Origin of the sequence: Flavobacterium sp. (assembly GCF_027484945.1) — a bacterium.
Taxonomy (GTDB): Bacteria; Bacteroidota; Bacteroidia; order Flavobacteriales; family Flavobacteriaceae; genus Flavobacterium.
Genome location: NZ_JAIXRZ010000003.1, coordinates 1 through 57,671 on the forward strand (window position 1 = coordinate 1; position 57,671 = coordinate 57,671).

The 57,671-nt window shown below is 38.4% G+C and carries 60 protein-coding genes and 1 tRNA gene (1 of these 61 running past the window's edge); 23 read left to right on the forward strand and 38 right to left on the reverse strand.

The genetic code is table 11. The features are described 5' to 3' along the window. Positions 1 to 60 precede the first annotated feature (60 nt). The 10 genes from rplV to rpsL all read right to left on the reverse strand — a co-directional run bounded on the left by rplV (position 61) and on the right by rpsL (position 6,885). The gene (gene rplV / locus Q0039_RS00095) at positions 61 to 471 is read right to left on the reverse strand and encodes a 50S ribosomal protein L22 (RefSeq protein ID WP_073361313.1); all 411 of its coding nucleotides are present in this window, start codon (positions 469 to 471) and stop codon (positions 61 to 63) included. A 6-nt stretch (positions 472 to 477) separates the two neighbouring features. Further along, positions 478 to 756: a 30S ribosomal protein S19 gene (gene rpsS / locus Q0039_RS00100; protein WP_073361315.1), complete on the reverse strand. Its 279-nt coding sequence runs from the start codon at positions 754 to 756 to the stop codon at positions 478 to 480. A 10-nt stretch (positions 757 to 766) separates the two neighbouring features. Beyond that, the gene (rplB, locus tag Q0039_RS00105; RefSeq protein ID WP_297507167.1) at positions 767 to 1,591 is read right to left on the reverse strand and encodes a 50S ribosomal protein L2; all 825 of its coding nucleotides are present in this window, start codon (positions 1,589 to 1,591) and stop codon (positions 767 to 769) included. A gap of 7 nt (positions 1,592 to 1,598) precedes the next feature. Continuing rightward, a complete protein-coding gene (gene rplW, locus Q0039_RS00110) occupies positions 1,599 to 1,889 on the reverse strand; it encodes a 50S ribosomal protein L23 (protein ID WP_297507170.1) in 291 nt (96 codons plus the stop codon). A 7-nt stretch (positions 1,890 to 1,896) separates the two neighbouring features. After that, positions 1,897 to 2,526, reverse strand: a complete 630-nt coding sequence (rplD, locus tag Q0039_RS00115) for a 50S ribosomal protein L4 (RefSeq protein ID WP_297507173.1) — start codon at positions 2,524 to 2,526, stop codon at positions 1,897 to 1,899. Further along, positions 2,526 to 3,143, reverse strand: coding sequence for a 50S ribosomal protein L3 (gene rplC / locus Q0039_RS00120; protein WP_297507176.1), 618 nt, complete (start codon positions 3,141 to 3,143; stop codon positions 2,526 to 2,528). Before rplC ends, rplD begins: the two co-directional genes overlap by 1 nt. Before the next feature lie 389 nt (positions 3,144 to 3,532). Beyond that, the gene (gene rpsJ / locus Q0039_RS00125; protein ID WP_023579610.1) at positions 3,533 to 3,838 is read right to left on the reverse strand and encodes a 30S ribosomal protein S10; all 306 of its coding nucleotides are present in this window, start codon (positions 3,836 to 3,838) and stop codon (positions 3,533 to 3,535) included. Between the two features lie 11 nt (positions 3,839 to 3,849). Further along, positions 3,850 to 5,994: an elongation factor G gene (fusA, locus tag Q0039_RS00130; protein WP_297507181.1), complete on the reverse strand. Its 2,145-nt coding sequence runs from the start codon at positions 5,992 to 5,994 to the stop codon at positions 3,850 to 3,852. A gap of 10 nt (positions 5,995 to 6,004) precedes the next feature. After that, positions 6,005 to 6,481 carry a 30S ribosomal protein S7 gene (gene rpsG / locus Q0039_RS00135; protein ID WP_297507184.1) on the reverse strand — a complete coding sequence of 159 codons (477 nt, stop codon included), beginning with the start codon at positions 6,479 to 6,481 and terminating at the stop codon, positions 6,005 to 6,007. A 23-nt stretch (positions 6,482 to 6,504) separates the two neighbouring features. Next, positions 6,505 to 6,885, reverse strand: coding sequence for a 30S ribosomal protein S12 (gene rpsL / locus Q0039_RS00140; protein WP_072781281.1), 381 nt, complete (start codon positions 6,883 to 6,885; stop codon positions 6,505 to 6,507). 230 nt (positions 6,886 to 7,115) lie between these two features. On the opposite strand from rpsL, the gene Q0039_RS00145 reads away from it, so the two are divergent. Both Q0039_RS00145 and rlmB read left to right on the forward strand, forming a co-directional pair. Next, the gene (locus tag Q0039_RS00145; protein ID WP_297507190.1) at positions 7,116 to 8,780 is read left to right on the forward strand and encodes a BamA/TamA family outer membrane protein; all 1,665 of its coding nucleotides are present in this window, start codon (positions 7,116 to 7,118) and stop codon (positions 8,778 to 8,780) included. 47 nt (positions 8,781 to 8,827) lie between these two features. Further along, positions 8,828 to 9,562, forward strand: a complete 735-nt coding sequence (gene rlmB / locus Q0039_RS00150; protein ID WP_297507193.1) for a 23S rRNA (guanosine(2251)-2'-O)-methyltransferase RlmB — start codon at positions 8,828 to 8,830, stop codon at positions 9,560 to 9,562. A gap of 36 nt (positions 9,563 to 9,598) precedes the next feature. On the opposite strand, the gene Q0039_RS00155 is transcribed toward rlmB, so the two are convergent. Next, complete coding sequence (locus Q0039_RS00155; protein WP_297507196.1) at positions 9,599 to 10,366, reverse strand: rhomboid family intramembrane serine protease; 768 nt, start codon at positions 10,364 to 10,366, stop codon at positions 9,599 to 9,601. 195 nt (positions 10,367 to 10,561) lie between these two features. Here Q0039_RS00155 and Q0039_RS00160 point away from each other — a divergent pair, with 195 nt between their 5' ends. Further along, positions 10,562 to 11,839, forward strand: coding sequence for a replication-associated recombination protein A (locus tag Q0039_RS00160; protein WP_297507199.1), 1,278 nt, complete (start codon positions 10,562 to 10,564; stop codon positions 11,837 to 11,839). On the opposite strand, the gene Q0039_RS00165 is transcribed toward Q0039_RS00160, so the two are convergent. The 11 genes from Q0039_RS00165 to hpt all read right to left on the reverse strand — a co-directional run bounded on the left by Q0039_RS00165 (position 11,840) and on the right by hpt (position 23,498). Further along, entirely contained in the window at positions 11,840 to 12,589 is a 750-nt protein-coding gene (locus Q0039_RS00165) for a hypothetical protein (protein WP_297507202.1), read from the reverse strand. A gap of 1 nt (position 12,590) precedes the next feature. Continuing rightward, positions 12,591 to 13,280, reverse strand: coding sequence for a YjjG family noncanonical pyrimidine nucleotidase (locus Q0039_RS00170; protein ID WP_297507205.1), 690 nt, complete (start codon positions 13,278 to 13,280; stop codon positions 12,591 to 12,593). After that, on the reverse strand, positions 13,277 to 13,960 hold the full coding sequence (radC, locus tag Q0039_RS00175; RefSeq protein WP_297507208.1) for a DNA repair protein RadC: 684 nt from the start codon (positions 13,958 to 13,960) through the stop codon (positions 13,277 to 13,279). The genes Q0039_RS00170 and radC overlap by 4 nt, the downstream gene beginning before the upstream one ends. Before the next feature lie 57 nt (positions 13,961 to 14,017). Then, a complete protein-coding gene (locus Q0039_RS00180; RefSeq protein ID WP_297507211.1) occupies positions 14,018 to 15,379 on the reverse strand; it encodes a Mur ligase family protein in 1,362 nt (453 codons plus the stop codon). A 2-nt stretch (positions 15,380 to 15,381) separates the two neighbouring features. Next, positions 15,382 to 16,077, reverse strand: a complete 696-nt coding sequence (locus Q0039_RS00185; RefSeq protein WP_297507216.1) for a tetratricopeptide repeat protein — start codon at positions 16,075 to 16,077, stop codon at positions 15,382 to 15,384. 74 nt (positions 16,078 to 16,151) lie between these two features. Further along, positions 16,152 to 18,302 (reverse strand): S46 family peptidase, encoded by a 2,151-nt coding sequence (locus Q0039_RS00190; protein ID WP_297507219.1) that lies wholly within the window; start codon positions 18,300 to 18,302, stop codon positions 16,152 to 16,154. An 83-nt stretch (positions 18,303 to 18,385) separates the two neighbouring features. After that, positions 18,386 to 19,672: a zinc-dependent metalloprotease gene (locus tag Q0039_RS00195; protein WP_297507223.1), complete on the reverse strand. Its 1,287-nt coding sequence runs from the start codon at positions 19,670 to 19,672 to the stop codon at positions 18,386 to 18,388. A 100-nt stretch (positions 19,673 to 19,772) separates the two neighbouring features. Beyond that, positions 19,773 to 20,774, reverse strand: coding sequence for a GTPase ObgE (obgE, locus tag Q0039_RS00200; protein ID WP_297507231.1), 1,002 nt, complete (start codon positions 20,772 to 20,774; stop codon positions 19,773 to 19,775). A 91-nt stretch (positions 20,775 to 20,865) separates the two neighbouring features. Continuing rightward, positions 20,866 to 22,146 (reverse strand): hemolysin family protein, encoded by a 1,281-nt coding sequence (locus Q0039_RS00205; protein WP_297507234.1) that lies wholly within the window; start codon positions 22,144 to 22,146, stop codon positions 20,866 to 20,868. Between the two features lie 116 nt (positions 22,147 to 22,262). Beyond that, positions 22,263 to 22,835 carry an adenylate kinase gene (locus Q0039_RS00210; protein WP_297507237.1) on the reverse strand — a complete coding sequence of 191 codons (573 nt, stop codon included), beginning with the start codon at positions 22,833 to 22,835 and terminating at the stop codon, positions 22,263 to 22,265. A gap of 126 nt (positions 22,836 to 22,961) precedes the next feature. After that, complete coding sequence (hpt, locus tag Q0039_RS00215; protein WP_297507239.1) at positions 22,962 to 23,498, reverse strand: hypoxanthine phosphoribosyltransferase; 537 nt, start codon at positions 23,496 to 23,498, stop codon at positions 22,962 to 22,964. A gap of 98 nt (positions 23,499 to 23,596) precedes the next feature. Here hpt and Q0039_RS00220 point away from each other — a divergent pair, with 98 nt between their 5' ends. From Q0039_RS00220 to Q0039_RS00240, 5 genes are all read left to right on the forward strand, one after another. Further along, positions 23,597 to 24,142 carry a hypothetical protein gene (locus tag Q0039_RS00220; RefSeq protein ID WP_297507242.1) on the forward strand — a complete coding sequence of 182 codons (546 nt, stop codon included), beginning with the start codon at positions 23,597 to 23,599 and terminating at the stop codon, positions 24,140 to 24,142. A 187-nt stretch (positions 24,143 to 24,329) separates the two neighbouring features. After that, positions 24,330 to 25,487 (forward strand): 5-(carboxyamino)imidazole ribonucleotide synthase, encoded by a 1,158-nt coding sequence (locus tag Q0039_RS00225; RefSeq protein WP_297507245.1) that lies wholly within the window; start codon positions 24,330 to 24,332, stop codon positions 25,485 to 25,487. A 114-nt stretch (positions 25,488 to 25,601) separates the two neighbouring features. Beyond that, on the forward strand, positions 25,602 to 26,378 hold the full coding sequence (locus Q0039_RS00230) for a redoxin domain-containing protein (RefSeq protein ID WP_297507248.1): 777 nt from the start codon (positions 25,602 to 25,604) through the stop codon (positions 26,376 to 26,378). A gap of 85 nt (positions 26,379 to 26,463) precedes the next feature. Further along, positions 26,464 to 26,946 carry a 5-(carboxyamino)imidazole ribonucleotide mutase gene (gene purE / locus Q0039_RS00235; RefSeq protein ID WP_297507251.1) on the forward strand — a complete coding sequence of 161 codons (483 nt, stop codon included), beginning with the start codon at positions 26,464 to 26,466 and terminating at the stop codon, positions 26,944 to 26,946. Positions 26,947 to 27,061: 115 nt separating this feature from the next. Further along, entirely contained in the window at positions 27,062 to 29,080 is a 2,019-nt protein-coding gene (locus Q0039_RS00240; protein ID WP_297507254.1) for a M3 family metallopeptidase, read from the forward strand. Between the two features lie 22 nt (positions 29,081 to 29,102). On the opposite strand, the gene Q0039_RS00245 is transcribed toward Q0039_RS00240, so the two are convergent. Then, positions 29,103 to 29,912 (reverse strand): hypothetical protein, encoded by an 810-nt coding sequence (locus Q0039_RS00245; protein ID WP_297507257.1) that lies wholly within the window; start codon positions 29,910 to 29,912, stop codon positions 29,103 to 29,105. A gap of 174 nt (positions 29,913 to 30,086) precedes the next feature. Here Q0039_RS00245 and gcvP point away from each other — a divergent pair, with 174 nt between their 5' ends. After that, a complete protein-coding gene (gene gcvP / locus Q0039_RS00250; RefSeq protein ID WP_297507259.1) occupies positions 30,087 to 32,930 on the forward strand; it encodes an aminomethyl-transferring glycine dehydrogenase in 2,844 nt (947 codons plus the stop codon). Positions 32,931 to 33,060: 130 nt separating this feature from the next. Here the strand turns inward: gcvP and Q0039_RS00255 are convergent, their stop codons facing one another. Both Q0039_RS00255 and Q0039_RS00260 read right to left on the reverse strand, forming a co-directional pair. After that, positions 33,061 to 33,450 carry a hypothetical protein gene (locus tag Q0039_RS00255; protein ID WP_297507262.1) on the reverse strand — a complete coding sequence of 130 codons (390 nt, stop codon included), beginning with the start codon at positions 33,448 to 33,450 and terminating at the stop codon, positions 33,061 to 33,063. 33 nt (positions 33,451 to 33,483) lie between these two features. Further along, positions 33,484 to 33,879, reverse strand: a complete 396-nt coding sequence (locus tag Q0039_RS00260; RefSeq protein WP_297507265.1) for a DUF1801 domain-containing protein — start codon at positions 33,877 to 33,879, stop codon at positions 33,484 to 33,486. An 82-nt stretch (positions 33,880 to 33,961) separates the two neighbouring features. On the opposite strand from Q0039_RS00260, the gene Q0039_RS00265 reads away from it, so the two are divergent. The 9 genes from Q0039_RS00265 to Q0039_RS00305 all read left to right on the forward strand — a co-directional run bounded on the left by Q0039_RS00265 (position 33,962) and on the right by Q0039_RS00305 (position 40,768). Further along, a complete protein-coding gene (locus Q0039_RS00265) occupies positions 33,962 to 34,291 on the forward strand; it encodes a metalloregulator ArsR/SmtB family transcription factor (RefSeq protein ID WP_297507269.1) in 330 nt (109 codons plus the stop codon). Between the two features lie 10 nt (positions 34,292 to 34,301). After that, a complete protein-coding gene (locus Q0039_RS00270) occupies positions 34,302 to 34,925 on the forward strand; it encodes a protein-tyrosine-phosphatase (RefSeq protein WP_297507272.1) in 624 nt (207 codons plus the stop codon). Positions 34,926 to 34,927: 2 nt separating this feature from the next. Further along, positions 34,928 to 35,998, forward strand: a complete 1,071-nt coding sequence (arsB, locus tag Q0039_RS00275) for an ACR3 family arsenite efflux transporter (RefSeq protein WP_297507277.1) — start codon at positions 34,928 to 34,930, stop codon at positions 35,996 to 35,998. Between the two features lie 35 nt (positions 35,999 to 36,033). Next, positions 36,034 to 36,417 (forward strand): group III truncated hemoglobin, encoded by a 384-nt coding sequence (locus Q0039_RS00280; RefSeq protein WP_297507279.1) that lies wholly within the window; start codon positions 36,034 to 36,036, stop codon positions 36,415 to 36,417. 126 nt (positions 36,418 to 36,543) lie between these two features. Next, positions 36,544 to 37,602 carry a ketoacyl-ACP synthase III gene (locus Q0039_RS00285; RefSeq protein ID WP_297507282.1) on the forward strand — a complete coding sequence of 353 codons (1,059 nt, stop codon included), beginning with the start codon at positions 36,544 to 36,546 and terminating at the stop codon, positions 37,600 to 37,602. 191 nt (positions 37,603 to 37,793) lie between these two features. Then, positions 37,794 to 38,318 carry a methyltransferase gene (locus tag Q0039_RS00290; protein WP_297507285.1) on the forward strand — a complete coding sequence of 175 codons (525 nt, stop codon included), beginning with the start codon at positions 37,794 to 37,796 and terminating at the stop codon, positions 38,316 to 38,318. 15 nt (positions 38,319 to 38,333) lie between these two features. Further along, a complete protein-coding gene (locus Q0039_RS00295) occupies positions 38,334 to 39,191 on the forward strand; it encodes a glycosyltransferase family A protein (RefSeq protein WP_297507288.1) in 858 nt (285 codons plus the stop codon). A gap of 75 nt (positions 39,192 to 39,266) precedes the next feature. Continuing rightward, positions 39,267 to 40,013 (forward strand): ABC transporter permease, encoded by a 747-nt coding sequence (locus Q0039_RS00300; protein ID WP_297507291.1) that lies wholly within the window; start codon positions 39,267 to 39,269, stop codon positions 40,011 to 40,013. Continuing rightward, the gene (locus Q0039_RS00305; protein ID WP_297507294.1) at positions 40,010 to 40,768 is read left to right on the forward strand and encodes an ATP-binding cassette domain-containing protein; all 759 of its coding nucleotides are present in this window, start codon (positions 40,010 to 40,012) and stop codon (positions 40,766 to 40,768) included. Before Q0039_RS00300 ends, Q0039_RS00305 begins: the two co-directional genes overlap by 4 nt. 6 nt (positions 40,769 to 40,774) lie before the next feature. Here Q0039_RS00305 and Q0039_RS00310 read toward each other — a convergent pair whose 3' ends face one another. The 10 genes from Q0039_RS00310 to Q0039_RS00355 form a co-directional block, all read right to left on the reverse strand. Continuing rightward, entirely contained in the window at positions 40,775 to 41,836 is a 1,062-nt protein-coding gene (locus Q0039_RS00310) for a mannose-1-phosphate guanylyltransferase (RefSeq protein WP_297507297.1), read from the reverse strand. Positions 41,837 to 41,938: 102 nt separating this feature from the next. Beyond that, positions 41,939 to 42,541 (reverse strand): SprT-like domain-containing protein, encoded by a 603-nt coding sequence (locus tag Q0039_RS00315; RefSeq protein ID WP_297507300.1) that lies wholly within the window; start codon positions 42,539 to 42,541, stop codon positions 41,939 to 41,941. A gap of 27 nt (positions 42,542 to 42,568) precedes the next feature. Then, entirely contained in the window at positions 42,569 to 43,246 is a 678-nt protein-coding gene (locus Q0039_RS00320) for an SDR family oxidoreductase (protein WP_297507303.1), read from the reverse strand. Between the two features lie 25 nt (positions 43,247 to 43,271). Then, on the reverse strand, positions 43,272 to 44,306 hold the full coding sequence (locus Q0039_RS00325) for a D-alanine--D-alanine ligase (protein ID WP_297507306.1): 1,035 nt from the start codon (positions 44,304 to 44,306) through the stop codon (positions 43,272 to 43,274). Continuing rightward, positions 44,306 to 45,016: an NRDE family protein gene (locus Q0039_RS00330; protein WP_297507309.1), complete on the reverse strand. Its 711-nt coding sequence runs from the start codon at positions 45,014 to 45,016 to the stop codon at positions 44,306 to 44,308. The genes Q0039_RS00325 and Q0039_RS00330 overlap by 1 nt, the downstream gene beginning before the upstream one ends. Continuing rightward, the gene (locus Q0039_RS00335; protein WP_297507311.1) at positions 45,004 to 45,489 is read right to left on the reverse strand and encodes a DinB family protein; all 486 of its coding nucleotides are present in this window, start codon (positions 45,487 to 45,489) and stop codon (positions 45,004 to 45,006) included. Before Q0039_RS00335 ends, Q0039_RS00330 begins: the two co-directional genes overlap by 13 nt. A 14-nt stretch (positions 45,490 to 45,503) precedes the next feature. After that, positions 45,504 to 45,902 carry a DoxX family protein gene (locus Q0039_RS00340; RefSeq protein ID WP_297507314.1) on the reverse strand — a complete coding sequence of 133 codons (399 nt, stop codon included), beginning with the start codon at positions 45,900 to 45,902 and terminating at the stop codon, positions 45,504 to 45,506. A gap of 128 nt (positions 45,903 to 46,030) precedes the next feature. Next, positions 46,031 to 46,885, reverse strand: coding sequence for a GNAT family N-acetyltransferase (locus Q0039_RS00345; RefSeq protein ID WP_297507317.1), 855 nt, complete (start codon positions 46,883 to 46,885; stop codon positions 46,031 to 46,033). A gap of 14 nt (positions 46,886 to 46,899) precedes the next feature. Beyond that, positions 46,900 to 48,192, reverse strand: coding sequence for an amidohydrolase (locus Q0039_RS00350; protein ID WP_297507320.1), 1,293 nt, complete (start codon positions 48,190 to 48,192; stop codon positions 46,900 to 46,902). A gap of 5 nt (positions 48,193 to 48,197) precedes the next feature. Beyond that, positions 48,198 to 49,337, reverse strand: a complete 1,140-nt coding sequence (locus Q0039_RS00355; protein ID WP_297507323.1) for an acyl-CoA dehydrogenase family protein — start codon at positions 49,335 to 49,337, stop codon at positions 48,198 to 48,200. A gap of 94 nt (positions 49,338 to 49,431) precedes the next feature. Here Q0039_RS00355 and Q0039_RS00360 point away from each other — a divergent pair, with 94 nt between their 5' ends. Genes Q0039_RS00360 through Q0039_RS00375 form a run of 4 tightly spaced genes read left to right on the forward strand, consistent with a single transcriptional unit; the run spans position 49,432 to position 53,968 of the window. Further along, a complete protein-coding gene (locus Q0039_RS00360; protein WP_297507325.1) occupies positions 49,432 to 50,505 on the forward strand; it encodes an anhydro-N-acetylmuramic acid kinase in 1,074 nt (357 codons plus the stop codon). A 49-nt stretch (positions 50,506 to 50,554) separates the two neighbouring features. After that, entirely contained in the window at positions 50,555 to 51,781 is a 1,227-nt protein-coding gene (locus Q0039_RS00365; protein WP_297507328.1) for a Glu/Leu/Phe/Val dehydrogenase dimerization domain-containing protein, read from the forward strand. Further along, positions 51,782 to 52,939: a Na+/H+ antiporter NhaA gene (gene nhaA / locus Q0039_RS00370; RefSeq protein ID WP_297507331.1), complete on the forward strand. Its 1,158-nt coding sequence runs from the start codon at positions 51,782 to 51,784 to the stop codon at positions 52,937 to 52,939. 39 nt (positions 52,940 to 52,978) lie between these two features. Next, a complete protein-coding gene (locus Q0039_RS00375) occupies positions 52,979 to 53,968 on the forward strand; it encodes an energy transducer TonB (protein WP_297507334.1) in 990 nt (329 codons plus the stop codon). Between the two features lie 27 nt (positions 53,969 to 53,995). Here Q0039_RS00375 and Q0039_RS00380 read toward each other — a convergent pair whose 3' ends face one another. Further along, positions 53,996 to 55,219, reverse strand: a complete 1,224-nt coding sequence (locus Q0039_RS00380; RefSeq protein WP_297507337.1) for a glycosyltransferase family 4 protein — start codon at positions 55,217 to 55,219, stop codon at positions 53,996 to 53,998. A 47-nt stretch (positions 55,220 to 55,266) separates the two neighbouring features. On the opposite strand from Q0039_RS00380, the gene Q0039_RS00385 reads away from it, so the two are divergent. After that, positions 55,267 to 55,848, forward strand: a complete 582-nt coding sequence (locus Q0039_RS00385) for a tRNA-(ms[2]io[6]A)-hydroxylase (protein WP_297507340.1) — start codon at positions 55,267 to 55,269, stop codon at positions 55,846 to 55,848. Positions 55,849 to 55,943: 95 nt separating this feature from the next. On the opposite strand, the gene Q0039_RS00390 is transcribed toward Q0039_RS00385, so the two are convergent. Together Q0039_RS00390 and Q0039_RS00395 are read right to left on the reverse strand one after the other, a co-directional pair. Then, positions 55,944 to 56,017, reverse strand: a tRNA-Val gene (locus Q0039_RS00390). Between the two features lie 132 nt (positions 56,018 to 56,149). Next, positions 56,150 to 57,671: the 3' portion of a tetratricopeptide repeat protein gene (locus tag Q0039_RS00395; protein WP_297507343.1), read on the reverse strand. It continues 140 nt past the right edge of the window; 1,522 of the gene's 1,662 nt are visible here — the last part of the coding sequence; its start codon lies beyond the right edge, outside the window; it ends in the stop codon at positions 56,150 to 56,152.

A 57,671-nucleotide genomic window follows, 5' to 3' on the forward strand; every position in this document is an offset into this window, starting at 1 on the left:
ATCCTCTGATGATACCAAGGCGATTTCCAATTGGATTTGTCTTTTGTCCCATACTGTTTATTAATTACTTTGTGTGTTATCTACTTGTCCTAACACGATAGTTACGTGATTTGAACGTTTTCTGATTCTGTGTGCGCGACCTTGAGGAGCAGGACGTAATCTTTTTAACATTACACCCCCATCAACTTTGATCTCTTTTACAAATAAGCCTGCTTCAGCTACATTGCCTTCACTGTTTTTCTGCTCCCAATTGTTGATTGCAGACAATAACAATTTTTCCAATTTTCTTGAAGCTTCTTTTGAGCTAAATCTTAGGATACTAAGTGCTCTTTCCACTTTCTGACCTCTTACCAAGTCTGCTACTAAGCGCATTTTTCTAGGTGAAGTAGGGCAGTTATTTAACTTAGCAAAAGCTAAAGACTTATTCGCCTCTTTTCTTGCGTCTGCTGTATTTCTTTTACGAACTCCCATTTCTTCTTATTTTTTACCTTTATTTTTAGCTCCAGCATGACCTCTAAATGATCTTGTTGGTGAAAATTCTCCTAACTTATGACCCACCATGTTTTCCGTTACATAAACGGGTACAAACTGGCGACCATTGTGAACTGCGATTGTTTGTCCAACGAAGTCTGGGGTAATCATTGAGGCTCTAGACCAAGTCTTAACCACATTTTTATTCCCGTTCTCAGCGTTTTCTAAAACTTTTTTCTCTAATTTATAGTGAACGTAAGGTCCTTTCTTTAATGAACGTGCCATGTCTATCTAATTATTTCTTTCTGCGTTCAACAATATACTTATTACTTGGATTGGCCAAAGAACGTGTTCTGTATCCTTTAGCTGGTAGACCTTTTCTAGAACGAGGATGACCTCCTGAAGAACGTCCTTCACCACCTCCCATTGGGTGATCAACTGGGTTCATCGCTACTGGTCTTGTTCTCGGTCTTCTACCTAACCATCTGCTTCTACCTGCTTTACCAGATACGATCAATTGATGGTCTGAGTTTGAAACTGCACCGATCGTAGCCATACACGTCAACAAAATTAATCGTGTTTCACCTGATGGCATTTTGATAGTTGCATATTTACCGTCTCGCGCCATTAACTGAGCGAAAGTTCCTGCAGAACGTGCGATAATTGCACCTTGACCAGGACGTAATTCAATACAAGAAATTACAGTTCCTAGAGGAATTTTACTTAACGGTAATGTGTTTCCAATTTCAGGAGCAGCATTTTCTCCTGAAACAACTGCTTGACCTACTTGAAGACCATTTTGAGCAATGATGTAGGTTTTTTCTCCATCTGCATAAGCTAATAATGCGATAAAGGCTGTTCGGTTTGGATCATACTCAATCGACTTTACAGTAGCGGGTATACCAAACTTTGTTCTTTTGAAATCGATAATACGATATCTTTGCTTGTGACCACCGCCTGTATAACGCATGGTCATTTTTCCTTGACTATTTCTACCTCCTGAGCTTTTTTTCGGTGCGATCAATGAACGCTCCGGCTTATCAGTTGTGATGGCGTCAAAACCATTCACGACTCTAAAACGCTGGCCAGGGGTAATAGGTTTTAATTTTCTAACTGACATTGTTTAATTAGATATTAGAATAAAAATCAATTGTTTCACCTTCCTGTACTTGAACTATAGCTTTCTTGTAAGAAGCTGTCTTTCCTTGAATAAGTCCACTTTTCGTATACTTAGTAGAACGATCAGGACGCACATTCATCGTATTTATTTCAACAACGGTAACGCCATAAGCTGCCTCTACAGCCTTTTTAATTTCAACTTTGTTGGCTTTCTTATCGACAACGAAACCAAAACGATTAAAAAGTTCACCATCTTTGGTCACTTTTTCTGTAATAATAGGTTTAATTATGATACTCATGGCACTGTTATTTACTTAAATTTTCTACAATTCCCTCTACTGAACCTTCTGTCAAGACTAAATTATTAGCATTTAAAATACTGTAAGTACTTAATTCTGAAGATGTTACAACCTTAGAGGCTTTTAAATTGCGTGACGACAAATATACATTTTTATTTGAATCACCCAACACGAATAAGGATTTTTTACCTTCTATCCCTAAAGCACTCAATACACTAAGGAATTTTTTAGTACTAGGAGCATCAAAGTTAAAATCCTCTACAACGATCAAATTGGACTCTTTTGCTTTTAAAGATAAAGCCGATTTACGCGCTAATCTTTTTAACCCTTTATTCAATTTAAACGAATAACTTCTTGGTCTTGGTCCGAAGATAGTTCCTCCTCCTACAAAAACTGGAGATTTAGCACTACCTGCACGAGCCGTACCCGTTCCTTTTTGTTTTTTAATTTTGCGTGTACTTCCAGCAACCTCATTACGCTCTTTTGCTTTGTGAGTTCCCTGTCTTTGGTTAGCAAGGTATTGCTTAACATCAAGATATACCGCATGGTTGTTTGGCTCAACACCAAATACAGCATCAGAAAGTTGTACTTTTCTGCCTGTATCTTTTCCGTTAATATCTAAAACTTTTACTTCCATTACTTCTGAATGATTACATAAGAGTTTTTGTGTCCAGGAACCGCACCTTTAACCACCAATAGGTTTTTGTCAGCTACGACTTTCAAAACTCTAAGATTTTGTACTTTAACATTTTGACCACCCATTCTTCCAGCCATACGCATTCCTTTGAATACGCGTGATGGATAAGAAGATGCACCTACAGAACCTGGCGCTCTTAAACGGTTGTGTTGACCATGAGTAGATTGACCTACCCCACCAAATCCATGACGTTTAACAACCCCTTGGAATCCTTTTCCTTTTGATACTCCTTGTACATCAACAAACTCTCCTTCGCTGAACACATCTACAGTGATGTTATCCCCAAGTTTGTACTCTGATTCAAAACCTTGGAATTCAACGACTTTTTTCTTAGCAGAAGTACCCGCTTTTTTAAAGTGGCCTAATGCCGCTTTTGTTGCGTGTTTTTCTGTTTTGTCATCGAAACCAAGTTGCAACGCTTCATACCCGTCAACCTCTTTGGTTCTGACTTGGGTAACGACACATGGTCCAGCTTCAATAACGGTACAAGGAATGTTTTTCCCGTTCTCGTCGAAGATGCTAGTCATGCCGATTTTTCTTCCAATTAACCCAGACATAAAAATTATTAATTAATTAAACATTGTTTAGCAATGGCAAATAGCCATTTTTTTGAGCGTGCAAATATAGAGATTAGAATTCATCTATCAAAATAATCTAAGTAATTATTTTTCAAGAAGTAATCCACAATTTATAACCCCTACTATTATTTTGACACGCTATGACAAAAACCCAAGACCAAACCCTATTAAATCAGCACTTTACAAGAAAAGCAAACACGGAAAAAGACAATAAAACGCACTATTTGCAAGCAAAATAGTTATCAACAAAATACGAAACGGATTATATTTTTATTTTATAGTCGCTAAAAAATGTTGGCGAACCATTGATCTGACCAAAAAAAATGACCGACTAAAAAGTCGGTCATTCTATACGTAAGAAGTGATTATCACACTTTGATTTCTACTTCAACACCGCTAGGCAATTCTAACTTCATTAAAGCATCAATAGTCTTAGATGAAGAGCTATAAATGTCTAACAAACGTTTGTATGAACTAACCTCAAACTGTTCTCTCGACTTTTTATTAACGTGTGGAGAACGCAATACGGTGAAGATTTTCTTGTGTGTAGGAAGCGGAATTGGACCCGTAACTACAGCACCTGTGCTTTTCACTGTTTTTACAATCTTTTCAGCAGATTTGTCTACCAACATGTGATCGTAAGACTTCAATTTTATTCTGATTTTTTGACTCATTTTTTCTAAAATTAAGCGTTACCTTTTGCTTTTTTAATTACCTCTTCAGAGATGTTCGAAGGAGTTTGTTCGTAATGCGAAAACTCCATAGTCGAGGTTGCTCTACCCGAAGACAATGTTCTCAAAGTAGTTACGTAACCAAACATTTCTGATAGTGGCACGTGTGCTTTGATAACTTTAGATCCGGCACGGTCACCCATGTCGTTTACTTGACCTCTTCTACGGTTAAGATCCCCTACGATATCCCCCATATTTTCTTCTGGAGTAATCACCTCAATTTTCATGATCGGCTCAAGGATTACAGCACCGGCTGCTTTAGCAACTTCTTTGTAACCTAATTTTGCCGCCATTTCAAATGAAAGTGCATCCGAGTCTACTGGGTGATACGATCCATCCAACAACGTAACTTTCAAGCTATCTACAGTATAACCCGCTAAAGGACCTTGCTTCATAGCTTCTTTAAAACCTTTCTCTACTGCTGGAATATACTCTTTTGGTACGTTACCCCCTTTAACTTCATTAACAAATTGAAGGCCTACAAAACCATCCTCAGCTGGCTCCAAACGGAAAACGATATCCCCGAATTTACCACGACCTCCCGATTGTTTTTTGTACACTTCACGGTGTTGTGCCGTTTTAGTAAAGGCTTCTTTGTACTCTACTTGAGGCTCACCTTGGTTTACTTCTACCTTAAACTCACGTTTCATTCGGTCAACCAAGATATCCAAGTGCAACTCACCCATACCTGAGATAATTGTTTGCCCTGACGCTTCATCTGTACGCACTGTAAATGTAGGATCTTCTTCGGCCAATTTAGCTAAAGCCATACCCATTTTATCAACATCGGCCTTTGTTTTTGGCTCGATAGCAATACCAATTACAGGATCTGGGAATTTCATCGATTCAAGAATAATGGGGTGTTTTTCATCACACATCGTGTCCCCTGTTTTAATATCCTTGAAACCAACTGCTGCTCCAATATCTCCAGCCTCAATATATTCGATTGGATTTTGCTTATTTGCGTGCATTTGATAGATACGAGATATACGCTCTTTATTACCTGAACGCGTGTTCAAAATATATGAACCAGCATCCAAACGACCTGAATATGCTCTAAAGAAAGCCAAACGTCCTACATAAGGATCGGTTGCAATTTTAAAAGCCAAAGCCGCAAAAGGCTCAGTTACATCTGGACGACGTAAAATCTTCGTTTGCTCTTCTTCTGGAAGATCTGCATCATCAGGGTGAATCCCTTGAATACCGTCTTTATCAACAGGTGAAGGCAAATATTTACATACAGCATCCAACATGAATTGTACCCCTTTGTTTTTAAACGAAGAACCACACATCATAGGAATAATCGCCATATCAATTGTAGCCGCGCGTAATGCATTATTGATTTCATCTTCAGTGATCGAATTCTCGTCCTCCATGTATTTGTCAAGCAGATTTTCATCATACTCGGCAACCGCCTCGATTAAAGTTGAACGGTATTGACGAACTTCATCAACCATGTCGGCTGGAATATCAATAATATCAAATGTTGCTCCTTGTGATTCTTCATGCCAAACAATCGCTTGGTTTTTCACCAAGTCAACCACACCTCTGAAATCAGCCTCTTCACCAATAGGTAAAGTGATCGCAACTGCATTAGACTTCAACATATCGCGTACTTGTTGACAAACTGCCAAAAAGTTAGATCCTTGACGGTCCATTTTGTTTACAAATCCCATACGTGGAACTCGGTATTGATCGGCTAATCTCCAGTTGGTTTCCGACTGAGGTTCAACTCCGTCTACCGCTGAAAAAAGAAACACCAAACCATCCAATACACGTAAGGAACGGTTTACTTCTACCGTAAAGTCAACGTGTCCGGGAGTATCAATAATATTAAAGTGATATCCTTTCGTGTCAGCTAAACTCTTCCCTTGTTCCGTTGGAAAATTCCAAGTACAAGTAGTTGCAGCTGATGTAATAGTAATCCCTCGCTCTTGTTCTTGCGCCATCCAGTCCATAGTTGCTGCACCATCGTGTACCTCACCTATTTTGTGCGATTTTCCGGTGTAGAACAAAATACGTTCTGTTGTAGTGGTCTTTCCGGCATCAATATGCGCCGCGATTCCAATATTTCTGGTATATTTTAAATCTCTTGCCATTGCTTAAAAATTAAAATCTAAAGTGAGAGAATGCTTTATTTGCCTCTGCCATTTTGTGCGTATCCATTCTCTTTTTAACTGCAGCACCTTCTTCTTTAGCAGCAGCTAAAATTTCAGACGCTAGTTTACCCGCCATAGATTTCTCATTTCTTTTACGGGCATAAAGAATTAACCATTTCATCGCCATAGAAATTTTACGGTCTGGACGAATTTGCATCGGGATTTGGAAGGTAGCACCACCCACTCGACGTGAGCGAACTTCTACGTGAGGCATAACATTTGTTAATGCATCTTTCCAAATTTCTAAAGCAGATTTCTCTGCATCTTGTTTCTTAGTCTCTACGATGTCTAAAGCAGCGTAAAAAACGTTGAAAGCAATTGATTTTTTACCATCCCACATTAAGTTGTTCACAAAACGTGTTACCAATTGATCATTAAATTTTGGATCTGGTAAAAGAGGTCTTTTTTTGGCCTGTCTTTTTCTCATTTCTTCTGATTAAAAGTTCTTAATTACTTTTTGTCTTTTGGGCGTTTAGCTCCGTACTTAGATCTTCTTTGTAGACGACCGTTAACTCCAGCCGTGTCAAGTGCACCACGTACAATGTGGTATCTAACTCCCGGTAAATCTTTAACCCTTCCACCTCTCACTAATACTATCGAGTGCTCTTGTAGATTGTGTCCTTCTCCAGGGATGTATGCATTCACCTCGTTACCATTGGTCAAACGTACACGCGCAACTTTACGCATTGCAGAGTTTGGTTTTTTTGGTGTTGTGGTGTAAACACGCGTACAAACCCCTCTTCGTTGAGGACAAGAATCCAAAGCAGCCGATTTACTCTTCTTAGTGATTTTGGCTCTTCCAGTTCTTACTAATTGTTGAATTGTTGGCATAATTTAAATAATAAATTTACTTATGTTTACTTTTACCCGCATTTTACGGGGTTGCAAATGTAGTAAATAATTTCAATAAAAAAAATGTTGGTAAATTATTTTTTACAATCCACAACCAACTGTTATTTAAACAACTATCTTCTTAGCAAAATTTCTTTTTTGCACTTTTGATTTCAAAAACAGGCCTACTAAAATTTATTTTTTTACGTTACTTTTACAAAATTGTTATGATGAAAAAATTAGTATTGGGTATCGTATGCTTTTTAACTGTGCATTGTTTTGGACAGCAATACTATTTCTCACCTAAAGGAGATTCAAATCTTGAAGACAAAATCATTCAGTCTTTTACTCCAATCGTAAAATATCCAAATGCACAAGCTTTGGAGATAGGACGCACTGCGTTTTTAAACACACTGCATCGTGCAGGATTCACGCAGGCCCATTACCGTCAACTGACACAGATAAACGACAGTACATTGGTTGCATCAATGCATCTTGGCACTGCACTATCACACCTATATATACATAGCGTTCATAATTCTGATGCAAAAACGGAAAATTTCCTACCTAAATCTGCATTAACAATTCCTTTTTCACAATCGGAAACTTTTTTAAATCAGCTGGTTCAAAAATTAGAAAAAAGAGGATATTCGTTTGCCAAAGTTCAACTTCAATCCTTAGAACGCAAAGGCGACACCTTGTATGCCGCTTTATATATAAATCCAGGTCAAGCGCGCAAAGTAAATGCAATAGTATACAACGGATATGACCAATTCCCAAAAAGTCATCAAAAAGAAATCAATCGATTGTTTAAAAACACCACCTTTAATCAAGAGAATATTGAAAAACTTCACAAAACACTGAATCAATTTCGCTTTATTCGTTCAACCAAGTATCCTGAAATTTTATTCACAAACGATTCAACTAAAATTTTCACTTATATCGAAAAAACAAAAGCCAACACTTTTGATGGGTACATTGGTTTTACCAACAATGAAACGGGTAAATTAATTTTCACAGGATATATTGATGGAAGTTTACAAAATATCATGCACAAGGGGGAAAAAATAACCCTTTACTGGAAAAGTAATGGCCAAGCGCAACGCACTTTCAACCTATTATGGGAACAACCCTACATATTTAAAACCCCCTTAGCATTAAAAGCGCAGCTCAACATTTTTAAGCAAGACAGCACCTTTCAAAATACCCAAACCAATTTTGATTTAGGGTATTGTATTCAATACAATTTACGCACGTACATAGGATATCAAGCAACTGCATCCAGCGATATTAAAAACAGTAATTCAACGCTTATTAGTGATTATAACAATACATTTGCAACGGGTCAGCTGGATTGGTTTGTTGCCAACGATGAAGATGAGCCCCAATTATTTCCGGATAAAATTGGTATCCAATTTAAAACCGGCTATGGAACGCGGGTTACGCCTCAATTTTCCAATGTGCAATTTTATGGCCAACTCAACACCAAACAGCTCCTTATCCTCAATAAAAAAAATCATGTATTCTTAAAATCACAAACCTATTATTTGCAAAGTGATCGGTATTTGACCAATGAATTGTTTCGATTTGGCGGCATCAATTCCCTCCGTGGATTTAACGAAAACACCCTTCAAGCCTCCTTGATGTCGGCACTCTTATCGGAATACCGTTATATTGTTAGTCCGAGCCTCTATCTTCACAGTGTTTTAGATTACGGGTATTTTAAAGACCCTACGATTAACCAAAGTGGGAAATTATTGGGAATGGGATTTGGATTTGGCCTTCTCACCAAAAATGGCTTACTGAATTTTGTTTATGCCAACGGCAGTACTGACCAACAAACCATTCAATTATCCAATTCCATTGTTCAAATTAGTTTAAAAACTACTTTTTAAGTTTTTACCACACGTAAAATGTCCTTCTTATTTTCTACCTTTGCCCTATGGATAAAGAAAACCAAATCTTTGGCATTCGTGCTGTAATTGAAGCTATTCAAGCGGGCAAAGAAATCGACAAAATTTTCATCCATAAGGAAGCGCAAAGTGATTTGATGCGCGAGCTTATGAAGGTAGTAAAAACATACAATCTACCGTATACCTATGTGCCCGTTGAAAAGCTCAACCGCCTGACCCATCTAAACCACCAAGGCGTAGTCGCCACTATTGCACCAATAAAATTTCAAACGTTAGAAACCTTGGTCGAACGTGTTTTAGCATCGGGTAAAAAACCGTTGTTTCTTATTTTAGACCAACTTAGTGATGCCCGTAATTTTGGTGCAATCATACGTACGGCTGAATGTACGGGAGTTGATGGAATTATTATTTCCAAAACCGGAGCTGCACCCGTTAATGGCGATACGGTTAAAACTTCAGCTGGAGCTGTTTTTAACGTGCCCATTTGCAAAGTAGATCACATTAAAGATGCTGTTTTTTATTTACAAGGAAGTGGCATCAAAACCGTTGCGGCTACCGAAAAAACGGAAGACAGTTTGTATTCCATTGACTTTACAGAACCCATAGCGATTATCATGGGCAGCGAAGACCGCGGGATCAACCCTTCGGTGTTGAAAATTGTCGATGAAAAAGCCAAATTACCACTCTTGGGGAGTATTGGATCCCTAAATGTATCGGTAGCTTGTGGTGCGTTTTTGTATGAAGTTATCCGCCAACGTCAATAATAAATTATCGTATACTTTCATTAAAATACAGAAGGTTCAATCTTCGTTGTTTTTGTATATATAGTTTATTTGCGTAGGTCGAATCATTGATCCCAATTCCTCTTCATATTCCACCCAAATTTCTTCGGGTTTAGGAATGTTAACAAAATTCCCATTTTCATCAAAGCGACGCATAAAAGGATCGGATTCCGGGTCAAAATCAGGGTGTTCCCAATCATACCGAAATTCAGAGACATAGTCGGGAGTTTTAAAAAGAAACGCAAATAGCAACCCTGATAAAAACCCACCTAAATGCCCTTCCCAAGAAATTTTTGGATCTACTTCTGGAAATACATACCAAATCATACCACCATAGAGCAACACAACTGTTAGTGATAAAGCCATCAAGCGGTAATATTGGGTCATCATTCCTTTGAAAAAAATAAAAGAAACAAGCACATAAATCAAACCGCTAGCTCCGATATGATATGATTCGCGCCCAATAATCCACGTAATCAAACCCGAAAACACGATACCGTAACCCAATACTTTTAGTGAAATCGCACGGTAAAAATAAATCAAGGCTGTAGTTAAAATAAAAAGGGGCAATGTATTATTAAGGATATGGTTGATATCGTCATGCAAAAACGGGCTCCACAATACGCCTTGCAGACCACTCCATGTTCTGGGGTAAATTCCATGCGAAGTCCAATGAAGATTGAAATAATCTTCGGCTAAGAAAACGGTCCAAATTCCCAACACCAAAAAAAGCGGTACTATCCATACCGAAGGGGTAAATTTAAAATGATCGTAATCGTTCTTCAATTTTAAAAGACTTTTTTATTACTTGTCAAAAATACAGCCAAATTAAAACTAATGCTAATTTGTCATACTATTTGAAAATTTGAAGATGAGATATTTTGAAAATTATAACTATCACAACACATAATACTTAAATTTGTGCATATGCTAATTTGAATACCACAACCCATTTTCAAATTGACACATTTTCAAATTACAATGGAAGCACCTTTAGCCGAACGCGTTCGTCCTCATAAATTAGAAGACTACATTAGTCAACTACACTTGGTTGGACCCAATGGGTCACTCACCCAGCAAATTGCTCGTGGGGTAATTCCATCAATGTTGTTTTGGGGCTCCCCAGGTACCGGAAAAACAACCTTGGCACAAATTATTGCGCGCCAAAGTGATCGTCCTTTTTATGAATTAAGTGCAATCAATTCGGGTGTAAAAGATGTTCGCGATGTAATTGATAAAGCGAAACAAAGCAGTGGTATTTTCACAACGAAAAACCCTATTCTTTTTATCGATGAAATTCATCGATTTAGCAAATCACAACAAGATTCTCTCTTGGGTGCAGTAGAAAAAGGGTGGATTACTTTAATTGGTGCTACTACTGAAAACCCGAGTTTTGAGGTTATTCCTGCGTTATTGTCACGGTGTCAGGTTTATGTACTGAATCCATTTTCTAAAGAAGATTTGTTGGCACTATTAGACCGTGCAATGAAAATCGATAGCCAATTGACCAAACGATCAATCGAAATTCTAGAACATGAAGCCCTCTTACGTTTATCGGGTGGCGATGGACGAAAATTACTCAATATCTTCGAACTGGTAGTTAATGCCACAGCAGGTGACCATGTGGCAATTACCAATGCCAAAGTATTGGATTTAGTTCAGCAAAATACTGTTCTTTATGACAAAACGGGAGAACAACACTATGATATTATTTCGGCATTTATCAAATCCATTCGAGGAAGTGATCCCAACGGAGCGGTATATTGGCTTGCCCGAATGCTCGAAGGTGGTGAAGATGTTAAATTTATCGCGCGACGCCTTTTAATATTAGCTAGTGAAGATATTGGAAATGCCAATCCAACAGCCTTAATTATGGCGAATAATACATTTCAAGCCGTTACAGCTATTGGCTATCCAGAAAGTAGAATTATTTTAAGTCAGTGCGCTATTTATTTGGCTACTTCGGCCAAAAGTAATGCGAGCTATTTGGCTATAAATGAAGCCCAAGCAATAGTAAAACAAACAGGAGATTTACCAATCCCTTTACATTTGCGTAACGCCCCAACTAAACTCATGAAAGAATTGGGCTATGGCGAAGAATATGCCTATGCCCATGACTATACCAATAACTTTATATCGCAAGAATATTTGCCAGAAGCGATTCAAGAAACCAAATTTTATGAGCCCGGTACTAATGCGCGTGAAAACGAATTGCGTACATTTTTAAAAAATCGATGGAAAGACAAATATGGCTATTAGCTATAATCCTTTAATTTGTTGTTCTATACTAATCAATTGATTGTCTTTATAATACTCCCAATACCATTTTTGATTTTGGTACAACAACACCCCATTGGGTTTGCCATCTGTTATTACTAAAAAGCAGTCGCGTGAACTGGTTTTGTATAAAACTAAATCGGGTGTAGTCTTATTTTTTGAATATAATCCAAAGGACACATCTGAAAGTGACCTTGCCTCCAAATAATCATTCGTTGCTGCCACTATTGGACGATCATTTACAATACCATCGGCACCCATCACCTCTTGCTTTTCAGTTTTGTCTAACGTTGATTCGGTTTTCGCCTGATCTAAAAAAGTGTGATTTTTTAAAGCTATAAATTGATCCATGGCCATTCGCAACGATTCAATATTGGCATATCGAAACTCTTTTTCTCGACTGTTTCCTTCGGGTGATGTTGCAATTACTTCACCATTTGCGTTGACTAATTTAATGGTGATTCGCGTCATAAACATATTGCTTTTGCGCTGTACTTGAATAGCATAATCGATGGGGGTTAACTTACGAAGTACCGTATTTTGATCCGATTGCGGTACAATTTCGGCTTCATAATTATACTTTTCTAAATACAAACGAAGCAATGTAGAAAAACCAAACTGATCGGGCTCACCCATAAATTCGTATTGAGCAGCTATATATATTTTTTGTGCTCTAACCTCTAAGGGCATGTAAATAAAGCCAAACAAAATAATAGTGAGTAATTTTTTCATATTATAAAATTGCTTTTAATTCGGTTAAATGAAATACTTGTTGAACATGTGAAGGCACTTCTATTTTAAATTCGTTAAAAAAAATAGCCGCCATTCCTACATTTAATGCGCCTTGAATATCGGCTTCAAGGCAATCACCGATCATAATTGCGCTCTTAGCTTGGCATTGCGCCATTTCTAATGCTTTATGAAAAATGAGCGGATTTGGCTTTTTCACGCCAGCGGTCTCTGAATTGGTTACTGTAGTAAAATACTTCCCTATTCCAGAATTTTTTAATTTACCATCTTGAACCGACTGAAATCCATTGGTAATTATGTGTAAACGGTAGTCCGATTGCAAATAGTCTAATACTTCAAGGGCTCCTTCATAGAGGTAATTGTTCATAGGCAATTCATGAATATAAGCCGCAGAAAGTACATCGATTGTAGAATCACTTATGTCATATCCCAATTGATCAAAGGTGTCTTTTAACCGACCATAGCGTAATTGAGCTTGCGATAGTTCTTCTTTTCGGTATTGCTCCCAATACCATTTATTTAATGGAACATAAATTTTTAGAAAGTCATCCACTGCTACATTGATGCTATGGTGTTTCAGAACGGTTTGAAAAGCCAACGCAGAATTGCGTTCAAAATCCCAAAGGGTATGGTCTAAATCAAAAAAAATATCGGTTATTGTTTGCACGTTCATAGTATTCCTTCATCGGCAAAACTAAAATAGGCTGTTTCGGTTATGATGATATGATCCAAAACCAAAATATCTAAATGTTTCCCAGCCAATTGAATGCGTTGCGTAATTAATCGATCGGCTTCGCTTGCCAATAATTTCCCCGACGGATGATTGTGTGTCAAAATTAAGGAAGTTGCTTTGTATTCCAATGCGAATTTAAAAATTAAACGAATATCCACCACGGTTCCAGTTATTCCGCCTTTGGAAAGGAGTTCTTTATGCAAAACTCGGTTGGAATTGTTTAAAAAAAGTACCCAAAACTCTTCGTGGGGTAATTCGCCAAGTAGGGGTTGCATTAAATCAAAAACCGATCGACTTGAACTGATTTTAAACCGTTCCTTTACTTCTTCCAAACGACGTCTTCGTCCGAGTTCAAAAGCAGCAGCGATCGTAATTGCTTTTACTTGACCAACTCCTTTAAATTTCATTAATTGGGGTACGGTGGATTTACCAAATTCATTGAGATTATTTTGGGAATGGGCTAAAATTCGCTGGGACAATTGAAGTGCACTTTCATTGCGCGTTCCCGAACCAAGTAAAATAGCAATTAATTCGGCATCCGAGAGTGCGGATTTGCCTTTGAGTATGAATTTTTCACGAGGGCGATCATCTTCAGCCCATTGAGGAATAGGTGTATACATTACTAATTGGCTTTTAGAAGCACTAAGTTAATGTATTTTAAAATATATTTTTAAAAATTATTCTCGATTTATCAACCCCTTCACTTCATCAAAATGGAGCCCGCCATAATTACCCGAACTCATAAGCAGCAAGGCTGTATTTTCTAAATTATATGTAAATAAAAAAGATTTAAATTCGTCGGGATTAGTGAATATAATAAGATCTTCCCGTTTAAAGGATTGAGCTATTTGATCGTAGGTTACTTCTTCTAAACGTTTAATTTTAACCGCATCGGGCGAGTAAAATACCACAGCAACATCAGCTGCATCTAAAGCGCCTTCATACTCCTTTAAAAATGCGGCATTCAAACTACTATAGGTATGTAATTCTAGGCAAGCGAGCAAGGTGCGATTGGGGTATTGATTTTTTACAGCTTTAGTTGTTGCCGCAACTTTACTCGGTGAATGCGCAAAATCTTTATACGCAACCCGTGTAAGACTTTCGGCAATTTTCTCCAAACGCTTTGAAGCTCCCTTAAACGTTGCAATTGCTTCATAAAAATCGGCTTCATCCACTCCCATGCACTGGCATACCCATTTGGCACCCGCTAAATTATTTAAATTATGTGCTCCAAAAACTTCAATTGGCATTGCACCTTCTGGGGTTTCTAGTAAGGTTTTCCCATTTTCAACGGTATATGATGCGGTTTGGTACGGTATTTTTCGAATAGCATTATCTGTAGATTCGGCCACTTTTTTAACCACTTGGTCTTCTTCATTGTAAATCAAAATTCCACCCTGGGTTATTTGACTAACAAAAATCTCAAATTGGGCAACATAATTTTCAAAGGTGGGAAATACATTAATATGGTCCCATGCAATACCCGACAACAAGGCAATATTGGGTTGGTATAAATGAAACTTTGGACGACGATCTATTGGTGACGATAAATATTCATCGCCTTCTAATACTATAAAATCGTTTTCTTCTGTTAAATGCACCATCGTTTCAAACCCCTCCAATTGGGCACCAACCATGTAATCTACTTGAATATCATGAAAATGCATAACGTGTAAAATCATAGAAGTTATGGTCGTTTTTCCATGGGAACCTCCAATAACTACACGCGTTTTGTTTTTGGATTGTTCGTATAAAAACTCTGGATACGAATATATTTTTAAACCTAATTCTTGCGCCTTCATCAATTCCGGGTTATCGGCTTTGGCATGCATACCTAAAATCACAGCTTCTATATCGCTCGTGATTTTTTCGGGAAACCAACCCATTGTGGACGGTAACAAACCGTATTTTTGTAGCCGAGACAGTGAGGGTTCAAAAATGGCATCGTCACTTCCCGTTACTTGATAGCCTTTATGATGTAATGCCAGTGCTAAATTGTGCATCGCAGCACCACCAATTGCAATAAAATGAGTTCGCATAGTTAGGAGTCTTTTGAATCAAAAGTTGCTTTAAGCTTTCGTGCTTTTTCAGCGTTTTTTAATTTATTTTGGTACAAATGATATAATTTTTGAAAAGTTGCTTTAGAATTACCCAATTCATGTGCTTTAAGGTAGTTAGTTTCGGCATTAGCATACCGCTTAAAATATTCATCGATATACCCTCTTGACAAATAGCCATCTACTTTGGAAATATTCATCAACTCTCCGGCATATTTTCGCGCTTTATCTTCACTTCCACCAATCATAGCGGGTAGTTCTAAATATAACATTACCAGAGCCCAGCGGGTTTCTACATGTTTATGGTCCAATTGAGCCGCTTTTAAGAATGCCTTTTCAATGGTATCAATCATGCCCAAGGCTTTGAATTTATTAACCGATTTAGCTTTCATTCCCAGCGCTCCACCATATTTATACCAATAATTCGCATTTTGAAGGTTTTGCCTTTTTAATTGTTCATAATAGGCTATTGCATCGTCCCACTTTTTTTGGAATCCGGCAATATCGCCCAAGTATTCTAAAATTTTAGGATTATTGGGTTTTTCCCGCAAACAACGTTCAAAAAAGGTTTGGGCTTGGTCCCACCGTTGTGCTTTAAAAAGCTGTTCTCCTTTTTCTAAATCGGTTTGTCCTACTACCGATAGTGATATAAAGAAAATCAAATACAGATAGCTTTTCATAGCGTAGTTTTAGATGATCAAAAATAAAAAAACTCCGGCGATTGACCGGAGTTTTTAGATGGATTTATGATAAATTATTTTACCAAGGTCATTTCATCAACGATATGTTTGGCACCTGAAAAGTTTTCAATTACCCACAATACATAACGAATATCAACATTGATTGTACGTTGTAATTTTTTATCAAAAATAACGTCACCAGCCATCGCTTCAATATTACCATCAAATGCTAATCCAATTAGTTCTCCCTTACCGTTTAGTACAGGCGAACCAGAGTTACCTCCAGTAATGTCATTATCGGTTAGGAAATTCACATGTAATGAACCATCTTTATCAGCATAACGACCGAAATCTTTCTTGGCATTCATTTCTAAAACACGTGCAGGTAAATCAAATTCATTATCACCTTTTTTGTATTTCTTCACTTGACCGGCTAAGGTTGTATAATTGTTTACTACAGCATCGTTGCGTTTGTCTGCGGGCAACGCACGAACTTTACCATACGTCAAACGCAATGTTGAATTGGCATCAGGATATTGGATTGAACCAATTTTTGACTCCCGTAAACCTTCTACTAATAAACGGAAAGCCGCTCCAAAATCATTTTGTGCTTTGGCCACTTCATCTGATTTTGCATTCATGTGCGTAATTAAATCACTTGACAAAGCAAACAAAGGATCATTTGTTAGTTGTCCTTCAGAAGGCACAACTAAAAATGCTTTAACCCGATCGGCTGAACTAAACATCGACAAATCAAAAGCTGCATTTACATAAGCTGTAAACTCATTATTTGTTGCATCACCAATTTTCTTTACAGAAGGAGCAATTGCATAACCGACTGATTTTGTTGCATACAATTTAAGCTGTGCTGCCAAAATATCGCGCTCGGCAGGAATATGCATTTCTTTGTACATTTCATCAATCATTGCTGATAATTGCGGTAAAACTTGTGCACGTTTGGTCGCATCAGCTTTTGCATAGGCTTCCAATTGACGTCCAAGCGTACGGGAAATTGTCCCCATAGCCGAAGTACGCAACAATTGTTGTAAGTAGTTATCATGACGCGATTTCTCGTTGGTCAACGCATAAAACTTGTTAATTGTTTCAACAACGGTACCGTATTTTGCTTTGTTTTCTGACTTGTTGGCCCATTTATTGAATTTGGCTTCTTGTGCCGCTTTTGTTTTGGCCGTTTCAAATTTGGTCAACGCATCAATCATTCCTTGACGGTTTTTCCAATAATTTGCAGTTGAAGCATACTTTGAGGCATACACCAAGTTTAATGCATCACTTTGATCCATATATTTCTTCATGTTGTCCATACCGGTTTTTGCTCCTTCAACCCATGCAGGGTAAGCAAACTTAACATTTTGCTCGATTCCACCAGCGGGCATCCAACGGTTGGTACGACCCGGATAGCCTAAAATCATGGCAAAATCATTTTCATCTACACCACCTAAATTAACAGGTAAATGATGTTTTGGGTGCAAAGGCACATTGTTTTCTGAATAATCGGCTGGATTTCCATTGGCATCAGCATAAATACGAAACATGGAAAAATCGGCGGTATGACGTGGCCATTCCCAGTTGTCTGTATCTCCACCAAATTTTCCTAAACTCTCTGGAGGTGTTCCTACTAATCGAACATCTTTGTAGTCTTGATAGACAAAATAGTAGTATTCATTTCCTTGAAAAAAGGAGCGAACAGAAACTACATATTTTCCACCTTCATTATTTTCTTTTTCAATTTTTGCAATTTCTGCATTAATTGCTTTTTCACGCTCGGCCTCGGTCATTTTACCATTCACAACGCCGAGTATCCGTTTTGAACAATCGTCCATACGAACAAAGAAACGAACAAATAAGCTCGAAGGTTTTAATTCACCTTGTTTATTCGCTGCCCAATACCCTTCTTTTAAGTAATTTTTTTCAGCCGAAGATAATTCTGCAATAGCATCATATCCACAATGATGATTTGTCAAAACCAAACCATCTTTTGAAATTAATTCTGCTGTACAACCCCCATTGAATTGCACAATCGCATCTTTCAAACTGTGGTTGTTGATACTATAAATTTCTTCAGCGGTTAATTGCAGACCCATTTTCTGCATATCACGGTGATTCAATCGTTCGATGAACATTAAGAACCACATTCCCTCATCTGCCTTCATTGTGAAAGGCATTAATAACACTGCGGATACCAGTGAAAGTACAATTTTTCTCATTGTTATTAGATTGTTTTTGGATATAAAAAAAGAATTGTAAATAAACGGATTTACCTACAATTCTTTATTTTTTTAAAAAAGTTTTATTCTACAATTACTTTTTTCGTTGCGATACCTTCTGGCGTACGTAAGGTTACGAAATAAAGTCCTTTTTGAGCTGAAGGTAATTGTATCGAACGAACTAATTCAGCATTATTTTCGTTTTCTTCATCAACGATAACTCGTCCAGCAGCATCAAAAACTTGCAAGCTATAGTTGGTTACTGGTCCAGCAAACTGCACTTCAAAATTACCTTTATTAGGGTTGGGTGCAATCGAAAATTGACTTAACAATTGTTCTTCATTACCTAAAGCTGTTTGTGTAAACTGAGCGGCAATAACATTGTAATGCGCTTGCATACGAGTCGCCTGACCTGCAGTGAACATGTACATACAAACATCTTGTACATAATCCATGTAGTTCATTGTTAATTGAGGATCACCTGTACAATTGGATGCTACAGCTCCTGCAGGATCACAATTATAGTAGGGTGTACTGGTCGATTCTGTATCACACACGCGGTCACCTGAAGTGGCACAGTTTGCACCATCACAAGCTTGGAATGTATGGTATAAATTAAAGAAATGCCCTAACTCATGCGTTAATGTACGTCCTAGGTTATAAGGAGCTTGTGGCACATAATTAGCACATGTTGTCGGTGCAGTTGTCATAACCTTTCCGAAGGCATTGTTATCAATTACAACAGTCATACCTGCTGAAGGCTGTCCTCCAAGCGGAGAATATCCTAAAATACCCCCTGAAATATTACGAACAACTAAATTCATATAACCGGCCCAAGTAGTATCCGTATCGGCATTATTCAAATAATCCGTACCAAATGTTACCGCCATATCACCATTTACTAACCCTGTTCCTGCTGGATGATTTTGAGTAGCAATAACAAATTGTACATTCATCATACCGGTGTTAGTTCCAGGGTAAAATGATGCATCATTGGTCCAGTTAGAAATATCAGTGTTTGTAGCGTTATAATCAGCATTTAAAATATTCACTTGGGTTTGTGCCAAAGAACGTAAACATGATTTAACAGCTGCAGTAGAAGAAGTTGCTGCTGAAGGATAATGAACAGCAACGGGAATGCGTATTGTTACATTAGGAGCTGCAGTAGTTGCTTGACCATTGCGAGCTTCCAATTGTGCTGTAACTAAACGACGTAATTCTACTTCGAATTTTTCTTGTAGCTCCATGTACTGTTGCTTCATCACAGGATTCTCCATAAGTCTAGCCATGTAAGCATCTACACCGCAAGTTCGTTGTTGCGCCCAACCCAATTGAACAAGACACAAAGCGAAAAGTAATCGTAATTTCATAAGCTTTTTGTTTTTTATTTTTTTCTAATTAATTGCGAATGGCAAATTTATTTTATTTTTCTTTAAATCAAAGAAATAAACGCAAATGTTTACTAATAATTTAATTATTTAACATTAACCACAATCGGTCTTTTAATTCTTGGATTCCTTGCTGCGCAACAGATGAGATAAACAAATACGGAATACCCTTACATTCTTTATCCAAGAGCAATTTCATTTCAGATTTCAACTCATCATCAAGCATATCGCTTTTTGAAATAACCAACAAACGGTTTTTATCTAATAATTCTGGATTATAGCGTCGTAATTCATCCAACAAAATATCGTATTCTTTTTTGATATCATCGGCATCTGCAGGAACTAAAAACAACAAGGTAGAATTGCGTTCGATGTGGCGAAGAAAATAATGCCCCAAGCCTTTTCCTTCTGCGGCACCTTCAATAATTCCTGGGATGTCGGCCATTACAAAGGACTGAAAATCCCGATAGGATACTATTCCTAAGTTGGGTTTTAACGTGGTAAACGGATAATCTGCAATTTTAGGTTTTGCCGAAGTCATTACCGATAAAAGTGTCGATTTACCTGCATTGGGAAAACCTACTAAACCAACATCTGCCAATACTTTTAATTCCAATATAATGTCGACTTCTTCCGGAGGCATTCCAGGCTGGGAATAGCGTGGAGTTTGATTAGTAGCTGTTCGAAAATGCCAATTTCCTAAACCTCCTTTACCACCGCGTGCCACAATTTTTTCTTCACCGTGTTCGGTAATTTCAAACAACACCTCTTCTGTTTCTTGGTCTTTTACCACAGTTCCCAAAGGCACTTCGATGATTTTATCTTCTCCATCATGACCGGTACTTCGACTACTCCCGCCATCACCCCCGTGACCGGCTTTCACATGTTTCGTAAACTTCAAATGAAAAAGCGTCCACAGGTTTTTGTTGCCGCGAAGTACCACATGTCCGCCACGACCACCATCGCCGCCATCGGGACCACCTTTTTCAATAAACTTTTCGCGATGTAAATGCGTAGACCCTTTTCCTCCTTTTCCAGAGCAAACATAAATCTTTACATAATCAACAAAATTGCCTTCGGTCATAATTGTAATCTTTAGCAAGTTGCCTTGCGCATATTGAATTCATCGTACTAATGCTAAGCAACCCTAGGATATACTTTTGAAAGCAATACTACTAGTTATCGCTTAAATAGGGTGCTATTTTAATTTTTTCTACTTTGGCTCCGGCTGTTTCCAAAATGGTAAATCGCATTTTATTCCAAATAAGTTCCTCCCCTTTTTTCGGAATATATCCCATTTCGGTGGTAATCAAACCGCTTATGGTTGTTACATCATAATCGCCAATTAACTCATCCATATCGAAATACGTCAAGAAATCATGCAAGGAATATTGTCCATCCACGGTCCATGAACCATCCGCTTCGGTAATTAATTGGTATTCGTCATCATCAAAATCAGATGCATCGCCAACCAAAGCTTCCAAAATATCATTTAAAGTAATAATTCCTTGAAAAATTCCATGTTCATCAACAATTAACGCTTGGAAATTTTTGGTCGATTTAAAATGTTCTAATGCTTTAAAGGCCGAAGTATGCTCAATCAAATACGTAGCTTCCCGCGTAATTTCATTTAATTTAAAATCCTTGCACTCCAAACCAACCAACAAATCTTTCAAAAGTACGACACCGGTAACTTCATCCAAATTATCCTTACAAACTGGGTACACTGAATGCATGGTATTGAAAATAATAGCTTTTACCGTTTCAAAACTTGCCGTTTGCGTTAAATAAACGATATCGTTTCGGTGGGTCATTAACGAATTTACTTTTCGATCGCCAATATGAAACACGCGCTCCACAATCTCTTGCTCAATCTCTTGTACTTCACCAATTTCAGTTCCTTCTTTGATAATTGCTTTGATTTCTTCTTCGGTAACTTTACCGTCGGCGGTAGGTTTGATTTGGAAAATTTTTAGCAATCCTTCCGTAGATAAAGTCAATAACCATATAAAAGGCATGGTTATTTTGGACACCAACTGCATAGGAACTGCGACTGCTTTGGCAATACTTTCGGGAAAATTAAGTCCGATACGTTTGGGCAATAATTCTCCTAAAACCAATGAGAAAAAGGTTAATACAATCACACCAATAACCGTGGCTAATGAATTGGCATACGGCTGTAAGATCGAAAAACTGGCCACAAATTCGTATACATCATGCGTTATTTTATGACTGGAATATACCCCAGTTAGAATTCCGATTAAGGTAATTCCGATTTGTACTGTTGACAAAAATGTATTGGGGGAATTGGCCAATTTTAAGGCAACTTTTGCATGTGAATTGCCTTTTTTAGCCGCGGTTTCTAAACGATTTTTTCGCGCAGAAATGAGTGCAATTTCCGACATAGAAAACAAGCCATTCAAAAGAATCAACAATAAAATAATCAGTATTTCCATAGTGTTTAGAACAAAAAAAAAGAGCCCTCGTCCCGAAGTCTGAAAATGCTCTTTTCTAGATTACAAATATCTTAAATAATATTGAATTGTAGTTATATATTTAAAGGGATTCCTTTTTAAAAAGTATCCAATACTGCACTTAAACGGGCCGTCACTTCTTGAATTGTACCAATTCCATCCACCGCAAAAAACTTGCCTTGCTCTCGATAATAATGCATTAAAGGAGCTGTTTTTTCATTGTATTCTTGGTAGCGATTGCGAATTTTCTCCTCGTCTTGATCGTCTATACGACCGGATGTTTTTCCGCGTTCTAATAAACGGGCAACTAAGATTTCATCATCCGCTTCCAAAGCAACTGTTGCGCGAATATTTTGTCCTTTTGTCGCTAAAAAAGCGTCCAACGCTTCGGCTTGAGCAAGGGTACGGGGAAAGCCATCAAACAAAAAACCAGCAGCAGTAGGATTTTGATCTACTTCGCTTTGCAACATTTGAATCGTAACTTCATCGGGCACCAAATCGCCTTTATCCATGTATGTTTTGGCTAATTTCCCTAATTCAGTCTCGTTTTTAATATTAAAACGGAAAATATCTCCGGTTGATAAATGCATCAAATTGTATTTTTCTTTCAAAAATTCGGCCTGGGTTCCTTTTCCTGCGCCAGGTTTCCCAAAAAGAACGATGTTAATCATGGTAATTTATAAGTTTAGTTGTTAGTCTTTAGTTGTTAGTCGTTAGTCGTTGGTCTTTAGTAGTTGGTCTTTAGTCGTTAGTTGTTAGTCTTTAGTCGTTAGTCTTTAGTCGTTAGTCTTTGGTCTTTAGTCGTTGGTTGCTATTTGGTATACATCGGGTAGATTACGCCCGAGACCGTTGTAATCCAGACCATAGCCAACGATAAATTTGTTGGGAATGCGAATACCTACGTAATCAATTTTTAAATCATGCTTACAGGCATTCGGTTTAAAAAATAAGGCGGCGATTTTAAGATGTTTTACCTTATGTTGCTTCAACAATTGTTTCAATGCCACAATTGTATTGCCTGTATCAATAATATCTTCAACAATAACTACAGTGCGGCCTTCTAGATTTTCATTAATACCAATCAATTGTTTTATCGCATTCGTAGTTGCCGTTCCTTCATAGGATGCTACTTTTACAAAACTCACTTCGCACATGCCCCTATAATTTTTCATTAAATCCCCTAAAACCATAAATGACCCGTTAAGAACTCCAATAAAAACTGGAGTTTCTTCAAAAAAATCGGATGCCATTTGCTTGGCCATATTTTGAATTGCAAATTGGATTTCTTCTGAAGAAATATAGGGGACAAAAGTTTTATCGTGAAGGTGAATCATTCGGTTTTGAAGTGAATACTAAAGGTGCAAATTTAACAACTAATCGCAATTAAAAAACCTGTCGTTTTGAAAAAATAGAAATTTGTTATTTTTACCTAATGAATATCGAACATTACACCCAAATTACATCAATTAAAGCCTATCGGGCAACCCGGGATTACTACAAACTTCGCGCTTTTGAAGATGCTGAATTCTTAGTAAGTTTAGTGGCAATAGGATGTGATTTGCAAGATAAATTTCATTACAAAGCACTTTCAATTTTAGAATTAGTTGCTAAAGAACGCATTGCACTATTTCTACCCTATTTGGATCAATTCTGTTCTGTACTTTCAAAATTTACTCAAGACCCCGCTGTTCGTCCAGCTTCAAAAATTTGTTTGTTTTTAGCAACCAAAAAAGGAGTTATTCTTACACCATTTCAAGAAGAGAAAATTATAGAGGGATGTCTCGATTTTATCATTCGTGATGCTAAAGTAGCAACTGTAGCCTATGCCCTGCGAACATTATTTCGTTTGGGACAAAAACAGGATTGGGTACATGACGAACTTCGACAATTACTATCGCGCGAACTCAGCAACCCCTCACCCGGAATGAAGTTTGTAGTAAAAGAAACACTGCAGCGACTTGGAAATGATACGGTTTGAAAATCAACTGATCCGAAGGTAAACTTATCTACCTACAGCGGAGTGGCACAGTTAGGGTACTAATTCGAATTGAGAAATTAGAAAATTTGAGAAATTGAATTTAAGGTTTGATGCGAATTGTTGCTTTAAAACCACTATCAATTACGCCTCAAAAATGCTATATTTGCCCCTGAAACAACAACACACCATGAATTATTTCTCTTCTGATTTTCGTTTGGGAATTTTAGGCGGTGGGCAATTGGGTAAAATGCTCCTAAACGACACGCGCAAGTTTGATATCCAAACATTTGTTCTTGATCCAAGTGCTGATGCCCCTTCGCGTTTGGGTTGTAACGCCTTTTACCAAGGGAGCTTATTAGAATATGAAACGGTCTATAACTTTGGAAAAATGGTTAATGTTTTGACTGTTGAAATAGAAAATGTCAATCTCGACGCGTTAGAGCAATTAGAAGCTGAAGGCTTACCCGTTTATCCTTCTCCAAAAACCTTACGATTAATTCAAAACAAAGGCAAACAGAAAGATTTTTATGTAGAACATGGTATTCCTACTTCGGCACATGAACGCTTTGTTGGTTTAGAAGCGTTGAAAGAAGCCCTTGCAAATGACCAATTAAATTTTCCATTTGTGTGGAAAGCGGCTACTGGTGGCTATGATGGTAATGGCGTAAAAATTTGTCGATCGACGTTGGATTTGCACGAACTTCCAGATGGAGAATGTGTAGTAGAAGCCCTTGTTAATTTTAAAAATGAATTGGCAGTGATTGTTGCACGTTCAGTTAATGGAGCGGTTAAAACCTATCCCGTTGTTGAAATGGAATTTCATCCCGAAGCCAACCAAGTAGAGTATGTAATTTGTCCGGCTCGAATAGCGGAGACAGTCGCACAAAAAGCACAAGAAGTGGCCTTGAAAGTTTCTGAAGCTTTTCAGCATGTGGGATTATTGGCAGTTGAGCTTTTTCAAACCCAAGACGATGAAATTTTAGTCAACGAAGTGGCCCCTCGCCCGCACAACTCAGGACATTACAGTATTGAAGCAAGTTATACGTCGCAATTTGAAAATCATTTGCGCGCTATTTTAAATTTACCTTTAGGTAATACCGACAGCAAAGTGGCCGGCATCATGGTTAACTTGGTCGGTGAAGAAGGCTATTCAGGTCAAGTGATTTATGAAAATATTGATGCCATTTTAGCAATTGATGGGGTTACACCTCATATTTATGGCAAACGCGAAACGCGTCCCTTTCGAAAAATGGGTCACGTGACGATTGTGAATGAAAATATGACTGAAGCCCGACGTATAGCTGAAGAAGTGAAGCATAGCATTCGTGTGATTAGTGGGCAGTAGGCAGTGTTCAGTTTGCAGTGTTCAGTGAGTAGTGGGCAGTGGGCAGTAGGAGTTAGTGGAGATTTGTTTTGAAAAATAGTGCAACAATTCCATTTCTTTTTCGTTTCTAAATTTATGAAGAAAATAAGTTACCTAATCACATTATTGACATTTGGAAGTATTCAATGTCAGGAAAATAATTTTATACCTGAAGGACAGATTGCCTTAGATCGAACTACCTATTTCGAATTTGTGCAAAAAAAGCGTCCCAAAACGCAACTCTTTTTGCCTGATGGAAAGGAATTGCCATTGAAAAAGTTGGATTCACTGAACAAAACAATACATGATCAGCCTTTTACCACGATTTTTTATGCCGATACCCTTCAGAATAAAGCATCGTTGGTTTTAAAATATCTTAGTAAAGAGGATGTTAAACTGCGTAACGACAAATTTCGGCAACAGCAAAAAGACTTTGAAAAAAACCGCCGAAAGCTAATCGGTTCTACCCTAACTGAATTATCCTTAACCGATATAGAAGGTAAAACCTATACCTTGGAGGATTTGAAAGGGAAAGCCATATTTCTCAACTTTTGGTTTACCCAATGCAAACCGTGTATCGAAGAAATGCCTGATTTGAATACACTGAAAGAAAAATACAAAAATCAAAATGTTGTTTTCTTTGCGGTGACGTACAACGAGAAAAAGTTGATTCAAGATTTTTTAAAGCGAACATCATTAGAACTCACGATCATTCCCAACGACCGCAAAACCATTGATCAATTTCATATTGCGTTTTACCCCACCAATATTTTAATCGATACGGAAGGCAAAGTGCTTTTCATCAACGAACTCATGGGCGGGAATGGATTGAAAGACATCAAAAAGTTGTTAAACAAAATGTTTCCCGATTAGACGTTAAAGTCTTTTATCAATTGGCTAATAAATTGTACCTTCGTATCCTATTATTCAACAGATAAAATTTAGCATTTATAATCGTATGAAAGTAGCCATCGTTATGGGAAGTAAAAGTGATCTGCCGGTTATGCAGGAAGCAATTGCTATACTAAATTCATTTGGTATCCCTACAGAAGTGGACATTGTGTCGGCCCATCGCACCCCTGAAAAATTGTTCGATTTTAGTTCCACCGCCCACCTCCGCGGAATCAATGTGATCATTGCGGGAGCGGGAGGAGCAGCCCATTTGCCCGGAATGGTGGCGGCTATGAGTCCGCTACCTGTCATTGGCGTTCCTATAAAATCAAGCAATTCAATTGACGGTTGGGATTCGGTACTTTCAATTTTACAAATGCCTGGAGGTGTCCCTGTGGCTACCGTTGCTTTAAATGGTGCAAAAAACGCAGGAATATTGGCTGCACAAATTTTAGGCAGTCAAAATCCGGAAATCCTTCAGCAAATGGTTTCGTATAAAAATGAATTGAAGGAGGCGGTGATTAAAGCTGCTGAATCCCTTGAAGAATAAGCTCCTAAGCTAGATTTTTTATCATTTCAAAAAATTAACGAATAAACCTCCAATAGTAACACGCTTCACTTAGCAAGTAGGGTTGTGTTGACCACTATTATTTTGAGAATTAATTATGTTTACAGAAAAATTCAATACCCCTTACACTGCAGCGCCATTTAGTCAGATTCAATTGGACGATTACATCCCTGCCTTTGAAGCTAATATTGCACATGCGCGTGCTGAAATAGATACCCTAGTAAACAATCCGGAAGCACCCACATTTGAAAACACTATTGAAGCATTGGACTATTCGGGTCAGGCCCTGGAGCGTTTGACTTCGCTTTTTTTTAATTTAAATTCGGCTGAAACGAGCGATACGATGCAAAAAATCGCCCAAGAAGTATCGCCCAAGTTAACGGCGTTTGGAAATGACATTGCCTTAAATGAAACCTTATTTCAAAGGGTAAAAGCGGTTTATGATCAACGGGGATCTTTATCGATTTCTTCGGAACAATTCATGTTATTGGAAAAAAAATACAAAGGATTTAGTCGGAACGGAGCTTTTTTAGCAGAAGACCAAAAAAGTCGCTTGCGTGAGATTGACACCGAATTGGCCCAACTCAAGTTAACGTTTGGCGAAAATGTGTTGGCCGAAACGAATAGTTATTTCAAACACGTAACCCATTCTGAAGATTTGGCCGGTTTACCTGAAGGTGCGAAAGAAGCTGCTGCTGCACTAGCACAATCCAAAGGAATAGAAGGCTGGGTGTTTACCTTAGATTTTCCAAGTTATATGCCATTGATCACCTATGCCGACAACCGCGAATTACGCAAAGAAATAGCGATTGCCTTTGGAAAAAAAGCCTTTCAAGACAATAGTCATAACAACACTGAAATACTCAAAAAAATAGTCGCTTTACGTCATGAACGTGCGCAATTATTGGGATATGCTACACACGCACATTTTGTTTTAGAAGAACGAATGGCGCAACATCCGGATCAAGTAAAATCGTTTTTGAATGATTTATTAGCCAAAGCAAAACCCGCTGCCCAACGTGAATTTGCGCAATTATCGGCTTTCGCGAAAGAAAAAGACGGATTGGATCATTTAGAAAAATGGGACGGTGCTTATTATACTGAAAAATTAAAACAACAATTATTCAATTTGGATGATGAATTGTTGAAGCCCTATTTTAAATTGGAAAATGTCCTAAATGGAGCGTTTACTATAGCTCAAAAACTCTTTGATCTTCAGTTTCACGAAGTCAATACCATTGATACATACCACCCTGATGTGCTAACCTATGAGGTACGAGGAAAAGATAATGATTTCGTTGCGCTTTTCTATGCCGATTTTTTTCCCCGCAAAGGAAAACGTCCGGGCGCATGGATGACTTCATATAAACCACAGTATAGGGAAGCAGGAGTAAACGAAAGACCGCATGTGTCGATTGTGTGTAATTTCACACCACCTACTCCTTCAAAACCTTCTTTGTTAACCTTCAATGAAGTAACCACATTATTCCATGAATTCGGTCATGCCTTACACGGGATGTTGGCGAATACGACCTATCCTAGTTTATCGGGAACCTCGGTGTATTGGGACTTTGTTGAATTACCGAGTCAGGTCATGGAGAATTGGTGTTACGAACCCGAGGCATTGGCTTTATTTGCCCATCATTATGAAACAGGCGAAGTGATTCCGCAAGCTTATGTTGACAAAATCAAGGAAAGTGCCAATTTCATGGAGGGCATGGCAACCGTAAGGCAACTGAGCTTCGGTTTATTGGACATGGCCTATCATGCGCAAATTCCCGTAATTGAGGATGTCAAAGCCTTTGAAGTGGCAGCTATGCACGAGACTGCCTTATATCCCGATGTAACTGAAAATTGTATGAGTTCGTCGTTTTCACATATTTTCCAAGGCGGCTATTCGTCTGGGTACTATAGTTATAAATGGGCCGAAGTGCTCGATGCCGATGCCTTTGCTTATTTTCAAGAAAAGGGAATCTTTAACAAAGAAGTGGCTACACGATTTAAAGACACGGTTTTATCCAAAGGAGGAACAGAACAACCGATGGCGTTGTACAAACGTTTTCGTGGCCAAGAACCCCAACCGGATGCCTTGTTGAAAAGAGCGGGACTTTTGTAATACTGTTAATGTAGTAATGGGATTAAATTTGTTTTAGGAATACCAATCCTAATGCCCAAAAAATCGGAATCGATTCAACCCAAAAAGTCGTAAAATACTTAGTCCGGTTTATAGTTATGTTATAAATAGAAAGTATAATTAAAAGCGAGACGCAGATTTGGATTCCGATTATTTTAATAGCATCAGGTAAATCCCAAAAAAATGGTTTTTCAAATAAATTGAGGCACCAAAAAAGTATTAAAAAGAAATACCCCAAATATTTTACTCGTGTTACGCCAATTAGATGAGGCAATGTTTTTAAAGTGGCTTTATCATATTTATAATCATAAATTTCAAAAGGAACCATCAATGCCGTTGCAATACAAAAACGTTTGCTCCAAGCAAAGGCACTATTTACAGGTAAAAAAGAAACTGATTGAAGCGGCACATAAACCGTCATGTAGCCAATTACTAAACTAACCCAAAATATTTTGATGGCCCCAAACCTTCGGAAATAAGGGTAAATCAATACTAAAAGTCCCCCAAGAACAATACGCCATTGCTGCCAATAATCGAGACGTAAAAAGAAAAAAACAAATCCTAATAAAGCAAAACTATTCACCAAAAGAATCCGTTTTAAATACGTAGTAATTTGTTTTTTTACCACTAAAAAATCCCAATACTTTAAAACTGTGTAGGCCAAAACCGTTCCGAAAAACAAACAGGATGCAAAATTAATTTGCAGGGACAAATCCAACTCCAAAAGGGTCACATACAACAAACAAAATACGGCGAGGCCAACATGAATAGAGGACTGAATGTAAAAATCAAGATATTTACGCAAATTGATCATCCAACAAAAATAATCCAACTTGTTAATAAGCACCCGATTCAGTTGAAAAATTCTCAAAATATTAGCAAATGTGCGCTATTAAAATAAAAGTATAATAAGTACTTTTGTTGGCGATTTTGAATTCTATTAGCGTTCATTCCAACACAATAAAACCGATTAATTTAGCCCACTTTAATGAGAACAGATTTATTTGCATCCCGTCACATAGGTCCGCGAGAATCCGACCTTCAACACATGTACCAAACTATCGGAGTAGCAAACATGGAGCAATTGATTTATGAAACTATTCCTAATGATATTCGTTTGAAACAACCGCTACAATTGGATGCAGCGCTTTCAGAATATGAATACCTTACGCATATCACTGAATTAGGTAAAAAGAATAAAGTTTTCCAATCTTACATTGGGCTAGGCTACCACCCTACCGTAATCCCAGCGGTTATTCAACGTAATATTTTTGAAAACCCAGGATGGTACACGGCGTATACCCCCTATCAAGCGGAAATTGCACAAGGCCGTTTAGAGGCGATACTCAACTACCAAACAACCGTTATTGAATTAACGGGTATGGAAATTGCAAATGCATCCTTATTGGATGAAGGAACTGCCGCTGCAGAAGCGATGGCGCTTTTGTTTGATGTACGCACTCGTGATCAAAAGAAAAATAATGCAAATAAATTCTTCGTTTCGGAAGATATTTTACCGCAAACCCTTTCGGTTTTACAAACCCGTTCGACACCAATTGGAGTGGAATTGGTTGTTGGAAATCATGAAACGGTAAACTTAACGGCTGACTTTTTTGGTGCGATTGTTCAATACCCCGGAAAATACGGTCAGCTCTATGATTATTCTGGATTTATAGCTGATGCGAAAGCAAAAGAAATAAAAGTAGCTGTAGCGGCAGATCTTTTGGCGCTTACGGTTTTAACTCCCCCCGGTGAAATCGGCGCAGATGTGGTTGTTGGAACTTCCCAACGCTTTGGAATTCCAATGGGCTATGGGGGTCCTCATGCTGCTTTTTTTGCTACCAAAGAAGAATACAAACGATCCATGCCAGGTCGTATCATTGGAGTGACAATAGATGCGAATGGTAATCGAGCATTGCGAATGGCTTTACAAACCCGTGAGCAGCATATTAAACGTGAAAAAGCCACGTCTAACATTTGTACGGCTCAAGTTTTATTGGCCGTTATGGCGGGAATGTATGCGGTTTTTCATGGACCTAAAGGATTGCAATACATTGCTAAAAAAGTACACGCTTGTGCAGTAACCTTGACCGATGCCTTAAATCAATTAGGCGTTTATCAAACCAACAGTGCTTATTTTGACACCATCGTAGTAAAAGCAAATGCTGCAAAGGTTCGTAAAGTAGCCGAACAACATGAAATCAATTTCTTTTACATTGATGAAGAAACGATTTCCATTGCTTTGAATGAAACTACCTCGATTTTACATTTGAATCAAATTATAAATGTTTTTGCTACGGCTTTAGAAAAACCGTCAATTACATTAACTCAGTTAAGTTCGCATTCGCAACTACCGACCAACCTAGAGCGTCAATCGGCTTTTCTTCAGCACGAGGTATTCAATAGCCATCATTCCGAAAGTCAATTAATGCGTTATATCAAAAAATTAGAACGCAAAGATTTATCCTTAAACCATTCCATGATTTCGTTGGGATCGTGTACGATGAAATTGAATGCAGCAGCTGAAATGCTTCCGCTATCAATGCCCAATTGGAATAGCATTCACCCGTTTGCTCCATTGGATCAAGCGGAGGGCTACCAAATTATGTTGAAAAAACTAGAGCACCAATTGAATGTGGTAACTGGTTTTGCAGGCACAACCTTACAACCCAATTCTGGAGCACAAGGTGAATATGCGGGATTAATGGCGATTCGGGCCTACCACCTATCTCGAGGTGATGATCACCGCACCGTTTGTTTAATTCCTTCTTCGGCACACGGAACTAATCCTGCATCGGCAGCGATGGCTGGAATGGAAATTATTGTCACCAAAACGACTCCTGAAGGAAATATTGACGTAGAAGATTTGCGGGCACGTGCAATCGAAAACAAAGACCGTTTGTCAGCATTAATGGTGACTTATCCATCTACACATGGTGTGTTTGAAAGTTCGATCATCGAAATCACCAATATTATTCACGAAAATGGCGGCTTAGTTTATATGGATGGTGCCAACATGAATGCGCAGGTTGGATTAACGAATCCTGCCACGATTGGGGCTGATGTTTGCCACTTAAACTTACACAAAACGTTCTCGATTCCTCACGGTGGTGGTGGACCGGGTGTTGGACCTATCTGTGTGAATGAAAAATTAGTTCCCTTCTTACCTACCAATCCAATTATCCCAACGGGTGGTGACCAAGCGATTACGGCCATTTCATCGGCTCCCTTTGGATCGGCTTTGGTTTGCTTGATTTCGTATGGTTACATTATGATGATGGGCGCTGAAGGATTAACCAATGCCACACAATATGCTATTTTGAATGCCAACTATATGAAAGTACGTTTAGAAACACACTATCCTGTATTGTATTCGGGAGAATGTGGACGTGCGGCACACGAAATGATTTTAGATTGTCGTGAGTTCAAACAAAAAGGTATTGAAGTAACCGATATCGCAAAACGTTTGATGGATTACGGATTTCATGCACCAACTGTATCATTCCCTGTAGCGGGGACTTTAATGGTCGAGCCAACAGAATCGGAAGATTTAGCCGAATTGGATCGTTTTTGCGATGCTATGATTGCTATACGTAAAGAAATTGAAGCGGCAAGCGCTGATGAACCAAACAATGTTTTGAAAAATGCACCACACACGTTAGCGATGTTAACGGCAAACGATTGGATCTTCCCGTATTCGCGTGAAGCCGCCGCTTTCCCATTGGAGTATTTGAGCGAAAACAAGTTTTGGCCGAGCGTGCGTCGTGTAGACGATGCCTACGGCGATCGTAATTTGGTTTGCTCGTGTGCACCGATTGAAGCGTATATGTAGGATTAATTAGTGACTAGTAATTAGTGATTAGTGACTAGTAATTAGTGATTAGTCGTTAGACTTTGGACTTTGGGCTTTAGGCTTTGGGCTTTACTTTAAAATAAAAAAACCGCTTTTTTGAGCGGTTTTTTTATAGTTCTAATTTTGTTTGAAGTGTATCAAAATAAGCTTTCATCTCCAATTGGGTTGCTTTGTCAAATAAATTGACATTAATAAGGATCGTGGTGTCTTTAGAAGTAATCGTATGTTCGCCAGCAAAACTTTTATAGGAATTAATTGCACCCAATTGAATCGTTTTCTTCTTAAAAAGTCCATTGAAGATAATATAATCGGGTGTGAGCTCCACCATCACCCTATTTTTAGTATAAAAATATTGAATGAGATACACTATTCCCAATCCACTTAACCCAATTAAGTACCAATTTGAACTGGTAAACAATGATGCAACTCCAATTAGTATATTGCCGATTCCGAGTAGTAATAATCGTTTGAGTGGACTTTGATTGTGTAGAATTTTCAAGAGTAAAAAATTATTTAATTTCTAAAATACAATTTATATTAAGCGCTCAAGCTTTCCTTTACGTTTTACAATATTTTTATAATCCCATTGAATGTTTCGGGCTTTTCCCAACCAGCGGGCTAAATTGATTGTATTGATTTGCGAAGAATGCGTGTAAAAAATAGAAGCATCTTTAAATTTTTCACCATGAACATTTAATTCTGGTTCATTAAAATCTATCCCACTCCAAAATAACAATCGAACACCCCGTTTTTGAATACTATAGCCAACTATTGGATTGCCATTCAAAAACCAAACAGGATGTGCATGCCATATTTTTCCCTCAGCCTCAGGCAAATAGCTAGGTATAAGATCTGCTAATTGCTCACAAATATTTTGAAATTCACCCTCCTGATTGGAATTATAAACGTCGATAAATAATTGGCCCATTCCATAAATTTTTAAAATAAAGATATAAAATTAAAGTCAATTATTTATTTAATCGTAATATTGCAATATAATTACAAAAGCGATGGGCGTAACGAAAACCGAACATTTTACAGATGTGCAAAACGAAATGGCAATCAAGCTCAAAGCGCTGGCACATCCGGCACGAATTGCAATTATGGAACACCTTTGTCAAGTCAATAGTTGTATTTGTGGCGCTATTGTCGATGCGCTTCCTTTAGCACAACCCACAATTTCGCAACATTTACGCGAATTGAAAAATGCAGGACTCATTAAAGGAACGATAGAAGGTACCGCAATTTGTTATTGCATAGACGAAAATAGTATTGCCGCTCTTCAAGAGTACTTCAATCAAATAAGGAGTCAACTTACAATTGAAAAAAAATGTTGTTAATCTTTCAACGATGAAAAACGAACTTTTTTTTGAAGTCCACACGTACCTAGAAAACTGTGATCTATCTTCACTTTCTTCCGATCGTTTAGCGCTTCTCGATCCATTAATTGAAACGTGTAAAAGAATTAGAGCTGAAAGAAACCCCTTAATTTTTAATTGCATCTGTACCCACAATTCACGACGCAGTCACCTCACGCAAGTCTGGGCACAAGCCGCTGCCAATTACTATGGAATACCCTTAACTGCCTATTCGGGAGGCACCGAAGCGACAGCACTTTATCCTGCCATTCTCGAAACGCTTCATGCTGCGGGTATACAAAGTCAACTCTTGGCAGCTAGCGAGAATCCGATTTACGCCCTTCGCACGGGTCCAAATACCCCTCCCATAATTGGATTTTCAAAAGTCTACGAGGATGTATTCAACCCCCAATCAAACTTCATTGCACTCATGACTTGTTCTAGTGCTGATAAAGGATGTCCGATAGTTTTGGGTGCAGCTGCACGATTTCCTTTACGCTATGAAGACCCAAAAGTTTATGACGGTACTGCGGAGCAATCTGCTAAATATGCCGAACGAAGCAAACAAATTGCAACTGAAATGCGCTATATAATGCATCAACTTAACAATCAATAACGATGACTGTAACAAATTGCACCCCTACTTTGAATCGAAAGCGCCTTGGATTCTTGGATCGATACCTTACCCTTTGGATATTTCTTGCAATGGCTTTAGGCATTAGTATTGGCAACTTTTTCCCTTCGGCAAGTGAGCAAATTCAAAATATGACGCATGGCACCACCAATATACCATTAGCTATTGGGCTAATCATTATGATGTATCCACCTTTAGCCAAAGTAAATTATGGCCAAATCAGACCCGTATTTCGCAACACGAAAGTTTTGGGAGCTTCACTTATACTAAATTGGATTATTGGTCCTTTACTTATGTTTGCATTAGCGCTTTTGCTTCTATCCGATTATCCTGAATACCGAAACGGTGTTATCTTAATCGGACTCGCACGTTGTATCGCTATGGTTGTTGTATGGAATGATTTAGCCGAAGGTGACCGCGAATATGGAGCGGGATTAATTGCGTTAAACAGTATTTTTCAAGTACTTTTTTACAGTGGCTATGCTTATCTATTTCTCACTCTTTTACCACCATTTTTTGGTTTTCAAGGATTTGAAGTTGCAATTTCAATCCAAGAAATTGCACAAAGCGTTGGCATCTATTTAGGGATTCCTTTTGCCTTAGGAATAATTTCGCGCTATACCCTTATTCGAATTAAAGGTTCAACATGGTTTCAAGAACGGTTCATTCCTTTTATATCGCCCTTTACCTTGGCAGCTTTGTTGGCGACGATTGTATTGATGTTTAGTTTAAAAGGACAACTTATACTAGAAATCCCTTGGGATGTCGTGCGGATTGCGATTCCTTTGGTGCTGTATTTTGGAATCATGTTTGTTGTAAGCTTTATCTTAGGCCGTTATTTTGGCGCCAACTATGCCCAATCGACTGCTGTGGCTTTCACTGCCACGGGCAATAATTTCGAATTAGCCATTGCAGTGGCCATTGGAGTATTTGGTTTACACAGTGGCGAAGCTTTTGCGGGTGTCATCGGTCCCTTGGTTGAAGTCCCCGCCCTGATCGCCCTAGTCCAACTCGCCTTTTGGTTTCAAAAAAAAGGAAAAAACACAAAAAGCTAGGGATCGCTATATTTGTGGACTTAAAAGAAAATCCCGTGACCGATTTACAAACTCAAGACGATATTTATGTTATCGTCGATACATTTTATAAAAAATTATTCGCTGACGTGCGGATCAGTTACATCTTCACTGAAGTGATTCCTATCCATGAAAAACTTGAAGAGCACTTACAAATTCTCGTGCGCTTCTGGTCGCAATCCTTGCTTGGAACAGGGGGATATGTCAATAATTTGACCCAAATCCATATGGAGGTTGATACCCTTTCGGCCTTAACCAAAGAGCATTTTGACATTTGGCTTGAGCATTTTGAAGCAGCTATCAATGAAAACTTTGAAGGATTCAATTGTGAGCGAATGAAAAATATGGCGCACAATTTATCGACCATCATGCAAATCAAAATCAAACAAAAGAACAGTTAATTTTATTTACAATTTCACAATATCAATTACCCCGTTTTATAAATTCTATAATTTGAACCAAATTTGTGCTTGACTTTGAATCACGTGGCATTATTATATGTAACTTCGTTGTAAATCAATAGAATTATGCCTATTAAAATTACCGGTTCAGGTTGTTACATCCCAACTAAAGTTGTTACCAATTTAGACTTTGCACGTCACGAATTTTTAAATGAAGACGGTACTCCTTTTCCCTATTCGAATGAGGTTGTTGCTAAAAAATTTTTAGAAATTACAGGTATCGAAGAACGGAGGTATGTAACAGAAAATTTAGTAACTTCAGATATTGCTACTATTGCTGCTGAACGGGCGATAAAAGCATCGGGGATAGATCCTGAAACCTTGGATTACATCATCTTTGCGCACAATTTTGGCAACGTAAAACAAGGCGCTATTCAAACGGATATTTTACCAAGTCTTGGGACTCGAGTAAAATTTAACTTAAAAATAAAAAATCCAAAATGTGTTGCCTACGACCTACTTTTTGGTTGTCCAGGCTGGATCGAAGGCGTTATTCAAGCCTATGCATTTATCCGAGCGGGTATGGCAAAAAAATGTTTGGTAATTGGAGCGGAAACCTTATCCCGTGTAGTCGATATCCACGATCGTGATTCCATGATTTATTCTGATGGCGCAGGTGCCACAATTATTGAAGCAACCGATTCACCCGGTGGAATTTTATCCTATGAAACAGCAACTTTTACTCAAGACGAAGCCTATTATTTGTACTTTGGAAATTCGTTTAATAAAACACACGATCCAAATGTGCGGTATATCAAAATGCATGGGCGTAAAATCTACGAATTTGCATTAAGCAACGTACCCAAAGCGATGGCAAGTTGTTTAGAAAAAAGTGGGTACGCCATTGGTCAGGTTAAAAAAATATTGATTCACCAAGCCAATGAAAAAATGGATGAAGCTATTATTCATCGCTTTTATAAATTATACCAACAATCTCCTCCAGAAGGTATTATGCCCATGAGCATCCATAAATTAGGAAACAGCAGTGTAGCTACGGTACCAACCTTGTATGATTTATTGATCAATGGAAAAATTGAAAATCAAGAACTCCATCCCGGGGATGTTATTCTATTTGCCTCTGTTGGCGCAGGGATGAATATTAATGCGATTGCTTATCAAATTTAATAGGGAATTGTTCGATTATAAATCATTGCATTTATCGTTACCAAATGAAAAAAATCACCCAATTAACCTATACCACTATTCTACACGAACCAAAGGAACACATTAATGGATTTGAAGTGTAAAAAAATAGTAAAACCCTAAATTATTTATAATTTTGTTGTGCTTCAATACTAAATTGAACCACCAATTTCATGTACGAGAAAACCTATCCCTCCAAACGATTCCGAATCACGTTGGAATTTTTAAAAAAACATGTGCCTTCCCATGAACGCATTTTTGATTTAGGCGTGCCCAACCCTTTTTCTAGAATCATGGAGGAAAATGGCTATTCGGTTGCAAATACTACTGGAGAAGATATTGACAATAATCCTTCAGCATTACAAACCGCCGATTATGATGTATTTACAGCTTTTGAAATTTTTGAGCATTTATTAAATCCATATACTGTGCTGCAAAATGTAAAAGCAAACAAAATTCTTATTTCCGTTCCGTTACGGCTATGGTTCTCACCAGCCTATCGCAGTAAAACAGACCCTTGGGACCGGCATTATCATGAATTTGAAGATTGGCAATTGGATTGGTTGCTAGAAAAATCGGGATTTACCATTGTAGATCGTGTTCAATTTACCCACCCAGTAAAAAAATTAGGAATTCGGCCGTTACTTCGTTGGTTTACCCCACGTTATTATTTGGTATATGCTGTACGTGTGCCATAGAAACACATTCTAGCTATGAACTATTGCATTATCATTCCTACCTTTAACGAAGAAAAATATATTGCGTTAACATTGCAATCGATTGTTGAGCAAACGGTATTACCAACACAAGTAATTGTTGTAAATGATGGTTCTACCGATAGTACTCCTGAAATAGTCCAATCATTTGTTAATGCGTATCCATTTATTTCTTTAGTAAACAAAACTTCAGAAGCAGTTCACCTTCCGGGGAGCAAGGTAATTCATGCGTTTCACTGGGGCGAAAAACACCTCTCTACCCCCTATGATATACTTGTAAAAGTGGATGGTGATTTAATTTTCCCTTCCCATTATTTTGAAACCATACGGAACCATTTTGTGAACGATAATCAAATTGGTATGGCTGGTGGTTTTTGTTACATAGAAAAAAACAACACATGGGTTTTGGAAAATTTAACCGACAAAGACCATATCCGCGGAGCTTTAAAAGCCTATCGAAAAGAGGCGTACCAACAAATTGGTGGTTTACGAGCGCAAATGGGCTGGGATACCGTAGATGAATTATTGTGTACTTTTTATGGTTGGAAAATCAAAACAGACTCCTCATTGCATGTAAAACATCTAAAACCAACCGGCGCGAGTTATAATAAGGCCGCTCGTTTTAAACAAGGAGAAGCTTTTTACTGCCTCGGCTACGGATTTTGGATTACGCTAATCGCTTCTTTAAAATTGGCTTTACGCAAAAAGAAGTTTCGGTTAACACTTGATTATATTCGGGGGTTTTGGAAAGCAAAAAAGAGTCAAAAGCCTTTAATGGTGACACCCGAACAAGCACGATTTATAAGAGCATACCGTTGGAAGGGGATGAAAGCGAAATTACTTTCAATTTTTTAACTTCTGTTATTTGAAGGAATTTAAAACCGTTGCTACATTCAAAAATAAGCGCTATTTTTGGACCTATACACAATTATGCTAGTACTGCGCTATCTTGCTCACATCGGTCGCTATTTTTTAATGATTCGAGAGGTATTCGTAAAACCTACCAAATGGTCGGTAATGAAGGGTTTAATCTACAAAGAAATTGACGACCTCGTTATTGATTCGTTGGGAATTGTTTGTTTTATTTCGTTTTTTGTGGGCGGAGTGGTTTCTATTCAAACAGCATTAAATTTAACCAATCCATTAATCCCCAAATACCTTATTGGTTTTGCAACCCGTCAATCGGTAATATTAGAATTTGCCCCTACCTTTATTTCGATCATTATGGCCGGTAAAATGGGCTCTTTCATCACGTCTAGTATAGGAACCATGCGGGTTACCGAACAAATTGACGCTTTGGAAGTTATGGGTGTTAATTCTTTAAATTATTTGGTTTTTCCAAAAATGACAGCACTACTCTTATATCCTTTTGTAATCGGCATTTCGATGTTTTTAGGAATTTTAGGAGGGTGGCTGGGTGGCGTTTATGGAGGATTTACTACTAGTGCGCAATTCATTCAAGGGATACAGACCGAATTTATTCCGTTTCACATTGCTTATGCGTTTATAAAAACCATCATGTATGCCTTTCTATTGGCAACGATTCCCTCCTACCACGGTTATTACATGAAAGGAGGCGCTCTTGAAGTAGGTAAAGCAAGTACGGTTTCGTTTGTTTGGACAGCGGTTGTGATCATATTAACCAATTATATCTTAACCCAATTACTTTTGGCATGATCGAAGTTAAAGCGCTTGAAAAATCATTTGGAGGGGTCAATGTTTTAAAGGGAATTTCTACCTTATTTGAAACCGGAAAAACCAATTTAATCATCGGACAAAGTGGATCGGGAAAAACGGTGCTTTTAAAGTCACTCTTAGGTATACATAGTCCCGAAAAAGGAATTATTTCTTTTGACGGCCGTATATTATCTTCCATGAATACCGATGAACGTCGCGAACTTCGCACCGAAATTGGCATGGTATTTCAAGGTAGCGCACTATTTGACAGTATGACTGTTGAAGAAAATGTGGCATTCCCCTTAAAAATGTTTACTAACCAATCGATTGCCGAAATCAATGAACGGGTTGACTTTGTAATTAATCGGGTTAACCTTGTCAATGCGCATCATAAAAAACCCTCCGAATTATCGGGAGGCATGCAAAAAAGAGTAGCCATTGCGCGCGCGATTGTGAACAATCCAAGATACCTTTTTTGTGACGAACCCAATTCAGGTTTAGATCCAAAGACCGCAATTGTCATTGATAATTTGATTCATGAAATCACCGTTGAATACAATATTACTACGGTTATTAATACCCACGATATGAATTCGGTGATGGAAATCGGCGATAAAATTGTCTTTCTTAAAGAAGGTGTTTTAGCCTGGGAGGGAACCAAAAATGATATTTTCAAAACAGATAACGAAGCCGTTACCGATTTCGTCTATTCATCCAATTTGTTTAAAAAAATACGTCAAGCACAAAATGGTTAAAAAAAATTACAAGGAATTGGCCAATGCAGTGATTCGTTTAATGTCTTGTTCTTTTCCTTTGGGATAAATTAACAATACATCTCCCTTATCTACAATTATAAAATCATCAAGACCATCCACAATTACTAATTTTTTACCTTCGGAACGAATAATATTATTGGATGCGTTTTCTAAAATTACTGTCGCATTAATAACCGCATTGTTTTGGGCATCTTTATCTAATTTTTCATGCAAAGAGCCCCACGTACCCAAATCGTTCCAATCAAATGTAGCAGGCAACACATAAACATTAGCTGCTTTCTCCAAAATAGCATAATCTATAGAAATATTTTCTGCTTGGGGATAGTATTCTTGAATAAACGCAACTTCATTAGGACTATTATACACATTTTCTCCCTTTAAAAACAAACGATTGAGTTCTGGTTGAAACTGATCAAAAGCTGAAGTTATCGCCTGGACACTCCAAATAAAAATACCGCCATTCCACAAAAAATTACCTTGTTCTAAAAAATGTTTTGCGGTTTCGTAATCGGGTTTTTCGCGAAATTGATTTACTTTTTTTATGGGGGACGAATCTGTTTTATCAAATTCAATGTATCCAAAGCCTGTGTTGGGAAATGTTGGTTGTATTCCCAAAGTCAATAAGGCATTTTCTTGTTCACAAAAATCAAAACACTGTTGTAAATTCTGCGTAAATGCAACTTCATCTTCAATCCAATGGTCACTTGGGGCAACCACCATTACTGCATTTGGGTTTTTCTTTTTTATTTTTAATGACGCATATAAAATACAGGGAGCGGTATTGCGCATTGCAGGCTCCAAAACCACTTGATCCGGTTGAACTTGAGGTAATTGTTCCAACACCAAAGCATAATAACGCTCATTGGTTAAGATTAAAATATTTTCTATAGGAATTAATTTTGACAACCGGCTAAACGTCTTTTGAATCAACGTTTCTCCCGAACCCAACATATCGTGGAACTGTTTTGGAAACTCCGTGGTACTTACCGGCCAAAAACGAGAACCTACACCCCCGGCCATTAAAATTGCGTAATAATTTGAATTCATGGAAAATTGTATCATCTATGGTTGGACATACCGCAACTACAAATATATTTAATCCATTTCAGGATTTGTGTATAAGGGTAAAGAAAAAAGACGTCTTTATCATTAACCGCCGGGTACCATTTCAACCTCAGCATTAGCATTAAACAAAAACAGGCGTCCCGATGCCACTTCCATACATATATAACGTTTTACCCGCAACCCTTGTTTTTGAAAAACCCGCCCATTTTTAATGCGAAAATAGGATCCATTGGGAACTTCATGAACAAAATATACATCTGATTTTCGCGCGTCAAATTGTTTTAATGCATAAGCTAAACGTGCATCTGAATCGCTAGAAGCTGTTGGATTTCGAAAATGTTGAGCCACCAAAGGCAATACCGAATGCGGAAATATTTCAGGACGAATAAAGGGTACCATTAAGCGCTGAAACGTCATTTTCCATTCAACACCGTGGGGTTTAATCGTTCGTCCGTAATGCTCAAAAGCTACCAAATGTGCAATTTCATGAACCAGCGTAATTAAAAATCGGTATTGGTTTAAATTGGCATTTACTGTAATTTCATGCTTCCCATTCAATGCTCTTCGGTAATCGCCATGACGGGTTTGCCTTTCATTGACAATTTTTAAATGAACATTGTTAGTTTTGATCAATTCAAAACAAGGTAAAACCGCGTGTTCAGGGAGATATTTAGCGAGAACTTCCAAAGCGAATTTTATATTCTAAATGTTAAATCAAGGCGTTGAAGACGAAACCTGGATTACTTTTCCATTGTGGTAGCGATTACCATTCAATGTAAAATTATAGATATAATCGGCCATTTCTGCAGCAGTAACGGGTGCTTGATACCCGGGGAAAGCTTCTTCCAACATCTCTGTCTGCACCGCACCTAAGGCCAATACATTGAAAGCTATCCCGTGCTCTTTGTATTCTTCTGCCAAAAGCTCCGATAGGGTAATGAGCGCACCTTTGCTCGAACTATAGGCTGCCAATCCTGGAAACTTCATACTCCCTTGAATTCCACCCATCGAACTGATACTCACAACATGACTCCCCGATGCCATATAAGGCAAGCTAACTTGATTGAGGTGTGCTACTCCAAATAAATTAACCCGATAAACCCGCTCAAAATCATTTAATGTCAACTCCTCAAAGGGTTTATTCACCAACAAACCAGCATTGTGCACTATACAATCGACCTTTTTCCATGAATCAGCTAAAAAGGCAGTGACCTGATTCATGTCAGCTGCTACTTCCAAATCGAACGATAAACAAGTAACCAGCGGATGTTCTATCAATTCTTGAGGAATTTTACGGGATAACGCCAATACATTATGACCGTTCGATGCAAATTGTAGTGCCAATTGTAGTCCAATACCTCGCGATGTTCCTGTAACAATGATGTTTTTCATAGCCAAATACAAAACGATAAAGGTACTAAAATTTAAAAATCTTTTGGTTATGTTTCCGGTGCAATTGGTATTGTCGAATTCCTTCTTTAAATGAAAGATACCGGTGTCCTTGCCTATGATTGATTTTACTAATTTTAAACAAATCCATAAAGTGTTTGAACAATGTACACCATGCATACCCTATAGAATGTGCCGGATCATAAATATGCGCGGGTTCGCTCATCGCACCGTTGAGTTCTACAATAGCAAAGTTTTCACCTTGTGTTAACGCGTCAATAGTAGAATACATTATATCCAAACGGCCGTAATAAAACCCGTCAATTTGCTGACAAATTTCATCAATAGTTTTTGTCAACTGCGGGGTTATCCAAGAACTGGCATCTATAAATTTGGTTCCCCGACAGTGATTGCCAAAAGGAACAATACGCTCAGAGTACCCTTCAGGTAACACCTCGTGCAATCGCGGTCCCATTTCTTCTTGCAGTACTTCCAACTGCATTGCAGCACGTGGATTTTTACGCAACAACTGTGCGCGTGTGTTTTTGCCATCACCAATGATTGTGAGAAACTCTTTAGCAACTATACCGGTTATTCTTCCCTTTTTTTCATTTGGATAACGCACATAAAATATTCCAACCTCATTAGGATAAGGAATAAGTGCTTGCAATAAATAATCAAATTGGGCCTGCTTATGGTATTGGATGACGGCTGCACTATTTTCTAATTTTTTAACCGCTGCACCGCGCAATCCCATATCAGGTTTGGCAATTAACGGAAAATTAAAAGGGCTGTTTTTTAACAACGCTTCCAGCTCTTCGATCGAAAGTGCAGCAGAAACGAAACATGTTTTGGGGTAATATTGTTTGGGTATAAGCGCATAGATTTCGGCTTTTGAAACCATAAAAAATCCACCATTTTTCATAGTTGGATTGACTGCATTGAAAAAAAACAAACTGCGTTCTCTTAACGAAAAATAGATCCACAAAAAAGAAATTGGAAAATAAACCACTTGAAAAGGCCAATATTCCCAATGGGTAAGTTTGTAAAAAAACAATTTCATTACTCCGGATTTATGGTATGAACAGACTGGTAATTACTAAGCAAATCAACATGTTTTAGTTGTGCAGAATTGGCATCAATAACCAACTGTGTAATACTTATGGTTTTAAGAAAAGTTGATCGTTCCATTACCAATCCATTTTTGGTGTTATTGGGGTGTCTTGTTTGATGAAAACTAAACAGATCTGCAGCAGTAATGGTTGGCTTTTGCACTAAAAAATCGGCAAACCACTGTTCCCGTTCGGCACGAATTTTAGACGAATACAATGTAGCTGAAGACCAAATATGGGGTTGATTAACATCTAATGCTACCGTAGACTTATGTTGCCCATCCCAACGCAATTGATGCAAATGTGGATACTCAAAAACAACCAAAGTGAAGGGTTCGATTTGCGTTAAATCAATTGATTTCCAATGCATTAAAACGGAATCCGACTCGCTTAATAATTCTAAAACAATGAGCCCTCTACTTTTTCGATAAAAAGGTTCAATCGCATGTTTTTTTTCAGCACCGTTAAGTAAAACTACCGTCGCAAGTGCAGAAGAAACGGCAAACCAAGTTCCACCTGCCTTAGGATCACTAGGATACCAAATGGTTTTATTTTGATGCACATACGGTTGAGGCGGATGTGCTGCACGTTCGGTTAATTCATCACGATTAGAAGTAAGTATCCATTGTCCATTAGACGGAACTATGCTTACTGTGCACATTGGGTTCTATAGGCTAAAGTTGACTTTGCTACCCCAAAATTTTCATCAACCTTAACGGTAGCATTTCGTAAGGCTACTTTTATTAATGCTTGATGATGAACACAATGATCTAGAGTAAAAACTAATTCTCTATAGTAAGTTGTATCTAACGCTACTAATTGATCATCAAAATCATGCTGCAATTTTAACGGCTTGTTTGGCTTATTCGATTGAATCAAAATCAATTCAAGCATTTCAATGGCTTTGGCTGTTTTGGTTTGAATTACCAAATCACGAGCACGTTGATCATAATTAATAATTCCCGAATGATATTGGGTCAATAAACATTGAAACAACTCGATACTATGCCGTGTATGCTCTCCAATTGTTGCGTTAGACAATTCTAAGCAAGGTGTATTATACACTTCATCTGGTAATTGTTGCAACAATTCGATTAGCGCACCAAGGGTTGATTGAAGCGATTTTGCTAGCATGTGCACTATTGAAATTATAGTTTTAAACGAAGTAAATTAGGAATTCCAGATTTATTTTGATACACTAAAATCGCACAACAAGTAAACGTAATTACGGCCATAGAAAACAGCAAACCTCCATCATTAAATCCTTCATATTGAATTACTACTCCCAATACAAACAAGTGGGAAAAAATGGCCCCGGCCATTGTTCCTAGTCCCATCAATGCACCTAACAAAGTGGTTCTTGGAATTAAAATTAATACCGAAGCAATTAGCTCACCAACTCCAGATCCAATGCGTCCATAGGGTTCTATTCCTAGTTTTGAGAAAATATAAACACTTTCAGAAGCTCCTGTAAATTTAAAAAAAAGGGTTTGCACTAAAATAACTACTGCGGTCAATTTGATTACCCAAGTAACGATATTTTTCATAAAAAGTTTGGTTAAAGTTGATCAATGATTGTTTAAATTCGATTTCAAATTTAACATTTTTTTTGAAATGTTTTATACCAAAATAAACTTCATATTATTTTGACACAACATCAACTTAAACGGTATTTTTAGCCCAATTCAAGGGTAGTAATTCCAAAAATTTTATGAATAGGGAGTACGGGGGGTTGCCCATAATACATCCGACCGCATTCAAACATAGGTTGCGTTTGATACTTTTGGGTTAATACAATTGCCAACGGATTACTAAGCGGAATATCAATATATACTTTCGCGCCAACTACAGTACTTAAACACCGTTCATATAAGGCTTCCGCCACTTCCAAAGTTTCTGCAAACAAAGGACCTATCTTATACCCTTCCATTACTTTTCGTATGACAACAAAACCTTGCAAACCATTTTCATCAGTATATTTGAACGCTTGTCCTGTGGACTGAAATAGCCAATTTTCTATAAATGAACTCCGATCAAATCCAAAACATTCCAGATCCAGTTCCATGACTTTAGAGACATCTTCTTTTGCAATCAATGAAATAGCAGGATTGTTGGGAAATGTTTTTCCTAAATTTTCATGGCGTTCGTCAGTAAAAGCAAACTCAAATCCCCCTTTTTGATAAAACGGTTGCATCGCAACTACTCCATCCATTCCAATGGCGGCATTGGGTTTCAATCGTTTCAAAAGAGCATTTTTACGAAGCTCCCATAACACTTGTCCAACGCCTTGGTTTCGGTATTCGGGTTTCATAATAAACAACCCCATGAATCCAAAAGCACCAGAATAAGAGACTAAAGAACCACCGCCAATCAGTAAATCGTTTAAAAAATAGCCGTAAAAACCATCGGGATCTGCGCAATAAAATAATTCCGCATCCTGAAGTCCTGGGTTCCATCCTTCTTTTTCAGCCCAAGAAACCAATTCGCGCACTTGGTCCAAAGACAATTTCCGAAAATCATATACGCTCATTGTAATTCTATTCGTTAGTGTGAGACGAATAACGCTTGTAGTGCAGTGGTCATCATTTGAATTGATTGGGGTAATGATTCTTGGTAATCGGGAGCAAAATTTGGGGAATGTAAGGAGGGAAATTTTTGGTTTTGAGCCGTGTATTTTTGTTGTGATGCAGGCGTTAAAGTACCCATCCATAATAAGTAAGAGGGGATATTGGGATCGGTACGATACATTCCAAAATCTTCACCAATCATGACAGGATCTACCGAAACAATTGCTTTTTCACCATATTTTTTCTTTAACGATGCCGCTACTCGTTTTCCCATTTGGCTATCATTAAATACGGGACCAATAGACATATCTAGTAGTTGGTATTCGGGCCAAAGACTTTGGGGCAAACCTGCAGCAGTCGCTAACCCATCACCAATAGTTTTAAGTCGGTCGAGTATTAACTGTCGTGCTTGGGGTGAAAAACTCCGAATGGTTAACTTTAATTCAACCTGATTGGGAATTACATTTCCAATAGTCCCACCATGAATCGCACCAACAGTAACTACAGCAGCTTCAATTGGGGGTAAATTACGACTTACGATGGTTTGAATTTCAGTTACAAATTGGGCTGCCAAAATAATAGGGTCTATTGTATTTTGTGGCACAGCACCATGCCCTCCTTTGCCATGAATAATGATATTCATCATATCTACAGCAGCCATAGCATATCCGTCACAAAATCCAACTTGTCCTACAGCAAGATCGGCATTATTGTGCATTGCAATTTGATAATTGGGCTGGGGTAATTGATTAAAGTTCGGTTGTGCAATGGCTTTTTTTGCGCCCTGCCCTATCTCTTCGGCTGACTGCGCCAATAGCACCAACGTTCCCTTCCATTCTTTTGGATGATGGGCAAAATAATCGGCTACCGCTAACCATGTCACCATGTGTACATCGTGACCACAGGCATGCATAACCGGTACATCTACGCCATCTTTATTGGCCACCACTGAACTCGAAAAAGGCAGTTGGGTTTGTTCTTTTACCGGTAACGCATCCATATCGGTACGGTACATTATCGTGGGCCCTTTCCCATTTTTTAAAACGGCGGCAAAACTATAAAAACCCAAAGAATCTGTTATTTGATACCCCCATTCTTGTAGGCATTTACGCAAAAAAGTGGCCGTGTTTTTCTCTTGGCCACTCAATTCGGGTTGTGCATGTAACTTTTCGTAAATAGCAAGGTATTCTGCTATAGTTTTCCCTGAGTTATTTTGGGCTAAAAGGTAAAATGGCAGTATTAGTACTATAAAAACTAAGGCCTTCTTCACCACTTTTAGCTTATTAATCCACGTGAAATCACTATACGTTGAATTTCAGAGGTCCCTTCATAAATTTGCGTAATCTTCGAATCACGCATCATACGCTCCACATGATATTCGGCTACATAACCGTTACCTCCATGAATTTGAACGGCTTCATTAGCAACTTCTAATGCTACTTCTGAAGCGTATAATTTAGCCATCGCTCCGCTATGAGCGATATCTTTTCCTTCATCTTTTTCAACAGCGGCTTTCATCACTAGTAATTTGGCTGCAGTAGTTTTCACATACATATCGGCCAATTTGAATGCAATTGCTTGATGTTTAAAAATTTCTTTTCCAAACGCTTTACGCTCTTGCGCATACTTTAACGCTAATTCATAAGCGCCATATGCAATACCTAAAGCTTGAGAAGCAATACCAATTCGTCCTCCATTTAAAACATTCATTGCAAACGAGAATCCGAAGCCATCTTCACCAATTCGATTGGCTTTTGGCACTTTAACATCGGTAAACATTAACGAATGGGTGTCAGATCCACGGATTCCCATTTTCTTCTCTTTAGGTCCGATTTCAAAACCTTCCCAACCCCGTTCAACAATAAAGGCATTGATTCCTTTATGTCCTTTTTCTGCATCGGTTTGCGCCATTACCAGATAGGTTGAAGCGGTTGAACCATTGGTTATCCAATTTTTAGTTCCGTTTAACAAATAATAATCTCCCTTATCAATAGCTGTAGTTTTTTGCGATGTCGCATCGGATCCTGCTTCGGGTTCTGACAAACAAAATGCACCAATCACTTCACCTTTAGCAAGCGGAACCAAATACTTCATTTTTTGTTCTTCACTACAATATTTCTCCATTCCTGCACAAACAAGAGAATTGTTTACCGACATAATTACGGCTGCCGAAGCATCAATTTTGGCGATTTCTGTCATTGCCAAAACATAAGAAACGCTATCCAATCCTGCACCTCCGTATTTTGGGTCGACCATCATTCCCATAAAACCCAATTCACCCATCAATTTAACTTGTTCGGTAGGAAACTTCGAATGTTCGTCGCGTTCAATTACGCCGGGCAATAATTCATTTTGAGCAAAATCGCGCGCCGCCTGTTGAATCATTAAATGCTCTTCGGTAAGATTAAAATCCATAAAAATCGTGTTTGTTAAATCGTAAATTTTAATTTTGGTGTTCAAATGTATAATATAAAAAGCGAAACTTCAAACGTTTTCGTAATTTTAGAAAATGTCTAAACAATCCTATCATATTCTCGGCGTAATGTCGGGCACATCGCTTGACGGCATTGACTTGGCCGAACTTTTTTTTACGTTCAAAAATGGGCATTGGCACTTTGAAATAGGCACAACAGAAACACAACCCTATCCCGATCATTGGGTGAAGCGCTTAAAAGAGGCAATCGGTTTTTCGGCAGACGAACTTCAACAAATTAATCGCGATTATACCCAGTATCTCGGTGCGGTTATTGCAGATTTCATCGACCAAAATTCGATTCAAAATATTGATGCCGTTTGCTCCCATGGTCATACTATTTTACACCAACCCCAAAACGGAATTACGCTGCAAATCGGCAATCTACCCGAAATCGCCAAACTAGTTAAACAAACTGTGGTTTGCGACTTTCGCGTACAGGATGTAGCGTTGGGTGGACAAGGAGCGCCTTTAGTCCCTATTGGTGATCGCTTACTTTTTGCAGACTACACCTATTGCTTGAACCTTGGCGGTTTTTCAAATGTATCTTTTGAACACCTTGGACAACGTTTGGCTTTTGATATTTCGCCAGTAAATACGGTATTGAATCATTATGCCAATCTACTTGATCTCCCCTATGATGCGGGTGGAAAAATTGCAGCATCCGGAGAAGTTCATACAGAACTACTCAACACGCTTAACGGATTAGCGTATTATCAAAAACCATTTCCAAAATCGTTGGGTTTTGAATTTGTAAAGGAATGGATACTGCTCTTAATGGCAAATTATCCGATAGCGACCGAAGATACCTTGTGTACGTTTGTTGAACATATTGCCTATCAAACGGCACAAGCATTACCCCAATCCGAAGGGAAAATTTTGGTTACAGGGGGCGGAGCTTACAATCATTTTTTATTGGATCGAATGGGTTCTTATCTTCCCAAAATAGAATTCATTATTCCCGACGCCAAAACTCTGGAATTTAAGGAGGCGTTAATCTTTGGTTTGTTGGGTGTATTACGATTGCGGAATGAAATCAATGTGCTCAGTAGTGTAACCGGGGCAAAACACGACCACTCGAGTGGAAAAGTGTATAAATCTACTTCGTAAAACAAATATTGTGAATGAATCCGTATTTTTGCAACTGAAACAAACTGGAATGAAAGATTTACTTAAAAAATTCGAAAATAAACAACCGGAAATCGTATTCAACTGGAAAGATAGTGAAACTGAAGCCGAAGGTTGGACTGTGATTAACTCGTTACGTGGTGGTGCAGCTGGTGGCGGAACCCGAATGCGTAAAGGACTAGACATGAATGAAGTGCTATCACTAGCCAAAACCATGGAGGTAAAATTCACGGTTTCAGGTCCGGCGATCGGTGGCGCAAAATCAGGTATCAATTTTGATCCCAACGACCCGCGCAAAAATGAAGTTTTAAAACGTTGGTACAAAGCCGTCGCTCCTCTATTAAAAAGTTATTATGGAACGGGAGGTGATTTGAATGTGGACGAAATCCACGAAGTAATTCCGATGACCGAAGAATGTGGGGTATGGCATCCACAAGAAGGGGTATTCAATGGACATTTCAAACCTACAGAAGCCGATAAAATCAACCGTATTGGACAACTGCGCCAAGGGGTTATTAAAGTCATTGAAAACCCAAAATTTTCTCCTGATGTGTTGCGTAAATTTACGATCGCCGATATGATTACTGGATATGGTGTAGCTGAGGCCGTGCGTCATTTCTACACTTCGTATGGCGGCGATTTTAAGGGCAAAAAAGCTATCGTTCAAGGATTTGGCAATGTGGGTTCGGCAGCTGCATTTTACCTTGCACAAATGGGGGTAACCGTTATTGGAATTATCGACCGCGACGGCGGAGTTATTCAAGAGAGTGGATTTAGTTTTGACGAAATCAAACGGTTATTTTTAAATAAAGACGGTAACAAATTGGTAGCTGAAAACATGCTACCCTTTGCCGAAATCAATGAAAAAATTTGGTCGTTAGGCGCACATATTTTTGCGCCATGTGCCGCTTCGCGATTGGTAACCCAAGCCCAAGTTGACGCTATGATTACCAGTGGATTGGAAGTGATAACGTGTGGCGCTAATGTTCCTTTTGCCGATAAAGAAATTTTCTTCGGACCCATAATGGAGGATGTAGATAGCCGCGTGAGTTTAATTCCCGATTTTATTTCCAATTGTGGTATGGCAAGAGTATTTGCCTATTTTATGGAGAAAAAAGTACAAATGACCGATGAGGCGATTTTTTACGACACATCGGAGACCATAAAAAAAGCAATTGAACGGGTCTATGATCGAAAATCTGACACCCACAATATTAGTGCAACCGCTTTTGAAATTGCGTTGCAACAATTGGTATAAATGAAAATTACCCGATTATTTGCTTTATTCTTCGAAAGTAAAAAAGCGAGCGGTCTAGTCTTAGTGACGTGTACTATTGTGTCTTTATTTTTGGCCAACTCTCGTTGGTCTGATGCTTATTTACACTTATGGCACACACCGATAGGCAGCCAACCCGTCGAGTATTGGATAAACGATGGTTTAATGGCGGTTTTCTTTTTATTAATCGGACTCGAACTCGAACGGGAGGTTTATATTGGAGAACTTTCCAAAATAAAAGATGCGGTATTTCCTCTAGCGGGTGCTCTAGGTGGCATGTTAATTCCAGCTCTAATTTTCACGTTATTCAATTACAACACTCCTACCTCCAAAGGATACGGTATACCTATGGCAACCGATATTGCTTTTGCAATTGGAATTTTATCCCTCTTAGGCAATCGTGTACCCGTAGCATTGAAAGTTTTTCTAACCGCTTTGGCCGTAATTGACGATTTAGGAGCCATTTTAATGATTGCCATTTTTTATACCGATTCATTAAATCTATTCAATCTAGGGATTTCTTTAGGAATTTTTGGTCTATTGCTTATCCTTAACCGATGTAGAGTGAATGCCCTTATTTGGTACCTTATTGGAGGTGTTTTCATGTGGTATTTTATGTTGCACTCTGGGGTACATGCAACCATTACAGGTGTCCTACTGGCTTTTGCTATACCGTTTGAAAATGGTAGTCCGCGCAGTATTTCGTATCGCCTTCAACACCGGTTGCACAACCCGGTAGCCTTTTTAATCATCCCCTTATTTGCACTCTGCAATACCGCTGTGAGCATCGATGGAAATGTTTTCGACACGTTGATACATCCCTACAGTATTGGAATTATTGCAGGTTTAGTCGTTGGAAAACCTTTGGGGATATTTATATTTAGTTGGCTTTCGGTTAAATGTAAAATTACACCGTTACCCGAAGGCTTTACATGGAACCGTTTACTCGGCTTAGGCATGCTCGGTGGTATTGGATTTACCATGTCCATCTTTATCACATTATTGGCTTTCGAAGCTACCGAAATTAGGAACTCCTGTAAATTTTCGATTGTAATTGCTTCGACTATTTCAGGATTCGCTGGGTATGTTTGGCTTACTTATTGCCTACCAAAAACAGCCAAAAACCTTACTGTTGAATAATTTTTTGTATTTTTAAACGTTGTAATACAAAACGGCTCTATGACTCAGAATGATTTTCAACCTGCTAGTCCGGATTTTGATCGGCTTTCCGACGGACTCAAACCGATGGGAGAAACTACCGCCAAAGATAAGCGCAACTCCTTTATAATAGCAACAGCCATTTATGCGGTGCTACTTGTAATTATGTTTTTTATCCGGTTTTGGCCTCCAACAGAGGCAGAAATGGCAGCACTAATCGCTGGAGGTGGCGGAGGAGGTGGCGTTACCGTTAATTTTGGTGATAGCGACTTCGGATCGGGAACCGATTTTCAAAGTGAAGCACTCAACGTAGCTACAACAACCCAATCCACTGCAACAGCAGCGCCTGAAGAAAGTATAATCGCAGAAGAAAATAACGATGAGAACACTAGTGTTTTTGTTCCAAAAAATGAACCAGTTAAAAAACCAACAACCCCTTCAATACAACCGGTAAAAACAACAAAACCCATAGATGTAAAGCAACCGGTACGCAAAGTAGACGATGCTTTGGCCAATTTATTAAAAGGAAATAAAAAAGGGGGTGATGGCGACGATGCTTCGGGAGGCAACAAAGGGAAGTCCAATGGCAGCTTAAATTCAAATGGGTATTATGGCGAAGGTGGTTCAGGTGGAGGCTCAGGCAGTGGTAATGGTTCGGGCTCGGGCAGCGGAAGTGGTTCGGGCAGCGGAAGCGGTTCGGGAGGAGGAAATGGTAGTGGAATCGGACCCGGAAATGGTCCTGGATATTCACTCACTGGTCGTAAAGCCTTAAACAAACCCCAACCCAAATATACTTGTAACGAAACAGGAACCGTTGTCGTTCAAATAACGGTTGATAAAAACGGTACGGTAATCGATGCCAAACCGGGAGCTCGTGGGACAACCAACGCTGCATCCTGCTTGGCCAATCAAGCTAAAATTGCCGCAATGCAAACCAAATGGTCGCCAAGTCCTGAGGGCGCTGAACGGCAAGTAGGTAAAATAACGTATACATTTAATTTGACTGAATAATAAAAAGCTCCAGAATATGGAGCTTTTTTATTTCGTATTCTTTGCCGCTATCCATTTTGCGAGATAGCGTTTGCTTTGTAAGGTATTATGTTGCAACAACTGTCGGATCACATGTTGTTCCCGATATTCTTTTAAGTGCAGGGAATAATCTTCGAACTGTTTCCAAAAATTTATAATTAACGTGTATTTGTTAAAGTGCGAATCAAGCAACGCAAAACCATTGGCTTGTGCTTGTGTCCATAACGCTTGATCCTTATATAATTGAATTGCGAGGTCGGCAAACGTATCCCAATCATCAGAAATATATCCATTCCAAAGTTCTTGTGGGTGCATTGCTTCTGCGCCAATTGCAGTGGTAACCGAAGGTGTCCCTACTTGCATTGCTTCTAGTAATTTACCTTTAATACCCGCTCCAAATCGCAAAGGCGCAACCATAACTTTGGCTTTCGCAAGTACATCAAAAGCAGATTCGGCACGTCCTTCTATATGAAATCCAGTCTGCGGGTGATGCAACTGCAGTACTTTTTCAGTAGCATAGGCACCATAAATTCGAAGCTGAGCTTGCGGTAATTGTTGACGCATTCGGGGCCAAATATGGTATTTTAAGACCTGAACTGCATCCCAATTGGGTTCATGGAGGAAATTACCAATTACTACAAAATCAGACCGTTCTTCAAAGGTTGGTATCGTTGGAGCTTTTTGACCAAACAAGGGCAAATAGACCAATTGCGCATGCGGAAATTGCCATTCTGATTGCAACCAATCGTACTCAAATTGGGAGATCACCAAAACTAAGTCGCAACGGTAATACGCTGCTAATTCACGTTTTGCCGTATCCGAAAGCAGCAGTTCGCGGGTAAGCGGCACATTATTTTTGACAGACTCTTGACGCGCCAACCTTAAAAAATGAACATCTTGTGAATCCAAAAGTGTTAGCGCATTCGGACACTGCTCGCGGACCCGCCATCCAAATTGTTCTTCGGTGATAAACCGGTCAAAAACTACTACATCGGGTTGCAAATTGCGCACCCAAGTATCAAATGTGGCATCATTTACCGCTATGGTTTGAAAAGCATAACCTAATGCGGCTTGGTCTTCTGAAAACTCAATATTTTGAGCAGCCGAAGCGACCGTAATGGTATAACCTTGCTCCTTAAATACTGCAAGTAATTGCAATGATCGTGTTCCCGCTGCCGACGATTTCGGTTCGGGCCACACGAGTCCGATAAAAAGAAGCTTTTTCTGTTCCATAACTACAAAGAAAACATTTAATTTTGTGGCATCAAAATGCAATAATTATGCTTGGATTACAATTGGCAACCGACCCGCGTTGGGTAAACATCGTCGAATCGAATATTGAAGAAATTTTAACCGATCATGCATGGTGTGAACAGAAAGCCGCATCGAATGCAATTTACATCATCGTGAATAATTCTGAAAAAGTAGATTTGGTAACGGAAATGTTGCGAATTGCTCGGGAAGAATTGGAGCATTTTGAGATGGTTCACGAAGTGATTAAAAAAAGAGGATTGGCTTTGGGTCGCGAACGCAAAGATGATTATGTAGGGGATTTGGTGAAATTTATGAAAAAAGATGGAAGTAGAAACGATGCTTTAATTGAGCGTCTCCTTTTTGCAGCCATGATAGAAGCGCGAAGTTGCGAGCGATTTAAAGTATTATCCAACAATATAAAAGACCCTGAATTGGCGCAATTCTATCGGGAATTAATGATTAGTGAAGCAGGGCATTATACCACTTTTTTAAATTTCGCACGCCAATATTCAGAAAAAGTAGATGTTGACCAACGGTGGAAAGAATGGATTGCATATGAAACCGAAATTATTTCAAAATACGGGAATAAAGAAACGGTTCACGGGTAGGGTTTTTTTATAATTTATTATAAATTTTAAATTATAAATTATTATTTTCACCTTTTTGTCCATAAAAAAACTCCTACTAAAAGAAGAAGTTGTCGTGGGTCATACGGGAATCGAACCTGTGACTTCTACCCTGTCAAGGTAGCACTCTGAACCGCTGAGTTAATGACCCGTTTTAATTGCATTACAAATTTATTGAAGTTTTTGTGGATTTCAAAAACAACATCAACGAAATCAATGTTTGTATACCAATTAAAATAAAAAACCCGGAATTCATCCGGGTTAATTTATACGTATGGTTTTCTTATTTTAAAAGTTTTAAAGATTCTGTTGCATAGGTATTGGTTGGATCCAAAGCTAAGGTTTTATTCAACAATTCTTTTGCTTTAATTTTATCAGTGTTGGCAAAGAAAGAGGCCATGTTATTGTAGGCTTCGGTTAGTTTACTTTTACTTTTAGTTACTTCTTCTGGCCCTTTGGCTACAATCATTTCTACATATTTTTCATACATATTAGTCATCACGTCATCTTTTTCCATTACACTATTGATACGGGCTTTGTATAAATACGCTTCTGGATAATCTGGCTTTGCAGCAATAACATTATCCATTGCTTTGTCTGCATTGGTCAAAGCTACTAAATCGGCCGTTTTGGCATCTTTTCCACGGTTTATAGTATGCACACATAATCCATAATAAATATTGTCTTCAATAAAGTTTTTAGAAGACGAATTCATAATCGCGGCTTCAAAAATACCGGCAGCTACTCCATATAATTTTTGTCCAAAATACGCTTTCCCAATTTCATTTAATCCGTTGGCTAAGTTCATATCCTGCTCTACACCTTTTTTCAATGAAGTCAAACCTTCTGTAAAAAGGGCTTGATCAATTGTTTTTCCATCGGCTCCAATCGCTTTTTTAATTTTTGCTAAACCTAAGAAATAGTAGTCTCCACCAATAATTCTTGTTCCTTTAGACAAATAATCCGTAAGCGCTTTAATTGACTCATCGGTATTCCCATTTTCATAGGCAGCATAACCCAAATAGCGCAAAATACGCGGATTTACATTGTCTAACTTTTGCATTTCTTGTGCTTCCATCTCTAAGGCTTTGTAATCGCGGGTCAAGATTAAGAAATCGGCATGACGCATACGTGAGGATAACGAATAATCGGTTAATTCCATGTATCGCTTGTAGTTTGAAAGCGCCTTGGCAATGTTTTCCTTATAGGTTGCGGGTTTATTATTGGCCCATAAGTAATAGGTTTCTGCCAATTCACGGTATACAGGACCGTAATTGGGATTAATTGCAATTACTTCGTCGTATTTTTTAATGGATTCTCCATAGGCTTTTGCACCCTTCAGCAATACCCCTTCCTGCATTTTAGCACGAATTATGGTATTATCTGTATTGTAAGCATCTCGGTAGGCTGCATACGCTTCGTTTTGATTTTTTAAGCCGTAATAGGCATCACCAATAGCTAATTTCACATAGGGATCATTTGGATTGGCTAATTTTGCCTTTTCCAAAACCGTTAAAGCAGCTTGATAATCTGGTTTTTCTGCATTCATATAGGCTTGCGCAATGTAGACATATTCTTCGACCTCTTTTTTACGCATTCCTTGTACAGCAAGATCAAACTTTGCTTTGGCTGCTGTAACATTTCCCGATTGTAAATCCAACTGCCCCAAACCGATCTGATTAAACTTTCCGCCATCTGCAGCCGACAATCCTTTATTGAAGGTAAATTGTGCAGAATCTTCAACACTTTGCTTTAGGTAAACATTTCCTAATAAAAAGGCGGCTCTACCATCCGCAGGTTTAGTT

What these genes read in the sequence shown, in the direction of transcription:
- rplV (WP_073361313.1), bottom strand. Translation starts at nt 471, where the DNA reads ATGGGAGTTCGTAAAAGAAATACAGCAGACGCAAGAAAAGAGGCGAAT.
- rpsS (WP_073361315.1), bottom strand. Translation starts at nt 756, where the DNA reads ATGGCACGTTCATTAAAGAAAGGACCTTACGTTCACTATAAATTAGAG.
- rplB (WP_297507167.1), bottom strand. Translation starts at nt 1,591, where the DNA reads ATGTCAGTTAGAAAATTAAAACCTATTACCCCTGGCCAGCGTTTTAGA.
- rplW (WP_297507170.1), bottom strand. Translation starts at nt 1,889, where the DNA reads ATGAGTATCATAATTAAACCTATTATTACAGAAAAAGTGACCAAAGAT.
- rplD (WP_297507173.1), bottom strand. Translation starts at nt 2,526, where the DNA reads ATGGAAGTAAAAGTTTTAGATATTAACGGAAAAGATACAGGCAGAAAA.
- rplC (WP_297507176.1), bottom strand. Translation starts at nt 3,143, where the DNA reads ATGTCTGGGTTAATTGGAAGAAAAATCGGCATGACTAGCATCTTCGAC.
- rpsJ (WP_023579610.1), bottom strand. Translation starts at nt 3,838, where the DNA reads ATGAGTCAAAAAATCAGAATAAAATTGAAGTCTTACGATCACATGTTG.
- fusA (WP_297507181.1), bottom strand. Translation starts at nt 5,994, where the DNA reads ATGGCAAGAGATTTAAAATATACCAGAAATATTGGAATCGCGGCGCAT.
- rpsG (WP_297507184.1), bottom strand. Translation starts at nt 6,481, where the DNA reads ATGAGAAAAAGACAGGCCAAAAAAAGACCTCTTTTACCAGATCCAAAA.
- rpsL (WP_072781281.1), bottom strand. Translation starts at nt 6,885, where the DNA reads ATGCCAACAATTCAACAATTAGTAAGAACTGGAAGAGCCAAAATCACT.
- Q0039_RS00145 (WP_297507190.1), top strand. Translation starts at nt 7,116, where the DNA reads ATGAAAAAATTAGTATTGGGTATCGTATGCTTTTTAACTGTGCATTGT.
- rlmB (WP_297507193.1), top strand. Translation starts at nt 8,828, where the DNA reads ATGGATAAAGAAAACCAAATCTTTGGCATTCGTGCTGTAATTGAAGCT.
- Q0039_RS00160 (WP_297507199.1), top strand. Translation starts at nt 10,562, where the DNA reads ATGGAAGCACCTTTAGCCGAACGCGTTCGTCCTCATAAATTAGAAGAC.
- Q0039_RS00165 (WP_297507202.1), bottom strand. Translation starts at nt 12,589, where the DNA reads ATGAAAAAATTACTCACTATTATTTTGTTTGGCTTTATTTACATGCCC.
- Q0039_RS00170 (WP_297507205.1), bottom strand. Translation starts at nt 13,280, where the DNA reads ATGAACGTGCAAACAATAACCGATATTTTTTTTGATTTAGACCATACC.
- radC (WP_297507208.1), bottom strand. Translation starts at nt 13,960, where the DNA reads ATGTATACACCTATTCCTCAATGGGCTGAAGATGATCGCCCTCGTGAA.
- Q0039_RS00180 (WP_297507211.1), bottom strand. Translation starts at nt 15,379, where the DNA reads ATGCGAACTCATTTTATTGCAATTGGTGGTGCTGCGATGCACAATTTA.
- Q0039_RS00185 (WP_297507216.1), bottom strand. Translation starts at nt 16,077, where the DNA reads ATGAAAAGCTATCTGTATTTGATTTTCTTTATATCACTATCGGTAGTA.
- Q0039_RS00190 (WP_297507219.1), bottom strand. Translation starts at nt 18,302, where the DNA reads ATGAGAAAAATTGTACTTTCACTGGTATCCGCAGTGTTATTAATGCCT.
- Q0039_RS00195 (WP_297507223.1), bottom strand. Translation starts at nt 19,672, where the DNA reads ATGAAATTACGATTACTTTTCGCTTTGTGTCTTGTTCAATTGGGTTGG.
- obgE (WP_297507231.1), bottom strand. Translation starts at nt 20,774, where the DNA reads ATGACCGAAGGCAATTTTGTTGATTATGTAAAGATTTATGTTTGCTCT.
- Q0039_RS00205 (WP_297507234.1), bottom strand. Translation starts at nt 22,146, where the DNA reads ATGGAAATACTGATTATTTTATTGTTGATTCTTTTGAATGGCTTGTTT.
- Q0039_RS00210 (WP_297507237.1), bottom strand. Translation starts at nt 22,835, where the DNA reads ATGATTAACATCGTTCTTTTTGGGAAACCTGGCGCAGGAAAAGGAACC.
- hpt (WP_297507239.1), bottom strand. Translation starts at nt 23,498, where the DNA reads ATGATTCACCTTCACGATAAAACTTTTGTCCCCTATATTTCTTCAGAA.
- Q0039_RS00220 (WP_297507242.1), top strand. Translation starts at nt 23,597, where the DNA reads ATGAATATCGAACATTACACCCAAATTACATCAATTAAAGCCTATCGG.
- Q0039_RS00225 (WP_297507245.1), top strand. Translation starts at nt 24,330, where the DNA reads ATGAATTATTTCTCTTCTGATTTTCGTTTGGGAATTTTAGGCGGTGGG.
- Q0039_RS00230 (WP_297507248.1), top strand. Translation starts at nt 25,602, where the DNA reads ATGAAGAAAATAAGTTACCTAATCACATTATTGACATTTGGAAGTATT.
- purE (WP_297507251.1), top strand. Translation starts at nt 26,464, where the DNA reads ATGAAAGTAGCCATCGTTATGGGAAGTAAAAGTGATCTGCCGGTTATG.
- Q0039_RS00240 (WP_297507254.1), top strand. Translation starts at nt 27,062, where the DNA reads ATGTTTACAGAAAAATTCAATACCCCTTACACTGCAGCGCCATTTAGT.
- Q0039_RS00245 (WP_297507257.1), bottom strand. Translation starts at nt 29,912, where the DNA reads ATGATCAATTTGCGTAAATATCTTGATTTTTACATTCAGTCCTCTATT.
- gcvP (WP_297507259.1), top strand. Translation starts at nt 30,087, where the DNA reads ATGAGAACAGATTTATTTGCATCCCGTCACATAGGTCCGCGAGAATCC.
- Q0039_RS00260 (WP_297507265.1), bottom strand. Translation starts at nt 33,879, where the DNA reads ATGGGCCAATTATTTATCGACGTTTATAATTCCAATCAGGAGGGTGAA.
- Q0039_RS00265 (WP_297507269.1), top strand. Translation starts at nt 33,962, where the DNA reads ATGGGCGTAACGAAAACCGAACATTTTACAGATGTGCAAAACGAAATG.
- Q0039_RS00270 (WP_297507272.1), top strand. Translation starts at nt 34,302, where the DNA reads ATGAAAAACGAACTTTTTTTTGAAGTCCACACGTACCTAGAAAACTGT.
- arsB (WP_297507277.1), top strand. Translation starts at nt 34,928, where the DNA reads ATGACTGTAACAAATTGCACCCCTACTTTGAATCGAAAGCGCCTTGGA.
- Q0039_RS00285 (WP_297507282.1), top strand. Translation starts at nt 36,544, where the DNA reads ATGCCTATTAAAATTACCGGTTCAGGTTGTTACATCCCAACTAAAGTT.
- Q0039_RS00290 (WP_297507285.1), top strand. Translation starts at nt 37,794, where the DNA reads ATGTACGAGAAAACCTATCCCTCCAAACGATTCCGAATCACGTTGGAA.
- Q0039_RS00295 (WP_297507288.1), top strand. Translation starts at nt 38,334, where the DNA reads ATGAACTATTGCATTATCATTCCTACCTTTAACGAAGAAAAATATATT.
- Q0039_RS00300 (WP_297507291.1), top strand. Translation starts at nt 39,267, where the DNA reads ATGCTAGTACTGCGCTATCTTGCTCACATCGGTCGCTATTTTTTAATG.
- Q0039_RS00305 (WP_297507294.1), top strand. Translation starts at nt 40,010, where the DNA reads ATGATCGAAGTTAAAGCGCTTGAAAAATCATTTGGAGGGGTCAATGTT.
- Q0039_RS00310 (WP_297507297.1), bottom strand. Translation starts at nt 41,836, where the DNA reads ATGAATTCAAATTATTACGCAATTTTAATGGCCGGGGGTGTAGGTTCT.
- Q0039_RS00320 (WP_297507303.1), bottom strand. Translation starts at nt 43,246, where the DNA reads ATGAAAAACATCATTGTTACAGGAACATCGCGAGGTATTGGACTACAA.
- Q0039_RS00325 (WP_297507306.1), bottom strand. Translation starts at nt 44,306, where the DNA reads ATGAAATTGTTTTTTTACAAACTTACCCATTGGGAATATTGGCCTTTT.
- Q0039_RS00330 (WP_297507309.1), bottom strand. Translation starts at nt 45,016, where the DNA reads ATGTGCACAGTAAGCATAGTTCCGTCTAATGGACAATGGATACTTACT.
- Q0039_RS00335 (WP_297507311.1), bottom strand. Translation starts at nt 45,489, where the DNA reads ATGCTAGCAAAATCGCTTCAATCAACCCTTGGTGCGCTAATCGAATTG.
- Q0039_RS00340 (WP_297507314.1), bottom strand. Translation starts at nt 45,902, where the DNA reads ATGAAAAATATCGTTACTTGGGTAATCAAATTGACCGCAGTAGTTATT.
- Q0039_RS00345 (WP_297507317.1), bottom strand. Translation starts at nt 46,885, where the DNA reads ATGAGCGTATATGATTTTCGGAAATTGTCTTTGGACCAAGTGCGCGAA.
- Q0039_RS00355 (WP_297507323.1), bottom strand. Translation starts at nt 49,337, where the DNA reads ATGGATTTTAATCTTACCGAAGAGCATTTAATGATTCAACAGGCGGCG.
- Q0039_RS00360 (WP_297507325.1), top strand. Translation starts at nt 49,432, where the DNA reads ATGTCTAAACAATCCTATCATATTCTCGGCGTAATGTCGGGCACATCG.
- Q0039_RS00365 (WP_297507328.1), top strand. Translation starts at nt 50,555, where the DNA reads ATGAAAGATTTACTTAAAAAATTCGAAAATAAACAACCGGAAATCGTA.
- nhaA (WP_297507331.1), top strand. Translation starts at nt 51,782, where the DNA reads ATGAAAATTACCCGATTATTTGCTTTATTCTTCGAAAGTAAAAAAGCG.
- Q0039_RS00375 (WP_297507334.1), top strand. Translation starts at nt 52,979, where the DNA reads ATGACTCAGAATGATTTTCAACCTGCTAGTCCGGATTTTGATCGGCTT.
- Q0039_RS00380 (WP_297507337.1), bottom strand. Translation starts at nt 55,219, where the DNA reads ATGGAACAGAAAAAGCTTCTTTTTATCGGACTCGTGTGGCCCGAACCG.
- Q0039_RS00385 (WP_297507340.1), top strand. Translation starts at nt 55,267, where the DNA reads ATGCTTGGATTACAATTGGCAACCGACCCGCGTTGGGTAAACATCGTC.